This is a genomic window from Agrobacterium sp. 33MFTa1.1 (assembly GCF_004328495.1).
Taxonomy (GTDB): Bacteria; Pseudomonadota; Alphaproteobacteria; order Rhizobiales; family Rhizobiaceae; genus Agrobacterium; species Agrobacterium pusense.
In genome coordinates this window covers 629,991-686,890 of the sequence record NZ_CP036359.1, presented here as the reverse complement: position 1 = coordinate 686,890, position 56,900 = coordinate 629,991, and the positions used below count along the sequence as shown (strand labels likewise).

Here is a 56,900-nt window from a genome sequence, read left to right as displayed (position 1 = left end):
TCATCGATGAAATCGACGCCGTCGGCCGTCATCGTGGCGCCGGCCTCGGCGGCGGTAACGACGAGCGCGAACAGACGCTGAACCAGCTGCTGGTTGAGATGGACGGTTTTGAGGCGAATGAGGGCATCATTCTCATCGCCGCTACCAACCGACCCGATGTTCTCGATCCCGCACTTCTGCGTCCCGGCCGTTTCGACCGTCAGGTCGTTGTGCCGAACCCTGACATCGTCGGCCGCGAGCGCATCCTCAAGGTGCATATCCGCAACGTGCCGCTGGCGCCGAATGTCGATCTCAAGGTTCTCGCCCGCGGTACCCCCGGTTTCTCGGGTGCGGACCTGATGAACCTCGTCAACGAAGCCGCCCTCATGGCCGCCCGCCGCAACAAACGCGTGGTGACCATGCAGGAGTTCGAAGACGCCAAGGACAAGATCATGATGGGCGCGGAACGCCGCTCCTCCGCCATGACCGAGGCCGAAAAGAAGCTGACCGCCTATCACGAAGCCGGTCATGCCATCACCGCTCTGAAGGTTGCCGTGGCCGATCCGTTGCACAAGGCAACGATCATCCCGCGCGGCCGCGCACTTGGCATGGTGATGCAGCTGCCGGAAGGCGACCGCTATTCCATGAGCTACAAGTGGATGGTGTCGCGCCTCGTGATCATGATGGGTGGCCGCGTTGCCGAAGAACTGACCTTCGGTAAGGAAAACATTACCTCGGGCGCGTCTTCGGATATCGAGCAGGCAACCAAGCTTGCCCGTGCCATGGTGACGCAATGGGGCTTTTCCGATGCGCTCGGCCAAGTCTCCTATGGTGAAAACCAGCAGGAAGTGTTCCTCGGCCACTCCGTTTCGCAGTCGAAGAACGTCTCCGAAGCCACAGCCCAGACGATCGACACGGAAGTTCGCCGCCTGATCGATGAGGCTTATGCCGAGGCTCGCCGCATTCTGACGGAAAATCACGATGGTTTCGTTGCGATTGCCGAGGGTCTGCTTGAATACGAAACCCTGACGGGTGACGAGATCAAGGCCCTGCTGAAGGGTGAGAAGCCCGCCCGCGATCTGGGCGACGATTCTCCGGGCAGCCGTGGTTCGGCAGTGCCGAAGGCCGGCACCAAGAAGGACGGTCCCAGTGAAGTGAAGGGTGACGGTGAAGCAAAGGGCGACGGTGAAGCCGAAGGCGGCATGGAGCCGCAGCCGCATTGATCGACCGCGTCTGTTAGAAATTGTAAAAGGCCATCCGGGTTTCCGGGTGGCCTTTTCATTTTGGTAACAAGATATAAGCCATTTTTGCGGTAATTTACGTGCTGTTTATCGTGGTTTGTGGCATCTAGCCAAAAACGCTTCCGGCTGTTTTCAGCTAGGCCGGAATGCTTGAAAAGATTTGGAGTTCAAATGGCACGCCGTTATTTCGGAACCGATGGTATCCGCGGACAATCGAACGTCTTCCCCATGACGCCTGATCTGGCGATGCGGGTTGGCATTGCCGTCGGGACGATTTTCCGCCGTGGCCATCATCGCCATCGTGTCGTCATCGGCAAGGATACGCGCCTTTCCGGCTATATGCTGGAAAACGCCCTGGTTGCCGGCTTCACCGCCGCCGGTCTCGATGTCTTCCTGCTCGGCCCGATCCCGACGCCGGCCGTCGCCATGCTGACCCGCTCGCTGCGCGCCGATATCGGCGTGATGATCTCGGCCTCGCACAACCCCTTCTCCGACAACGGCATCAAGCTTTTCGGGCCTGACGGTTACAAGCTTTCCGATGAGCTGGAGTTGGAGATCGAAGACCTCCTCGACAAGGATATCTACGCCCAACTGGCGAAGCCTGCCGAAATCGGCCGGGCGAAGCGCGTCGATGGCGACATCTATCGTTATATCGAGTTCGTGAAGCGCACCCTGCCGCGCGACGTGACATTGAGCGGCCTGCGAATCGCCATCGACTGCGCCAATGGCGCGGCTTATAAGGTGGCGCCCGCGGCTCTCTGGGAACTCGGCGCGGAGGTCGTCACCATCGGCAACGAGCCGAACGGCATCAACATTAACCTCGAATGCGGTTCCACGCACCCGGAAGCCCTTCAGAAAAAGGTCCACGAGGTGCGGGCCGATATCGGCATTGCGCTGGATGGTGATGCGGACCGCGTCATCATCGTTGATGAACGCGGCGAGATCGTCGATGGCGACCAGCTGATGGCCGTCATCGCCGACAGCTGGGCCGAAGACAACACGCTCCGCGGCGGTGGCATCGTCGCAACTGTCATGTCCAATCTCGGTCTTGAGCGTTTTCTTGGCGACAAGGGCCTCACCCTTGCCCGCACCAAGGTGGGCGACCGCTATGTGGTCGAACACATGCGCAACCACAATTTCAATGTTGGCGGCGAGCAGTCCGGCCATATCGTGCTGTCGGATTACGGCACGACGGGGGATGGGCTCGTTGCGGCATTGCAGGTTCTCGCCAAGGTCAAGCGCTCCGGCCGCACGGTGAGCGAGGTTTGTCGCAAGTTCGAGCCCGTGCCGCAGCTTTTGAAGAATGTCCGTATCTCCGGTGGCAAACCGCTGGAAAACCCGGTCGTGCAGCAGGCAATTGCGGATGCGGAAAGTGCGCTTGCCGATAATGGCCGCCTCGTCATCCGCCCTTCCGGCACCGAACCGCTGATCCGCGTGATGGCGGAAGGCGACGATAGCGCGAAGGTGGAGCGTATCGTCAATGATCTTGTCGGCATCATCGCGAATGCCCGCTCTGCCGCGTGAGGCATAGCAACAATAAATCAGCAAAAAGCCGGCCTTCCGCCGGCTTTTTCTTTGAGTATTTACTAATGAATATAGTGAATGAGCGTGGTTAATCGGGACTTAACCATTTTACGTCAATCTCCATGACTGAACAGTTCACTGGCATCTGCTGCCGCAAACGCACGTGCCTCTTCTGGAGTGGAAGTCATGAAAAACGCCCTGGCCGGATTTCTGGCCGTCCTGCTGACCGGCACCAGCGCCATTGCCGCCGATCTTTATCAAGCTGAGCCTGCGCCGACCTATGCTCCCGAAGTGGAGATCACCCAGGCAAGCGGCTGGTATCTGCGTGGCGACGTCGGTTATTCTTTCAATAAGCTGCGTGGTGCCAATTATTATCAGGGTGGCCCCGGTGGCTATCTCGCTGATTTCGATACCGCGAAGATCGACGATAGCTATGTCATTGGCGCCGGTGTCGGTTATCAGTTCAACAACTATTTCCGCAGTGACGTGACCTTCGACTATATGGGCAAGTCGGATTTTCGTGGCTCCACGAGCGGTTTCTGCGGTTCCGTTCCCGGCCGCTGCGTCTCGGAGGATCTTAGCTCGGTTCGCGCCTATACTCTGATGGCAAATGCCTACGTCGATCTCGGGACTTACGGACGCGTGACGCCGTATGTCGGCGGTGGTATCGGCGGCTCCTACGTCAAGTGGGACAAGCTGCGCAACACATCCTGCAGTGTCAGTGGTCTTGGCTGCGACCCGACCACCGAACACGGCGGCAGGGGCAAGTGGCGTTTCGCTTACGCCCTTATGGCTGGCGCATCCATTGATGTTACCTGTAATCTGAAGGCCGATATCGGTTACCGTTTCCGTCACATCAACAAGGGCGACATGTTCGCCTATGAGAATGGCGGCGGCCCCGGCCGTGACAAGGGCCTCTATTCGCATGAAGTGCGTGTCGGCGGCCGTTATGTCTTCAACGGTTGCGACACCGCGCAATACATGCCGCCTGCCGATATTCCTCTGCAGCCTGCCGTTTATAAATAAACGTCACGCCAACCTGATAGTTTCGGGCCGTCCGCATCCTCCGGGTGCGGGCGGTTTTGTTTTATCGGCATGTGGCAAGGGACATGACGCATATGGACCAAGATTCTTCTGCGTAGCGACATATTCCGCTTGACTGGGATCGGCGACAGGAATAGCAACGGCGTCAGGACACTCCACCCTAACGTGGAGCGCCTATCTGGAAGGGTAGTCAAATGACAGATATCGTGAAGCCGGACGTCCGTCCGGGCAATACGCATTTTTCCTCTGGTCCCTGCTCGAAGCGCCCCGGTTGGTCGCTAGATGCTCTCTCCGATGCGCCGCTCGGTCGCTCGCATCGCGCCAAGGTTGGCAAAGCCAAGCTGAAGCAGGCTATCGATCTCACCCGTGAAGTTCTTGATGTTCCCGCCGATTATCGCATCGGTATCGTTCCCGCATCCGACACCGGCGCCGTTGAAATGGCGCTCTGGTCGCTGCTCGGCGAACGTGGCGTCGATATGCTCGCCTGGGAAAGCTTCGGCGCCGGCTGGGTCACCGACGTCGTCAAGCAGCTGAAGCTGAAGGACGTTCGCAAGTTCGAGGCCGATTACGGTCTGCTGCCGAACCTTGCCGAAGTCGATTTCGACCGCGACGTGGTCTTCACCTGGAACGGTACGACCTCTGGCGTTCGTGTTCCCAACGCCGATTTCATTCCCGCCGACCGCAAGGGCCTGACCATCTGCGACGCCACCTCGGCGGCTTTCGCGCAGGATATGGACTTTACGAAACTCGACGTCGTCACCTTCTCCTGGCAGAAGGTTCTCGGCGGCGAGGGCGGCCATGGCGTCATCATCCTGTCGCCGCGCGCCGTTGAGCGTCTCTTGAGCTACGCACCGGCATGGCCGCTGCCGAAAATCTTCCGCATGGTTTCCGGCGGCAAGCTGATCGAAGGCATCTTCACCGGTGAAACCATCAACACGCCGTCCATGCTCTGCGTTGAAGATTATATCGACGCGCTGCTCTGGGCAAAGAATCTCGGTGGCCTGAAGGCGCTGATCGGCCGCGCCGATGCCAATGCCAAGGTTATCTACGACTTCATCGAGAAGAACGACTGGATCGCCAACCTGGCCGTGAAGCCGGAAACTCGCTCCAACACGTCTGTTTGCCTCAAGATCGTTGATCCCGAGGTCCAGGCGCTGGATGCCGCGGCACAGGCCGATTTTGCCAAGGGCGTCGTCGCCCTGCTCGAAAAGGAAAATGTCGCCCTCGATATCGGCGCTTACCGCGACGCCCCGTCCGGTCTGCGCATTTGGGCCGGCGCCACCATCGAGACGGCTGATATGGAAGCCGTCATGCCCTGGCTCACCTGGGCTTACCAGACGCAGAAGGCAGCACTTTCCAAGGCTGCCGCCTGATTTTGATACCGGCCCTGCGCTGATGCAGGGCCGCATAGTTCCCGCTTTCAAAACTGCACCGTTTTTCAAGGAGCCCGTGAACCATGGCACCTCGCGTACTCGTATCCGACGAACTGTCGGAAACCGCCGTCCAGATTTTCCGTGATCGTGGCGTCGAAGTCGATTTCCAGCCGAAGCTCGGCAAGGACAAGGACAAGCTTGCTGAAATCATCGGCAATTACGATGGCTTGGCCATCCGCTCTGCCACCAAGGCAACCGAAAAGCTGATCGAAGCCGCGACCAACCTCAAGGTCATCGGCCGCGCCGGCATCGGCGTCGACAATGTTGACATCCCGGCCGCCTCGCGCCGCGGTATCATCGTCATGAACACGCCATTCGGCAACTCCATCACGACGGCAGAACACGCGATCGCGCTGATGTTTGCCGTCGCCCGCCAGCTTCCGGCAGCCGACAGCTCCACGCAGGCCGGCAAGTGGGAAAAGTCGAAGTTCATGGGTGTCGAGATCACCGGCAAGACGCTCGGCGTCATCGGTGCGGGTAACATCGGTTCGATCGTCTGCTCGCGTGCACTTGGCCTCAAGATGCACGTTCTCGCCTACGACCCCTTCCTGTCGCCGGAGCGCGCGCAGGAAATGGGCGTCACCAAGGTTGAGCTGGACGAGTTGCTAGCCCAGGCCGATTTCATCACCCTGCATGTGCCGATGACCGACAAGACGCGCGGCATCCTCAACGCTGAAAACCTTGCCAAGACCAAGAAGGGCGTACGTATCGTCAACTGCGCCCGTGGTGGTCTGGTGGATGAAGCTGCCCTTGCGGAAGCCATCAAGTCCGGCCATGTCGCCGGTGCCGGTTTTGACGTGTTCGAAGTCGAGCCCGCCACCGAGAGCCCGCTTTTCGGCCTTCCTAACGTCGTCTGCACGCCGCATCTTGGCGCTTCGACCACGGAAGCACAGGAAAACGTTGCCCTGCAGGTTGCCGAGCAGATGTCGGATTACCTCGTCAAGGGTGCCGTGTCCAACGCCATCAACATGCCGTCGATCACGGCTGAGGAAGCGCCGCGTCTGAAGCCCTTCATCCGTCTCGCGGATGTTCTCGGGTCTTTCGTCGGCCAGGTACAGGAAAGCGCCACCAAGGAAATCGAAATCCTTTATGACGGTGCAACCGCCAACATGAACACGAAGGCGTTGACCAGTGCATTGCTGGCCGGCCTCATCCGGAGTCAGGTTGCCGACGTGAACATGGTTTCGGCCCCGGTCATGATCAAGGAGAAAGGCATCATCCTTTCCGAGGTCAAGCGCGACAAGACCGGCGTTTACGACGGTTACATCAAGTTAACGGTGAAGACGGAAAACCAGATCCGCTCGGTTGCCGGCACGGTGTTCTCGGATGGCAAGCCACGTTTCATCCAGATCAAGAACATCAACATGGATGCCGATGTCGGATCGCACATGATCTACATCACCAATACCGACGTTCCCGGCATGATCGGCTTCATGGGCACCACGCTCGGCGAGGCTGGCGTCAACATCGCCAACTTCCAGCTTGGACGTGAAAAGGAAGGCGGCGACGCCATCGCCCTGCTTTATGTCGACGGTCCGGTTTCCGAAGAGGTGCTGGACAAGCTGCGCGCCAACCCCGCCATCCGCCAGGTCAAGCCGCTGACGTTCAACGTCGACTGATCTATCGTTCCTCCCAAGGGGACAATAGGAACCGGTGCAGGGGAAACCCTGTGCCGGTTTTTGTTTTTCCAGCTTTCGAATTGCGGCAGATTTCACGCGCCTCACGCCTTGGTTGCATATCACAAAAAATTTAAGCCGAGCGGTCTAAAAATGATGATCATGAGTTGCTATATGGCCTGTTGAGATGCCGCTCATGGGAGGGCGGCCAATAGGAGATAACGATGTTTGCTGCCTTTCGGCGCTTCAAGGGTTTGTTCGCAGTCGCCGCGCTTGGTATCGCGGTTTCTTTTGTGGCGGTTGATATGGCAGAAGCACGTCGCGCCAGCGGCGGTTTCGGCAGCCGTGGCACGCGGACCTACTCCGCTCCGCCTTCGACCAGCACTGCGCCCGGCCAGACCGCGCCGATTAACCGCAGCATGACGCCCAACACCAACCAGGCAGCTCCTGGCGCTGCTCAGCCGGCACGTCCTGGCGCACAGGCGCCGCAACAAAATCGTGGCCTCTTCGGCGGCATGATGGGTGGTCTGATGGGCGGCCTTCTGATGGGCGGTCTGTTCGGCATGCTTCTGGGTGGTGGTTTCGGCGGCATGGCCGGTTTCTTCGGCATGTTGCTGCAGGTTGCGCTGATCGGCCTTCTGGTCATGCTCGCCATGCGTTTCTTCGCGTCGCGCCGTCAGGGCCAGCCCGCTTATGGATCGGCCAACGGCTCGCACCGCACGGATCATTCCGGCTCCTCCTATAATGGCGGTTCGCAGGCGGGTCCGGCCGCATCCTCGTTCAAGATCCCGAAGATCGGCGCGATGGCCGGCGCTGCGGGCGGAGCGGCTGCTGCTGCCGCAACGGCAAAGCCCACGCCCCACGCCAACGCCATCTCGGAAGGCGACGAAATCGGCATCACGCAGGGCGACCTCGAGACGTTCCAGAAAATGCTGGAAGACGTGCAGGCTGCCTATGCCGCCGAGGATTATGGCACATTGCGCAAACTGACGACGCCCGAAGCCATGTCATATCTCGCTGAAGAACTCAGCGATAACGCGACCAGCGGTGTGAAAAACGACGTGCGCGAGGTGACGCTACTGCAGGGCGATGTCGCTGAAGCATGGCACGAAGAAGGGCAGGACTACGCGACAGTCGCGATGCGCTACTCTGCCATCGACGTGATGCGCGACCGCACCTCTGGCAAGGTGATCGAAGGTGACGAGCAACATCCGTCCGAATCGGTGGAAATGTGGACCTTTGTCCGCCGCCCCGGCAACGACAACTGGCAGGTCGCCGCCATCCAGGCCGCCGCCTGACGAATCAGAGCCTCTTAAACGGATAAGGCCCGGCGGTCGCTTCACCGCCGGGCCTTTGTTCGTTTCGTTCGATAAAGCTTCCTAAAAAGCATGGCGGAATGCCGCCAAAAAAGATTGGGAGATCTTGCGGGTGATATATCCGCCAGCCACGCGCGGCGGATTCGGCTTTCCCCTGCCATGCAAGGCCTTGAGGCTTGTTTGCCTCGGTATGTCCTTGGTGCATGGCTCATCCGCTTCACGGAATTGCCTTTTTTCATTCATCTGGCATTCAGTCCCCGCGTCCTAACCACAGGGCGTACACGTCAATGTGACTTTTTGTGCCGGTTCTAAACCGCTTTGGGAGCGGAACCTCAGCCGCAAAAGCGCGTTGACAATCCAATTCCCGGCATCTCGCAGGCCGGGCTGGGTGGCCGGGCAATGCACGGCCCGCGAGAACGGAGAGCTATCGAAATGAAACGCTTTGACCTGATCGACGGGATGCGTGGTTACTTCCTCGTCTTCATGCTGATCAACCATCTGGTGTTTGCCGGCGGCTTCTGGCTGGTGGAAATCAACCATCGTCAGTTCGCCTTTGTCGAGGACGCGCAGGGCTTCGTATTCCTGTCCGGCCTGCTGATCGGCATGGTATACGCGCGCAAGATGATGAAATATGGCTATGACGCCGGTAAACAGATGATCTGGAACCGCGCGCTGGAACTCTATCGTTATGCGATGGGTCTCGTCATCGCCGTTCTGTTCTTCCGTATGATCATCCCGCATGCGCCCTATATCTGGTACAATTGGCTCGGCATGACGTCTTTCGACGATCCGCTGCGTCTGGCGGCAATTGCGACATTTCTCTTCCAGCCGACCTTCATGGACATTCTGCCGCAATATATTGTCTACATGATTTTCGCGCCTGTCCTGGTGAAGCTCTGCCTCGATGGCAAATGGGCCTATGTCATGGCCGGCTCGCTGCTGGTCTGGATGGCGGGACAGCTTGGCCTGCAGCAGATTGTGACGACGCCTCTCAATGAACTCGTCAAGGGCGCGGACGAACAGGGTATTCGCGTCAGCTTCAACCTGCTCGGCTGGCAGCTGGTGTTCTACTCGGCGCTGGTGATGGGTGCTATGACGGCGCAGAACCGCATTCCGTGGAAGAAGATTTTCTCCCCGGAGCACACCTGGCTGCCGAAGGCCGCGCTTGTCATCTGCCTGTTCTTCATGCCGCTCCGCATCGCTACCGCGTGGGGTCTGATGCCGGAATTCATGATGGGCAAGTTTTCGACGATGGAAATCCGCGCCGATTTCGGCCCGGTCTACCTCATCAACTTCCTCGCCGTCGGCGTTGGCCTCACCTGGCTCGTGATTGCCGGACCGCATCACCACCGCCCGCTCGTGCGCTCCATCGCCGAAGGCGTTATCTGGGTGCTGTCGCTGAAGTTCCTGCAATTGCTCGGCCGCCACTCGCTGCAGGTCTATGTGTGGCACGTGGCGATCGTCTACGGCGTTTATTATCTCGATGGACGCACGGCCGAACTGTCGCAGCTGAACAAGACGCTGATCGCCTTCACGGCCATCGGATTGCTGGCCATGCCCGCCCTGTGGCGGGAGCGCGACAAGTGGTTCGGCAGCAGCGGCCAGAAGACGGCTGGTGCCTGAAGCCCTCTACAAGGGAATCAGACGGCTTTACGGGGCGGTTTTCCGCCCCGTACTTGCGTGTGAAGCCATTCCTTTCTATATGCAGCCCTTAAATCCGCGGTATGGCGAGACAGGACGGCCCGTTTGGTGGGCAAGGTTTCTTGCGGCGGATGACCGACAGGCGGCGGGGCCTTTACCCCCGTTATGACTGACGATGGGAAAAAACGTGAATACGCTCGATTTTGACAAGAGGCCGGAAGATACCCGGATCGTTGTCGCCATGTCCGGTGGCGTCGATTCTTCTGTTGTGGCCGGTATCCTCAAGCGCGAGGGCTACGATGTCCTCGGCATCACCCTCCAGCTGTATGACCATGGCGCCGCCGTGCACCGCGCCGGCTCCTGTTGCGCCGGCCAGGATATCGACGATGCGCGCCGGGTCTGCGAAACGCTGGGCATCCCCCATTACGTGCTGGATTATGAAGCGCGGTTCCGCGAAACCGTCATCAACCCCTTTGCGGAAGCTTATGCAATGGGTGAGACCCCCATTCCCTGTGTTGCCTGCAACCAGACGGTAAAATTCGCCGATCTTCTAGCGACCGCGCAGGAACTGGGTGCCGATGCGCTGGCCACGGGCCACTACATCCGTTCGCGGCCCAACCCCGTTCCCGGTCAGGCGGGCCGCCGCGCGCTCTATCGGCCGATCGATAGCGACCGCGACCAGAGCTGGTTCCTGTTCGCAACCACGCAGGAACAGATCGATTATCTGCGCTTCCCGCTCGGTGGCCTCTCCAAGGCCGAAACGCGGGCTTTAGCGGAAGAAATGGGGCTTGTCGTTGCCAAAAAGGCCGACAGCCAGGATATCTGTTTCGTGCCGCAGGGCAAATATACCGATATCATCAACAAGCTGAAGCCGAATGCGGCTCTGGCGGGTGATATCGTGCATCTCGACGGGCGTGTGCTCGGCCGCCACGATGGCATCGTGCATTATACGATCGGCCAGCGCCGCGGTATCGGTGTTGCGACGGGCGAGCCGCTTTACGTCGTGCATCTCGATGCGCGTGGCCGCCGGGTCATCGTTGGCCCGCGTGAGGCGCTGGAAACCCGCCGCGTCTATCTTCGTGACATGAACTGGCTGGGTGATGGCGACCTGGCCGTTGACGCCGGGCAGGGCTTCGCCTGCTTCGCCAAGGTGCGTTCCACCCGTCCTCCGACGGAGGCAGTGCTGCATGCGGATGAGAATGGTATCTATGTGGACCTGATGACCGGAGAGGCGGGTGTCGCGCCCGGTCAGGCCTGCGTGCTTTATTCCGCGCCGGGCGCGGATGCCCGCGTGTACGGCGGCGGTTTCATTGAACGGTCCGAGCGCTCGGCGGAGGCCGAGGCGTCGCTCAAGGCGCTTCTGGAAAAGCCGGTTGCCGCCTGAAACCACTCGCTTTTTGCAGCGATGCGGAAAGCGAATTTTTTGCGCATCTTGCGCTTGACACTTTGGGGAGCGGCACCTTATAAGCCGCTCATCCTGATGGAACAGCCGGTCACATGACTGTCACGTTTCCCCTGTGGCGGGGTAGCTCAGGTGGTTAGAGCAGCGGAATCATAATCCGCGTGTCGGGGGTTCAAGTCCCTCTCCCGCTACCACTTTTCTTCATACGAAAAAACCATACCTCACCGTGCAGCGCGGGAGTTCGTTGCTTGTCTCAGCGGCAAATAGCAATGGATCAGACGCCTTTGCCGGCGAATCTCGCCCAAAAAAAGGGAAACCCGCTACTGCTAAAATGCAGCCAGCGGGCCTCAACCTCTACCCCCTCCCACAAGGGCGGCTGCACAAAAGCACACTGAATGAAATATGGCAAGATCAAGGCGTCATATTGTTGCTGGTGACAGGGTTGTTCTGCCATTCAGCCGCGTATGACGGGGCTCTCACCCGTAGTTTCAAAGGGGCGGGCGCAGGTGGCGACTTTAAAGAGGGTAAAAAAATGCCCGCTGGCAGCGGGCAATCAGAGGGAACTGAGGTTAGGAGCCTCGGCGTTCAAACGGCCATCCTCGATATAGGTTCCGCCCGGGGGACGATTTTTGTACCGCTCGTACACAGACAATATGAAGCCGGTGACGCCGCAACGAAAACCGCCGCTGCGAAAAAATAAACATCCGGAAGATCATGACTTGGGAAACTGGAGCGGGCGAAGGGATTTGAACCCTCGACCCCAACCTTGGCAAGGTTGTGCTCTACCCCTGAGCTACACCCGCTCAAATCCACCGGTCCGGGGTAGTATGCTGAACCGTGGGCCGCCGAAGCGGCGACGGGCGCTATATCGCTCAATCGATTTTGGAATGCAACAGGGAAATGACAAAAACGCGAAAATTTCTTTGAGAAATGCGACAAGCGGCGGAAAAGATTGATAATTTTTCCTGCAGCCGATTTTTCCCGCGTTGCCAATAGGCGGCTGCCCCCTTAATCATGACGCAACGACAATGGAATCGGCAGAGGCAGGTGGCAGCATATGGCGGAGAATTCTCGCAAGACGGCAGCGGAGCTGTTCGAATTTCTCGATGGGCTCGGAATTTCGCACACCACGAAACAGCACGAGCCTGTCTTTACCGTCGCGGAATCGCAGTCATTGCGCGACCTGATCCCTGGGGGCCACACAAAGAACCTCTTTGTAAAGGACAAGAAGGACCAGTACTTCGTTCTGACCGTGGAAGAAAACGCGGTGGTGGATCTGAAAAGCGTCCATAAGATCATCGGTGCGGCAAGCCGCGTGTCCTTCGGCCGGCCGGAAAAAATGCTCGAATATCTGGGTGTGGTGCCGGGTTCGGTCACGGTGTTCGGCGCAATCAACGACACGGACCGGCAGGTCACTTTTGTGTTGGATAGCGCGCTGCTGGAAAACGAACTTGTCAATGGCCACCCGCTCTCCAACGATCAGACGACGACAATCGCATCCGCGGATCTCATTCGCTTTCTCGAGGCGACCGGACATACGCCGCTTGTCTTGAAAGTCAGCGAGTGAGATACGATCTTTGCTTCAATCAAGACATATGACAGAGGTTACGGGAGACCGGCATGAGCGACACGAATAATCCTTACGGCGGTTCCTACGGCGGGCAGATGTCCGCAAGCGCGCACTATAGTGGCGAGCTGAATGGTGCGTCCTCCGGACACATCAAGGACACAACGACGGCTGGTTTCTCCAAGGACGTTCTCGAAGAGTCACGTCGTCAGCCAGTTCTCGTGGATTTCTGGGCGCCCTGGTGCGGCCCGTGCAAACAGCTGACGCCCGTGCTCGAGAAAGTCGTCAACGAAGCGAATGGCCGCGTGAAGCTCGTGAAGCTGAACATTGACGACCACCCGTCCATTCCCGGCCAACTCGGCATCCAGTCCATTCCGGCAATCGTCGCTTTTGCCGATGGCCGGCCGGTCGACGGCTTCATGGGCGCGGTGCCGGAAAGCCAGATCAAGCAATTCATCGAAAAGATTGCCGGCCCTGATGCAGGCGATCCCAAGGCGGAGATCGAGGCCGTTCTGACCGAAGCGAAACAGCTTCTGGCCGATGGCGATTTCAACGGCGCAGCACAGCTCTTTGGCGCTGTCATGCAGGCGGATCCGGAAAACCCCGCAGCGATTGCCGGCATTGCCGAGTGCATGATCGCCGCGGGACAATATGAGCGGGCCAGTGAATTGCTGTCGTCACTGCCGGCGGAACTCAATGAGGATTCGGGCATTCAGCTCGTTTCGAAAAAGATCGCGCAATATGAGGAAGCCCGCAAGATCGGCGATCCCGTGGCGCTGGAAAGCGAACTGGCAGCCGACCCGGATCGACACGAGGCACGGGTTAAGCTTGCGAAGGTGCTGAATGCGCAGGGCCGGCGCGACGAGGCGGCGGATCATCTGCTCTACGTCATGCGTAAAGATCGGACCTTCGACGACGACGGCGCGCGCCGCCAGCTTCTCGAATTTTTCGAGGCCTGGGGCTTTAAGGATCCGGCGACCGTCGCGGGCCGCCGGAAGCTTTCGTCGATACTGTTTTCTTAATGCGGGCATATCCCGGCCAGGCGGTTGATCCGCCGGCCGGCAGCAGTGAACAGGGGGCTTGATTCCCATGCATGTCGGAAATGCAAGATATGTGAAGAGCGACGACCTGCCGGAAACCGTGCCGGTTTTTCCCCTTCCCGGTGCTCTTCTGTTGCCGGAAGGCCATCTTCCACTCAATATCTTCGAGCCAAGATATCTTGCCATGATCGACACGGCGTTGGCGGGTCACCGTCTCATCGGCATGGTGCAGCCAGCCCTTCATGTCATTGAATCGGGCCTAGAGGGCGGGCCGTTGAGTGCGGTTGGGTGCCTTGGCCGCATCACCTCCTTTTCCGAAACCGGCGATGGCCGTTACATCATCTCGCTCACCGGTGTGTGCCGTTTCCGTCTGCTGGAGGAGGTGGAGGCCGGCAAGCCCTATCGCAGTTTCCGTCACGCGCCCTTCATCGCCGATCTTTCCGGCGAATACGATGAGGAGGCCGTGGACCGTGAAAACCTGCTGCGGGTGTTCCGCTCGTTTCTGGATGCCAACCAGCTGGAAGCGGATTGGGAGAGTGTGGAAAGGGCCGGCAACCGTGTTCTGGTCAATTCGCTTTCCATGATGTCTCCCTTTGGACCCGCCGAAAAACAGGCGCTGCTGGAAGCGCCCGATCTGAAGACGCGGGCCGAAACATTGATCGCCATCACCGAGATCGTTCTTGCCCAAGGATCGGGTGAGGGCGGCAACGTGCTGCAGTAGGATCGCCGCCATGGACGACAGGATGAACAACGTCGATCCGAAGCTTCTCGAATTGCTTGTCTGCCCTTTGACGAAGGGCCGCCTTTCCTATGACCGTGCCCGCAATGAACTCATCTCCGAAAATGCGCGGCTTGCTTATCCAATTCGTGACGGTGTGCCGATCATGCTCATCTCGGAAGCGCGTAAAATAGAGGACTAATCGCAGCTTCTTTTACTCTCCACAGATTGTCATGGCGCGAATTGACGAAGATGCGTTGACAACCATGCGTGGATTTGACCAGAGTCCCGCCCGACATGTCTGTTGCGGGGAGAGAACTGATGTCGTTGCGCGCGCTCGTCCGGATTTCGCTGGTTGCGGTCTCGGCCGCCATGATTTTTGCGCCAGCCATGGCGGCGGAACCCTCCCGCAAGGTCGTGACCACCCAAAATGGCGATTATTTCGGCTTCGATCTCAGGACGGAGCAAAACGTCTCGCTGGAGCAATGTGGCGAGATTTGCGCCGGGGACACATCCTGCAAGGCCTTTACCTACAATCCAAAGGTGAAATGGTGCTTCCTCAAATCTGATTTCAATCAGCTGAACGCCTTCCCCGGTGCGGTTGCGGGCAAGATTGTCGAAGTGGCGACGGAAGCCGATATCGGCGCGCCGCAGCGCCTGTCCTTCGTCACTGACAGCCTGCAGCAGGAAGCGCGCCGAATGAAATCCGGCCTTGCGGCGAATGACGGTGAGGGCGGGCAAGGCGTGGAAGCCCTCGTACAGACGGCGCGGCAGCAGGCGGCCGGGGGCAATATTCCCGATGCGGTTACGACCTATAAGCAGGCCCTTGCGATCACGCCAGACGACGGCGCGCTCTGGGCGGAGCTTTCCGAAACGGCGGCGCAGGTCACCGATAATTATTCGATCGCAGGGCAGGCGGCGTCTGCCGCCATCAATGCCTATCAGCTGAGCCGAACAGTCAGCGCCCGCACCGAAGCCCTGAACCGGCTGGCGAAGGCATTTGAAAGAACCCAGAATTATCGCGCAGCCCTCAATGCCTATAAGGAAAGCCTTGCGCTTACCGACGATTCACAGACAAAGGCGGCCTATGCCGACCTGCGCACGCGCCAGGGTTTTCGCGTCATCAACAATACGGTGGATACGGACAGCGTAAGCCCGCGCGCCTGCGTGCAGTTTTCCGAACCGCTGGTGAAGAATGGCGTCGATTATTCTTCCTTCATCACGCTGGATGGGGCAGCTCCTAAGGCCATCGAGGCGAAGGGCAGCGAAATTTGCGTCGAAGGCCTGACCCATGGCCAGCGCTACAAGATCGCACTGCGCGCCGGCCTGCCGTCTTCCGTGGAAGAGCCGCTGGAAAAACAGGTCAATCTCGATATTTACGTGCGTGACCGCACGGCCAGCGTGCGCTTCACCGGCGAGAATTTCGTGCTGCCGGGCAGTGCGCGCCGTGGCATTCCGATTGTCTCTGTGAATGCCGACAAGGCCGACCTGAAGCTTTATCGCGTCGGTGACCGCAATATCACCGCGCTGCTGGCAAATTCGCAGTTTCTGACGCAGATGGACGGTTACAATGCCGACCGTATCGAAAACGAAATCGGCGAGCTTGTCTGGCAGGGCTCGATTGATATCCAGCCCGATCTCAACAAGGATGTGGTCACGAGTTTTCCAGTGGATGAGGCCTTGCCGGAGCGCAAGCCGGGCATCTATGTGCTGACTGCCGTGCCGCCGGGCACGGCGCCGGAAACCTGGGATTCGCGCGCCACCCAATGGTTCCTCGTGTCGGATACCGGCATCACCACCTATGCCGGAACGGACGGTTTGAATGTATTTGTCCGTGCACTCGGCAGCGCCAAGCCGCTTGCGGACGTGGATCTGCAGCTCCTGGCGAAGAACAACGAGGTGCTGGGCACCGCGAAAACCGATGCGGACGGACGCGCGGTGTTCTCTGCCGGCCTGATGCGCGGCACGGCGGCTCAGGCGCCTGCCATCCTGACCGCGCGCAACGGCGATGAGGATTACGTGTTCCTCGATATGACCCGTGCAGGCTTCGATCTTTCGGATCGCGGCGTGACGGGACGTGCAGCACCCGGTGCTATCGACGTGTTCAGCTGGACCGAACGTGGCATCTACCGTGCCGGCGAGACCGTGCATGCCGCAGCCCTGGCCCGTGACGTTGACGGCAAGGCAATCGAGGACCTGCCGCTCACTTTCATTTTCTCACGCCCTGACGGGGTGGAAGACCGGCGCTTTGTCAGCGACGGCAAGGCGCTTGGCGGTCATGCGGTGGATCTGCCGTTGCAGGCAAATGCCATGCGCGGCACCTGGACATTGCGCATCCATACCGACCCGAAAACGGCTGCGATCAGCGAAAAGAGCTTCCTTGTCGATGATTTTGTGCCTGACCGCACCGAGTTTGACCTCTCGAGCAAGGCAAAACAGATCGATCCGGGCGCAGAAACGGCAATCGACGTTGATGGCCGTTATCTTTATGGCGCGCCCGCTGCCGGCCTGACGCTGGAAGGAGAGGTCGCGATCAAGCCGATGCGCACCAGCGCCGATTTCGAAGGGTATTTCTTCGGCCTGGCCGACGAGGAAAGCGAAGAGGAAAACCGCACGACGCTTGCCGATCTGCCGGTCCTGGATGAAGAGGGCAAAGCGAGCTTCAACGTTGATCTCACCGATCTGCCATCCACAACGCAGCTTCTCTCCGCCAACATCACCGTGCGCATGCGCGAAGCCGGCGGCCGCGCCGTGGAACGCTCGCTGGCGCTGCCCATCAGGGCGGAAGCATCCGTCATTGGCATCAAGCCGCAGTTTTCCGGCGATCTCGCCCAGAACTCCGTTGGACGTTTCCATATCATCGGTGTCAGTGCCGATGGTGCCAAACAGGCGATGAATGGCCTGACCTGGAAGCTCATCAAGGTAGAGCGTAACTATCAATGGTATCGTCAGGGTAATTCCTGGCGTTATGAGCCCGTGGAATACACCAAGCAGCAGGAAACCGGCACGCTTTCGGTCGACGCCAATGGCGGCGAAATTTCCGTGCCGGTCACCTGGGGCCGCTACCGGCTGGAAGTGGAGGGTGCGGGTAATGGCGCACCGGTTTCTAGTGTCGAATTCGATGCCGGTTTCTATGTCGAGGCAAGCTCGACGGAAACGCCGGATGCGCTGGAAATCGCGCTGGACAAACAGAGCTACAAGATCGGCGATACGGCCAAACTCAAGGTCTCCTCACGTTTCGCCGGTGAATTGATGATAACGTCCGGTTCGGAAAAGCTGATTGCGGTACAGAATGCCGAGATCGGCGAAGAGGGCGGCGAGATCGACATTCCGGTCACCGAGGAATGGGGCGCTGGCGCTTATGTGACGGCGACGCTGTTCCGCCCCGGCGACGCGCAGGAAAGCCGTATGCCCATGCGCGCCATCGGCATCAAGTGGCTTGCCGTCGATCCGGCCGAGCGCAAGCTTGCCGTCACACTCGGCGCGCCGCAGAAGACGCTGCCGCGCCAGCCGCTCGAAATTCCGATCACGGTTGCGGGGGCTGGTGTGGGCGAAAAGGCCTACGCCATCGTTGCGGCGGTCGATGTCGGCATCTTGAACCTCACCCGCTATGAGCCGCCGAAGCCGGATGAATGGTATTTCGGCCAGCGCCGGCTGGGACTGGAAATCCGCGACCTGTATGGCCGCCTGATTGACGGCTCGCTTGGCGCCACCGGCCGGCTGCGCACCGGCGGTGATGGCGGCGGGGCGGCCCTTCAGGGCAGCCCGCCCACGGAAAAGCTTGTGGCCTTCTTTGCCGGTCCGGTCGAACTCGACGCTAACGGCAAGGCGACTGTGAGCTTCGATATTCCGCAGTTCAACGGGACGGCCCGCATCATGGCGGTTGCCTGGACGAAGACCGGCGTGGGACATGCGGTTTCCGATGCCATCATTCGCGATCCCGTCGTGGTAACGGCCAGCGCGCCGAAATTCCTCGCCCCCGGCGATATCTCGCAATTGCGGCTTGATATCGCCAATACGGATGGCGACGCCGGCGACTACCGGCTGGATGTGACCAGCAATACGGCTCTGACGGTCGATCAGGGTGAAGTGTCGCAGACACTTGCGCTGCAAAAGGGCGGCAAGTCGTCTTTGACCGTTCCGCTGACGGGCGAACAGCCCGGCAATGGCGCGATCACAATCAAGGTCTCCAATGCGGCAGGTGTCTCGCTTGAGCAGGTTCTGAACATTCCGGTGCGCCCGGCCGTTCTTCCAGTCACGACGCGGCGCGAAATCAAGATTGCGCCGAACAGCAGCCTGACGATCAATGGCGATCTTCTGGCCGACAGCATGCTCCTCGGCTCGTCCGTCGCCGTTAATGTCACGCGCTCGCCCGCTTTCGATATCCCGGCGCTGGTGATGATGCTGGACAAATATCCTTATGGCTGCGCCGAACAGACGACGAGCCGCGCGCTGCCGCTGCTTTACGTCTCGGAACTGACGAAGGACAGCGGCATGGCTGAAGATCCCGACACCCGTAAGAGGGTTCAGGAAGCGGTCTACCGCGTGCTGTCCTTCCAGTCGAGTTCCGGCAGCTTCGGCCTCTGGTCGCCGGGTTACGGCGATCTGTGGCTCGATGCCTATATTACCGACTTCCTGACCCGCGCGCGCGAGCAGAAGTATGATGTCCCCGAAGCGGCCATGGTGCAGGCGTTGAACAACCTGCAGAACGGCCTGTCCTATGACAGCAATGTCAAGGATCGCGGCAACGAGATCGCCTATTCGCTTTATGTGCTGGCGCGCAACCGCAAGGCGGCGATCAACGATCTGCGTTATTACGCCGATACTGCGCTTGCCGATTTCCCGACGCCGCTTGCCAAGGCGCAGGTTGCCGCAGCCCTTTCGCTTTACGGCGACCAAACCCGTTCGAAGACCGTGTTCGGTGCGTCGCTCGACATGGCCAGCCGCGCCACCAATGTCAGCTTCGCCCGCGCCGATTACGGCTCGGCCCTTCGCGACGGTGCGGCGGCGCTGGCGCTGGCGGCGGAAAGCCGTCCGGTTCCGGCCGTCGTGCCGCAGCTTGCCGGTGCCGTGGCAAGGGAATGGGAAAAGAAGCCCTATACCAGCACACAGGAGCAGGCATGGATGCTGCTGGCCGCCCGGGCCGTGAAAGGCGAGGACAAGGATATCCGTCTCGATGTAAACGGTGATCTGCAGACCGGCGGTTTCGGGAAGCGGATGAGCGGCGACGAGTTGCTGGCCGCACCGCTGAAGATCGCCAATGCCTCGGCTGATTCGGTCACGGCCGTTGTCACTACGGTGGCCCCGCCGGCTCAGCCGCTCGCTGCCGGCGGCGAAGGCTTCACCATCACCCGCACCTATTACTCCATGGACGGTGAAGAGGTAAACCCGAGCGACGTCACACAGAACGAACGTTATGTCGTGGTTCTGAACGTGGTGCCGCAAAATAACTGGCAGTCGCGCATTCTGGTGACGGATCTACTGCCTTCCGGTTTCGAGATCGACAATCCGAGCCTCGTCAATTCGGCCGAACTGTCGAATTTCGACTGGTTGCCGGAAACGGAGGCGGCGCATACAGAATTCCGCTACGACCGTTTTGTGGCGGCCTTCGATCGCTCGGCAGGGGACAGTTCGGAAATTGCGCTGGCCTATGTCGTCCGCGCGGTCACTCCCGGTACTTATGATCATCCGGCGGCGTCTGTTGAGGATATGTACCGGCCGCAATTTGCCGCTCGCACCGCAACCGGCCGCATGGAGGTGCGTTCGGCGACCCCATGAGGCGGAAAAAAGCTGTCATCGTCGGCTTCGTTATGGCCGCATTGCTTATTGGCGGTGCGGCCTTCGGTCTGGATGCGCTGGACAAGGCCTACCCGCCGCCGCTCGAGGCAGCGCGGCAGCGATCCTTCGAGGTGTTGGACCGCGACGGCAAGTTGCTGCGTGCCTTCGCAACACCGGATGGCCGCTGGCGGCTCGACACCAAGGCGGCCGAAGTCGATCCGCAGTTCCTGCGGATGCTGGTCGCCTATGAGGACCAACGCTTTTACGACCATCACGGTATCGATCCCTGGGCCTTGCTGCGTTCCGCGTGGCAACTGGTGAGCAACGGCCGGATCGTATCCGGCGCCTCGACGCTTTCCATGCAGGTGGCGCGGCTGGTCGAGCCACGCGCCGACCGCTCCTTCTCGGCAAAGCTTCTTCAGGCCCTGCGGGCTATTCAAATCGAACGGCGGCTCAGCAAGGCGGATATCCTCGATCTTTATCTGAATATCGCGCCCTATGGCGGCAATCTCGAAGGCATACGCGCGGCCAGCCTCGCCTGGTTCGGCAAGGAGCCGGGAAGGCTCGACACGGCCGAGGCTGCCCTTCTGGTCGCCCTGCCGCAATTGCCGGAAAGGCGTCGCCCGGACAGGTATCCCGAGGCGGCGAGACAGGCAAGGGAACGGGTCTTGCAGAGGCTTGCCGTCGAACGTGTCGTGGGTGAGGGCGAAGCGGAACGGGCGACGCTTGCGGGCGTTCCGACCAGTCGGCGCGATCTGCCGGCGCTAGCACCGCACATGGCTGCTGCCGCGCGTGCGAAATTCCCCAATGCTGCGGAAATACACTCGACTCTGAAGCTTTCGATCCAGCGGGAACTGGAAGGCGTGGCGCGCCATGCAGCAGGAAAAATCGGCGATAAGGTATCCGTCGCCATCGTCATGGCCGACGCAGAGAGCGGGGATATTCTGGCGGAGGTCGGCTCGGCGGATTATCTCGATACCGCGAGGAGGGGTTTCGTGGAGATGAGCCGCGCGGTACGCTCGCCCGGATCGACCCTCAAGCCATTCATTTATGGCCTCGCCTTTGAGGATGGCCTGATCGGTCAGGAGACCATCATCGAGGATCGCCCGGCTGATTTTTCCGGTTACCGGCCGCGCAATTTCGACATGCATTATCAGGGCGATGTCAGCATCAGGCAGGCGCTGCAACTGTCGCTCAACGTGCCCGCCGTGAAATTGCTCGACGCGGTGAGCCCATCGGCGCTGATGGTTCGGTTCCGGCGGTCTGGCGTCACACTCGCGTTGCCCGGCAACGAAGCACCCGGGCTCGCCATTGCTCTCGGAGGCGCCGGTATTTCGCTTGTCGATCTTGTCCAGCTTTATGCCGGGCTAACAGGTGGCGACGGTCCGGTACGCCTCGGTGATGGCGTCCGCTCCGCCCCGGAACGACTGGAAGGCGACCGATTGTTTTCCGATGCCGCAATCTGGAACGTTTCGGACATCCTGTCCGGCGTGCTGCCGCCACTCGGCATGAAACAGCGCGGCATCGCCTACAAGACCGGCACCAGCTACGGTTACCGCGACGCCTGGTCGATCGGGTATGACGGGCGGCACGTGGTCGGCGTCTGGGTCGGCCGCGCCGATAACGGCGCCGTGCCGGGTATTGCCGGTTATGCGACGGCCGCTCCCATCCTCTTCGAGGCCTTTGAAAAATCGGGCGTGGCCATCACGCCAATGCCGGCAGCACCCTCCGGCGTCGCGCGCGTGAGCGTGGCCGACCTTCCGGCAAACCAGCGGCGTTTCACGACGACCGCAAACGGCCTGCTTTCGGCTTCAAGACGTGAAAGCGCCCCGCGCATCGTTTATCCGCCCGAGGGCGCGCGGGTGGAGCTTTCCGGCCAGTCGGGCATCTCGCCACTGGTGCTGAAGCTCCAGGGCGGGCGTGCACCCTTCCGCTGGCTCGCCAACGGTTTGCCTCTGCCGGATGCATCCCACCGTCGCAGCAGTGAATGGCGCCCGGAAGGGCAGGGGTTTTCCACACTCACGGTGATTGACGCCGATGGCCGTGCGTCGAGTGTCCGGATTTTCGTCGAATGACGACGGCGCGTCCAAGTCAACAACGCTGCCGAGGGCTCCTGTAAGACAGGCCTTGTGACCGTCTCGTCAACCAAGTGCGGCAAGCCGGTCAACCGCGGGGAGATGACCGGTCCAATCCTATTGAGCCACATCGAACGAATGGCGGTCGATCCGCTCCTGAAGCGAAGCCACAATCGCTTGCAGAAACTCCCGGCGTCTTTGATTGGTCGTTGCCGCCAGCGTCACCTGCAACCGGCTGCTGATCCTGTTCAGGAAGCCAACATGGTTGAAGCTGTCGGCGGCTATATTCACCTCCACCTCGTCCATGTAATGCGCCAGATGCGGTTCCAGCGCGAGATTTGCATCCGTCTGGTAGCAGGCAGCCATCTGTTCTCCAAGCGTGGACATCTGCACATATGGACCATATTCGTCGATCATCAAATCTCCCTCGTCTCGCGCGACCCACTTCGACAGGCGCCTCGTCGTCACTGATAGGAAATAGGAAGCGATCGCGGGCTTTCAACGTTCCCTTACGAAGCTTTGAACTTTCTGTGTTCTAGGAGGAAACGCTATTATGTCGGTCGATCTGATATTTGCCAATTGCAGGCGACCAGGCTGGCAAAGAATACGCTCTACTTCTCGCGCCCGGACCAGCTGTCTGCTGGTGGCTATCTGATTTATGTCATTGATTTTAAAAAATTTTCAGGAAATGGTGTCCACGAGAGGATTCGAACCTCCGACCCCAGGATTCATACCGCTTCGGCTTTCGCCGCCGCCCTGCCTTGTTGGGAAGGGCGTTCGTGGTCTGGACTGTCCCTTCACCATGGGCCGTGAGGCCTTTAGGTGCTGCCCATCCAGTCTCTACACCTTCACCGGATTTCTCCGGAGCTTGGCTCGGGATTGGCATGCTGGAAGACCAGCGAAGCTTTCCCCGACTTTGAGCAGATCGATTGCGTCGTTTCCGGACGCAACCCCCAATTTGTCTTAGGAATCCTGTGCTCTATCCTGCTGAGCTACGTGGACACTGAATTGCTCTTTAACCTGACCCAGCCGGCGGATCAACCGCGTTCTTCATCGCGGTTGATCTCGTCCTCCGCTTTCTTCGCGTTGGCCTGACATCAGCTCGTCAGGCGCTGTTCTGCAAGTTTCACCCAATAGGAGATGCCGTAGGCGATGGCTTCGTCGTTGAAGTCATAACCCGGATTGTGGAGCCCGGCCGAATCGCCATTGCCAATAAAGATGAAGCAGCCGGGCCTTTCCTTCAGCATGAAGGAGAAATCCTCTCCTGCCATGGAGGGATCGACATCGGGGTCTACATTCGGTTCGCCAACCACATCGCGGGCCACACGGATAGCGTGGTCGGTTTCAGCGGCGTGGTTGAAGGTCACCGGGCAATAGCGCTCATAGACGACTTCGGCTTCCGCGCCATTGGCAAGCGCAATGCCTTCCGCCATCTGCTTGATACGTTCCTGGGCGAGATCGCGCACTGTCTCATCGAGGCTGCGCACGGTGCCGGCGATCAGCGCCTCGTTGGGAATGATGTTGTGGCTGGAGCCGGCCTGAAATCGCGTGACCGAGACGACAACGGAGCGGATCGGATCGGCATTGCGTGAGGCGATCATCTGCAGGTTGCCTACGATCTGCGCGCCGATGGTGATGGGGTCGATCGTGCGATGCGGCTGGGCCGCATGGCCGCCTCGGCCCTTGACCGTGATTGAGAACTTGTCCGGTGCCGCCATGATGCCGCCCTTGCGGATGGCGAAGGCGCCAAGCGGAATGCCCGGCATATTGTGCATTCCGTAAACTTCGTCGATGCCGAAACGCTCCATCAGGCCGTCTTCGACCATGGCGAGCGCGCCGGCGCCGCCTTCTTCCGCTGGCTGGAAAATGACAGCGATCGAGCCCGCGAAATTGCGGGTCTCGGTGAGGTACTTCGCCGCGCCGAGAAGCATCGCGGTGTGGCCGTCATGGCCGCAGGCGTGCATGGCGCCGGGCGTTTTCGATGCCCAGGCTTTGCCGGTTTCCTCGACTATGGGCAGCGCGTCCATATCCGCGCGGAAGCCGATGGTGCGATTGCCTGGAAGATTGCCCCTGATGATGCCGACGACGCCGGTGCGGCCGAGACCGGTCACGATTTCGTCAACGCCGAAAGATTTCAGCTTCTCCGCGACGAAGGCCGCGGTTTTGTCGACATCATACAAAATCTCTGGATTTTCATGCAGGTGATGCCGCCATTCGCTGACTTCCCGCTGGAGTTCGGCGGCTCTGTTCAAAATCGGCATTCGTTCATTCCTGGGTTCATCGGTACGGCGTGTCGTAAAACTCCATCCTCCGTGGTGGATAGTGCGCCGCATAATTGACGTAATCAATGTACTTTGCCATTGCTAGGACATATATGGTGAATATTGCCATTCCCCGACTGAAGACGGGAATTCGAGGACTAGCCTTGCCACAGACTTTCAAATCGCCAAACGCCGCCCGCCGGCTTTCCGCAGCCATTGCCATCATCACCGCAGGTGTCGTCGCCGCGGCCCCGGTGGCCAATGCCAATCCGAAAATGGTGGTCGATGTCAAAACCGGCAAGGTGATCTCGCACCAAGAAGCCTTCCGCAAATGGTATCCGGCCTCGCTGACCAAGCTGATGACCGCCTATATCGCCTTTTCGCAGATGAAGGCTGGCAAGATCAGCCCGCAGACCGAAGTGGTGATGAGCAAGAAGGCCGCCGACCAGCCCGCCTCCAAGATGTATTTCAAGCCCGGCCAGAAACTGACGATGGACAGCGCGCTGAAGCTGCTGCTGATCAAGTCCGCCAACGATATTGCGGTCGCGATTGCGGAGACCATCGGCGGCAACACGGATAATTTCGTGGCGCAGATGAATGCGCAGGCGCAGCGCCTCGGTATGAATTCCACGCATTACGTGAACCCCAATGGTCTGCCGGGGAAGGGCCAGTACACGACGGCCCGCGACCTCGCGCTGCTGGCGCTGATCATCAAGCGGGAATTTCCCGAATATGCGCATTATTTCTCGCTTGAGGGCGTCACCACCGGCAAAAAGAATTACGCCAATTTCAATATGCTGGTTGGCCGCTTCGATGGCGCGGATGGCATGAAGACCGGCTTTATCTGCGCTTCCGGGTTCAACCAGGTGGCATCGGCCGTGCGCAATGGCCGCTCGATCATCACTGTGGTGCTGGGTGCCGATAGTCTCGCGGGTCGAACCGACCAGTCGGCCGATCTTCTGCAGATGGGCCTGACGTCTCCTTCCGGTCAGGGTGTCTCGCTCGCCTCGCTTGCCCCTTATGGCGATACCGCAGAGGTCAACGATATCAGCGCCGAAATATGCAACCCGAAGGCGGCCAAAATCCGCAGTGAGGGACGCGACGATGCCGGCCGCATGGTCATCCATTCGCCCTATGTGCAGGAAATGACCCGCCCGCCGGAATATTCCTTTGCCGGTCTTATACCGGGCAGCGAGACGGTCGCGGTTAATGCGCCCAAGGGCGCGGCCGCAAAGGGCCAATTGGCGAATGTGCCGATCCCGATCCCGCGCCCCACATTCTGACGGACAGGCGAAGGTGCCGGGAGAGGTCTCCCGGCCGCCTGCCATTTGGCTATTCGCAGATCGATCATGTTATGATATTACAGTGGCGCTCGCGGCTTCCAGCCTCGGGCGATTTGTTTTAGCTTCATGCCGTTGCGGGTTTTACGTCCTGAACTGACTTCCCCAAAGCGGCAATCAACATACAGGCCAGACATGTCTCGCGATCGTATCCCGGTTTCCATTATCACCGGATTTCTCGGCGCCGGAAAATCGACTCTGCTCAATCGGCTCCTCAAGGATCCTGACATGAGCGACGCAGCGATCATCATCAATGAATTCGGCGATGTCAGCATCGATCACATGCTGGTCGAAAGCGCGGGCGAGGGCATTATAGAACTGGCGGAAGGGTGCCTTTGTTGCACCGTGCGCGGCGAACTGGTGGACACGCTGGCGGAACTGATGGACGGTATCCAGACCGGCAAGCTGAAGCCGGTGAAGCGCGTGGTCATCGAAACGACCGGCCTTGCCGATCCCGCTCCCGTCATGCAGTCGGTCATGGGTAACCCGGTCATTGCGCAGAATTTCGTGCTGGTTGGCATGGTCACTGTGGTGGATGCCGTGAATGGCCTCTCCACACTCGACAATCATCAGGAAGCCGTGAAACAGGTGGCTGTGGCCGATCGTCTTGTGGTGACGAAACGAGCGCTCGCCGATGACGCCACGATTGCGGCATTGACTGCCCGCCTAGAGGCGCTCAATCCGCGCGCGATCATCGAGGACGGTGACAAAACCGACTGGAGCGCAGCTTATCTGCTCAATAACGGCCTTTACGATGCCGGCAATAAAACTGCCGATGTCAGCCGTTGGTTAGGCGAAGAGGCGCTGCACGATCACCACCACCATGATCATGCACATGATCACCATCACGGCGACCACGATGATCACCACCACCACCATGACCACGACGTGAACCGCCACGATGCATCCATTCGTTCCTTTTCGATCATACACGACGAGCCGATAAGCCCAATGGCCATCGACATGTTTGTGGATTTGCTGCGCTCGGCGCATGGTGAAAAGCTTCTGCGCATGAAGGCCATCGTAAAGCTCACGGACAATCCGGACAGGCCGTTGGTGCTCCATGGCGTGCAGACGATTTTTCACGCGCCGGAGCGTCTTTCCGCCTGGCCGGACCCCGCTGATCAGCGCACGCGCATGGTGCTGATTACGAAGGATTTGCCGGAGGCTTTCGTAAAGGACCTCTTCGCTGCCTTCACCAGCGCGCCGGGTATTGACCGGCCGGACAGGCAGGCGCTGACGGATAACCCTTTGGCGGTTTTGGGGTTGCGGTTTTGAAGTAGTATGGAATGGCGGCCGGGCGGGATGTGGCTTACCCCCCTCTGTCCTGCCGGACATCTCCCCCTCAAGGGGGGAGATCGACAAGGGGCCTGCTCCGAATACTCTTTTCCGCATCGACGGTCGCAGCGAGCATATTGGCGAGGGAACGAGCGGCCACAGCGACTGATCTCCCCATTGAGGGGGAAATGTCCGGCAGGACAGAGGGGGGTGAACCACCGGCGACACCGTCAAACGTCGGTTTTCCCACCCTTCACAATCCGAAACCGATGGCCCTTATCCAGCGCCGTCGTCTCCACCAGACGATGCCCATCCTCATTGCACATATGTGCAATATCGATCACCGCCAAAGGATCGGTCGTCTCGACGGTGAGAACATCCCCCGTCTTCAGCGTTGCAAGTTTCTTGCGGCTTCTCAAAACCGGAAGGGGGCATTTAAGCCCCCTCAAATCATAGACGATCTCGGTTGTTGCGGTCATTCCTTGGCCCAGAACTTCCAGAAGGGCTTCTTCTCCGGTGCTTCCGGCGCCGGGGCTGCGGAATAGGCAAGCGGGTTCATGGCTGGCACCGGAACGCTCTGCACAGCAGCGCCAGTCTGGCCTGCTGCAGGCGTAGCCGAGGCAACCATTGTCGGTGCAGCTGGTGCCGGGTTCGATTGCGGCGCCGTGGCCGGCTGGTTAGCCGAAGGGCGAGGGCCACGTAGCGCCGAGGCGGTTGCGGTGGTCGCTGGCGAAGACGATGTCACCTGCTGCGCCTTCTTCTCCATCAGCGCGGCATATTCCGTTTCCTTCATCAGCTTGCCGGCCTTCAGCGCCGAGCCCGTCGGGGCATAGGCGGGTTCGCGGCCCTTGCGCTTTTCGGCCACCAGCGCCTTGCGCTCGGCTTCGCTCGGGTCGTACCAGGCCATGCCTTCATATTTCTTCATCGCCTTTTCATAGGCGAGATCGTAGGTCTTCTCATAGCTCGAAAGCGCGCTGACGAGTGCAGGCGGCGTGCTCATGGGCGGGCACTGGGCCGACGCGTTGAAGCTGCCACCTTCCGCCTGCTGGTTGAAGACATATTTCTTCTCGCAGACATTCACTTCCGGCGGACGTTTGGTCACTTCGAAATTGTCGTAGCCGACCTTTAGCATCTTCCAGAATTCGAGGTGCTCGCTCTTGCGATGACGGGCCATGTTTTCCGCCGTCATGCGGAAAGGAAATGCCTGCAGCTGAACTGTCTTCTGGCCGCCCTTGAAGGCATCGCGGGCAAAACCGTAGATTTCAAGAATCTGCGCATCCGTCATCGAGTAACAGCCTGATGATGAGCAGGCGCCATGGATCATCAGGTTGGTGCCGTTGCGGCCATTGGCAGCATCGTAGCGGTTCGGGAAGCCGGTATTGATGGCGAGGTAATATTTCGAATTCGGATTGAGATGGGCTGGCGTCAGGTTGTAGAAACCTTCCGGCGCCTGCCGGTCGCCTTCCTTGACCTTGGGGCCGAGTTTTCCCGACCATGCGCAGATTTGATATTCGGCAATCTTGTCGAAACGGTTATCGCGCTTGGCCTTCCAGATTTCCAGCGCACCTTCTTCCTTGAAGATACGGATCATGATCGGCGACGTGCGGTCCATGCCCTTCTTGTCGATCTCGGCCAGAATGGACGGAGACAGCGGGTAATCAACCTTGTTCTTGATGTGCGACACATCACGTTCGACGGTTTCGAGTGTATCGTTACAACCGGCGAGAACGAGCGCGGTACAGGCAAGAAGTGCAAAATGTGTCAAACGCATGATCTGATCCGAAAGACGATGGCACGAAGTGGCGGCAGTTCTATACCGTTCCGTGTGCAATTTAAATACGGTATTAACCGTTTACATCTTCTTAACTCAAATCGGATCCGCCCCCGCGGCCGCCGATCCATCTTTTGATGTGACCGGACTATGGCCGAGTTGGGGCGATAGCGGCGGAAATTAAGGCCGCCTCAGAGATTACGGCCGATATCCAGGAACTTCTGGCGGCGTTCGGCCCTAAGCTGCGTGCCCGAGCGCTGGGAAAGATCGGCCAGCGCCTTGGCGATAACGTCGCCTGTCGCGCTGATCACGGTTTCCGGCGCGCGATGCGCGCCACCGATCGGCTCGGGAATGATACCATCGATGACGCCGAGCGACTTCAGGTCTTCCGAAGTGATTTTCATATTGGTCGCGGCTTCCTTGGCGCGGGTCGAATCGCGCCAGAGAATGGAGGCCGCACCTTCCGGCGAGATTACAGAGTAGATTGCATGTTCCAGCATGTAGACGCGGTTGCCGGTGGCAATCGCGATGGCTCCGCCCGAGCCGCCTTCGCCGATGACGACGGAGACGATCGGCACCTTCACGTTCAGGCACATTTCCGTCGAGCGGGCGATGGCCTCAGCCTGGCCGCGCTCTTCCGCACCGACGCCGGGGTAGGCGCCCGCGGTATCGATAAGCGTGACGACAGGCAGCGAGAAGCGGTCGGCCAATTCCAGCACGCGGATAGCCTTGCGGTAACCTTCCGGCCGCGGGCTGCCGAAATTATGTTTCAGGCGGCTCTTGGTGTCATTGCCCTTTTCCTGGCCGATAATTGCGACTGGCTGACCGTTGAAACGGGCAAGGCCGGCCTGTATGGCGGCGTCTTCGGAGAACTTGCGGTCGCCGGCAAGCGGCGTGAAATCCGTAAACAGCGCCTTGGCGTAATCAACGAAATGCGGACGCTGCGGATGACGCGCGACCTGCGTTTTCTGCCAGGCGTTAAGCTTGGAATAGATGTCCTGCATCGCATCGTTGACGCGCGATTCCAGGCGGTTGATCTCCTCCGAGGTGTCTATGCTCTCGTCTTCATCGGCAAGCTTCTTCAGCTCGATGATCTTGCCCTCAAGGTCCGAGATAGGTTTTTCGAAGTCGAGATAATTGTGCATGAGATCCGTTTCCGATCGTTTTGCGCAAGGTTTGACCGGATTATCCGGCGGTTCCGGTCGCTCTAATCAAGGTTTTTGCCCTGTTTGGCAAGGGGGTGATGTGTTTGTACCAGCTCTTGCAAGCGTTCTTCCAGCACATGTGTATAGATTTGTGTCGTGGAAATGTCGGAGTGGCCGAGCAGTTCCTGCACCGCGCGCAAATCCGCACCGTTCTGCAAGAGGTGGCTGGCGAAGGCGTGGCGCAGCACATGCGGTGACACTGCCGAGGGGTGCAGCCCGGCCCGAATGGCGATGTCCTTGAGGTCGCGGGCGAAGACCTGACGGGGCAGATAGCCCTCCTTGCTGTTGGATGGGAAGAGCCACGGGCTATCCGTCGCTTCGGCCTTTTTCGTTGCCTTGCCTTTTTCTGAGGGAAGCGCCTTTCGGGCGGCTTCATATTTTTCCATGGCCTCGATGGCCGTTCGGGAAAGAAGAACCATCCGGTCCTTGTTACCCTTGCCGCGGATCATCAGGAAACGTCCTTCCTGACGCAGCACTTTGACCGGAAGCGAGACGAGTTCGCTGACACGCATGCCGGTGGCATAAAGAAGCTCAAGCAGCAGATGCATGCGGATGCGCGCGAGCTGGCCGGGACCTTCGTTTGCCGCTTCCTGCGCCGCGAGCCCAAGGAGACGGTTTACATCGGCGACGCTCATCGTTTTCGGCAGGGCAACGCCCTTCTTGGGCGCATCGATGATGCCGGTCGGGTCGTCACTGCGCAGGCCTTCCGAATAAAGAAAGCGATAAAACTGCCGCATGGATGAGAGGCGTCTCGCCTGCGAGGTCGCAGCGAAGCCTTGCGCGGAAAGATGGGTCAAATAGGCGGAAAGGTCCGATGTGGCGGCTTCTGTCAGAGACTGGCGGCGGCTCCCAAGGAATTCGCGCAGGTCCGTCAGATCACGCTCGTAAGATGCGAGCGTGTTGGCGGCTGCACCCCGCTCGGCGCTCATCATCTCCAGAAAACTCTCCAGCCGCGCGCTGTCGCGCCCCGCCACCGGTTGACCGCTCATGGGGTGCGCCTTGCCGGTTCTGCCCCCGGTGGGTTCAGCCTTTCCGAGGGAATGCGCACGGTTACTTCGCGGTCGCGGGGCTGAACGACCATGACGAGCAGCACCATGCCGCCATAGACCAGCCCCGCGATGGTCGCCAGTATCATCGTGAAGCGGAAGAGGGTGGGCATGGCGGCTCCGTGAAGGTGGCGATCGAAACGTATATGCGGTGCGGCGAAACCGGCGGCAAGCTGAAAAAGCCTGCCACTGTCACCGCCGCATGCGGCGATCATTGTGATTCACCGCAATTCAGTCAGCAATTTGGCTTGACGCTTCGTAAACATTTGCAGATATCCATGCCAAACGGGCTTTCAAATTTATGAGCGAAACGAATTTATCCGTCCCGGCCACACTCGGGGAGCAAGCGCGGGCAAAACTCGGACGGCGCAATATCGTCTTTGTCGGACTGATGGGCGCCGGAAAGTCGGCGATAGGCCGCATGGTTGCCCAGCACCTCAGGGTTCCCTTCATCGATACAGATGTCGAAATCGAACGGGTTTCGCGCATGACGATATCAGAACTTTTTGCCACCTATGGTGAAGAAGAATTCCGGGCGCTGGAAACGCGGGTCATCAAGCGGCTGCTGCGCGGCGGGCCCAAGGTCATCTCAACTGGCGGCGGCGCCTTCATAAACGACAATACGCGCCGGCACATCAGCCGTGGTGGGATTTCGCTGTGGCTGAAGGCGGATCTGGAGGTGTTGTGGGAGAGGGTGAACAAGCGTGATCACCGCCCGCTTCTCAAGACCGAAAACCCCAGGGCCACGCTGGCGGCCCTGATGGAGAAGCGCTATCCGATCTATTCGGAAGCAGATCTCACCATCGAATCCCGTGATGTCCGCAAGGAAATCATCGTGACCGAAGTGCTGGCCGCCATTGCCGGCATCGAACAGAAAGACTGATTCCCATGACGCCTTCTGAAATCCACGCCGATGAACGTCTCGTCCATGTGCCGCTCGGCGAGCGCGCCTATGACATTCTGATCGGGCCGGGCCTCATCGGCCGGGCTGGCGGCGAAATCTCGGCGCGGCTGAGGGGCCGGCGTGCGGCGATCATCACCGATGAGCATGTCGCGCCGCTCTACCTTGAAGGCTTGATGGATGGACTGCAGACGGACGGCATCGAGGCTGTTTCCCTGACCCTGCCGGCCGGTGAAAAGACCAAGAGCTTCGAGCATCTCGTCACTGTCTGCGATGCGGTTCTAGCCGCAAGGGTGGAGCGCAATGATGCGGTGATCGCGCTTGGCGGCGGCGTGATCGGCGATCTCGCCGGTTTTGCGGCCGGTATCGTCCGCCGCGGCGTACGTTTCGTGCAGATACCGACCTCGCTTCTGGCGCAGGTCGATTCCTCCGTCGGTGGCAAGACCGGCATCAACACCCGCCACGGCAAGAACCTCATTGGCGTCTTCCACCAGCCTGATCTGGTGCTGGCGGATACGGCGGTGCTCGATACGCTCAGTCCGCGCGAATTCCGCGCCGGCTACGCCGAAGTGGTGAAATACGGCCTGATCGACAAGCCGGATTTTTTCTTCTGGCTGGAAAAGAACTGGGACGACATCCGCACCGGCGGCCCTGCCCGCATCCAGGCGATTGCGACCAGCTGCCAGGCCAAGGCAGACGTGGTGGTGGCCGACGAAAAGGAAAACGGCGTACGCGCCCTTCTGAATCTCGGGCACACCTTCGGTCACGCACTGGAGGCGGCGACCAATTACGACAGCAAGCGGCTGGTGCATGGTGAAGGTGTCGCCATCGGCATGGTGCTGGCGCACCAGTTCTCTGCCCGCCTGAACCTCGCAAGTCCTGACGATGCCGCGCGCGTCGAAGCGCACCTGAAGGCAGTCGGCCTGCCGACCACGATGAAAGATATTCCTGGAGAATTGCCGCCCGTCGAAACGCTGATGACGGCAATTGCGCAGGACAAGAAAGTCAAGGGCGGCAAGCTCACCTTCATCCTCACCCACGGCATTGGCCAGTCCTTCGTGGCGGACGACGTTGCGGCATCCGAGGTGCAGTCCTTCCTGTCGGAGAAGCATCCGGGGTGAACTGGCGCTGAGAGGTACGGTGAGGACGCCCCCTCATCGCCTCGCTTCGCTCCGGCACTTCTCCCCGGCGGGGAAAAGAACAAGCTGTTTTGGCAATGCTCTACGGGGAAAAGTTGCTGGCGCGTTGAGCAAGGCGTTGCCGCCCGGTTTCTTCTCTCCGCCGGTGAGAAGGTAGCCGAAGGGCCGGGTAAGGGGGCTTGCTCTCGGTTCTGATGACAACCTTTACTTAAAACCGCACCGCTTCCCCCGGTGCCGCGGCCTCTATCGCCAGAGCATGCAGCCCGGCATCGAGTTCGGGCTTCAAAAGTGCGTTGATTGCCCGGTGCCGTTCGATGCGGGACTTGCCGGAAAAGCTCTCCGACACTATCTGAACACGCATATGCGTCTCGCCGGTACCTGTGATATCCGGCTGGTGGCCCGCATGCATCTGGCTTTCATCGACGACCCTCAGGCGCTCCGGTGAAAAGCTTTCCCGAAGCTTGGTTTCTATGCGCTCTCGCAGAGACATTCGAAGGGCTCCAATTCTGTTTGCCGGTCTTTTAAGGGGGCTCCCTAAAAGCCTGTAACATTCCGCTTTGTCAATTCTTGTTGTGCGGCTTTTCGCACCCCATAATCAGGGCATCATGAAACTGGATTCGAAATATTTCGACCGCATCCGCACGCGCCGGAAAAGGGAGCGGGAACCTGAGGTTCAGGCCCCAACCTGCCAGTGGGACGGATGCGACAAGCCGGGCATTCACCGGGCACCCGTCGGCCGCAATGCCGAGGGGCAATTCTTCCTGTTCTGTTTTGAGCACGTGAAGGAATATAATAAAGGCTACAATTATTTCTCCGGCCTGTCCGACAGCGAAATCGCCCGTTACCAGAAGGAAGCGATCACCGGCCATCGCCCCACCTGGACGGTTGGCGTCAACAAGACCGCCCGCGACAGCCCGCTGCATTCCACGCTGCGCTCCGGCACGGCGAGCGGCAATGCCCGTATCCGTGATCCTTTCGGCTTTGCCGGCGGTTTTGCGGGCGGCTCGAAGGCAGGCGGCACCCGCATGCAGCAGGACCGCAAATTGAAGACGCTGGAGGCAAAAGCCTTCGATACGCTCGGACTTTCTTCCAGTGCAAAGCAGGAAGACATAAAAAGGCGCTATAAGGAGCTTGTCAAAAAGCACCATCCTGATGCTAATGGTGGCGATCGTGGTTCGGAAGAACGTTTTCGGGCTGTTGTTCAAGCATATCAATTGTTAAAGCAGTCAGGTTTCTGCTAAGCCAACTTCTGTGTTTACCGCCTGATTGATGATGTGGCCGGGTGGCTGCCGCCCGCCTTGGAGACGTGATGAGCAAAATCGACCTTGATATTTCCAACCTGCCCGACACGACGGTGTCCGTGCGGGAGGTTTTCGGCATTGATACGGATCTGCGGGTTCCCGCCTATTCCCAGGGCGACGCCTATGTGCCTGATCTCGATCCCGACTATCTTTTCGACCGCGACACGACGCTCGCGATCCTTGCCGGTTTTGCTCACAACCGACGTGTCATGGTCTCCGGCTTCCACGGCACGGGTAAATCCACCCATATCGAGCAGGTGGCTGCCCGTCTCAACTGGCCCTGCGTGCGCGTCAACCTCGACAGCCATGTCAGCCGTATCGATCTCGTCGGCAAGGACGCCATCGTCCTGAAAGACGGCAAACAGGTTACCGAATTCAAGGACGGCATCCTGCCCTGGGCCTACCAGCACAATGTCGCGCTTGTCTTCGATGAATATGATGCCGGTCGCCCGGATGTGATGTTCGTGATCCAGCGCGTGCTGGAATCGTCTGGCCGCCTGACCCTGCTCGACCAGAGCCGCGTTATCCGTCCTCATCCGGCCTTCCGCATTTTCGCGACCGCCAACACCATCGGCCTTGGTGATACGACGGGGCTTTACCACGGCACGCAGCAGATCAACCAGGCGCAGATGGACCGCTGGTCCATCGTCACCACGCTGAACTATCTGCCGCATGAGCAGGAAGTGAACATCATCGCCGCCAAGGTGAAGAGCTTCGACAATCCGAAGGGACGCGAAACCGTCTCCAAGATGGTGCGCGTGGCGGATCTTACCCGTTCGGCTTTCATCAATGGCGATCTCTCCACCGTCATGAGCCCGCGTACCGTCATCACCTGGGCGGAAAATGCGGAAATCTTCGGCGATCTCGCCTTTGCCTTCCGCGTGACCTTCCTCAACAAGTGCGACGAGCTGGAGCGCACGCTGGTGGCCGAACAGTATCAGCGGGCCTTTGGCGTCGAACTGAAGGAAAGCGCTGCGAACATCGTTCTCAGCGCCTGATCGTTCCCGGCTTGCCCGGAAAAGATCATCCATGACTTGAGGACGCCGGCGGATCGCGCATCCAGAGATGCGTGGGCCGTAGGCGTCGACAATCGACAGGAAAGACAATGGCAGCGCGCGGCGACAATTCCAGAGCGAAACCGGGTACGGCGGTCGATACGGAACCGTTGCGTCAGGCGATTGCCGGATGCGTGCGATCCGTCGCTGGCGATGCCGAAGTCGAAGTCGTTTTCGCCAATGAACGGCCGGGTCTTGCCGGCGAGCGCATGCGCCTGCCGGAAATTTCCAAGAAACCCACCGCGCAGGAAATCGCGATAACCCGCGGCCTCGGCGATTCCATGGCGCTGCGTCTCGCCTGCCACGATGCGGATACCCATGCGGTGATGTCTCCGCAGGGCGCTGAAGCGCGGTTGATCTTCGATGCGGTGGAGCAGGCGCGCGTTGAATCGATCGGTGCGCTGCGCATGCCGGGCATGGCTTCCAATATGCATGCCATGAACACGGAAAAATACGCCAAGGCGAATTTTGCCGGTATTACAAAACAGGATGATGCTCCTCTTGCCGAAGCCGTTTCGCTGTTGGTGCGCGAGAAGCTGACAGGCGAAAAGCCGCCGGAAAGTGCCGGCAAGGTTCTCGACCTCTGGCGCGACTTCATCGAGGACAAGGCTGCCGGCGACCTGAACGATCTTTCCAGGGTGATCGGCGACCAGAAGGCGTTTTCGCGTCTGGTGCGCAAGATGCTGACCTCCATGCAGATGGCGGAGGATTTCGGCGACGAGGATAACGAGCCGGAAAGTCAGGAAGCGGAATCCAACGAGGACCAGCCGCGCACCAACGAGACCGAAGAAGAGCAGGTCGAGGAAGAGGCCGGCTCCGACGCGACGCCCGCCGATGAGAACGAGGCCTCGCAGGAGGAAATGGAAGAAGGCGAGATGGACGGCGCCGAGATGTCGGACGAGGAAATGTCCGACGATCTCGACGAGGATTCCGAAACGCCCGGCGAGACCCGCCGTCCCAACAGCCCTTTCGATGATTTCAACGAGAAAGTCGATTACCGCATCTTCACGCAGGAATTCGACGAGGAAATCCACGCCGAGGAACTGTGCGACGAGGCCGAGCTTGACCGTCTGCGCGCCTTCCTCGACAAGCAGCTTGCTCATCTGCAGGGCGCTGTGGGGCGCTTGGCGAACCGTCTGCAGCGCCGCCTGATGGCGCAGCAGAACCGTTCCTGGGATTTCGATCTGGAAGAGGGTTATCTCGATCCGGCCCGCCTCGTCAGGCTCATCATCGATCCCATGCAGCCGCTCTCCTTCAAGAAGGAACGCGACACCAAATTCCGCGATACCGTGGTTTCGCTGGTCATCGACAATTCCGGTTCGATGCGCGGCCGTCCGATCACGGTTGCCGCCACCTGCGCCGATATTCTGGCGCGTACCCTGGAGCGCTCCGGTGTAAAGGTGGAAATTCTGGGCTTCACCACCAAGGCATGGAAGGGCGGGCAATCGCGTGAGCAATGGCTCGCCAGCGGCAAGCCGGCTTCGCCGGGCCGCCTTAACGATCTGCGCCATATCATCTACAAGTCGGCGGATGCGCCGTGGCGGCGCGCACGGCGCAATCTCGGCCTGATGATGCGCGAAGGCTTGCTCAAGGAAAACATCGACGGCGAGGCGCTGATGTGGGCGCATAATCGCCTGATCGGCCGCCCCGAGCAGCGCAAGATCATGATGATGATCTCTGATGGTGCGCCGGTGGACGATTCAACCCTGTCGGTCAATCCGGGCAACTATCTGGAGCGGCACCTGCGCGCCGTTATCGAGCAGATCGAAACGCGTTCGCCTGTGGAGCTGCTGGCAATCGGTATCGGTCATGACGTGACACGTTATTACCGCCGCGCGGTCACCATTGTGGATGCGGACGAGCTGGCTGGCGCGATGACCGAACAGCTCGCGGCGCTCTTTGAAGATACGAGCGGCGCTGCCGGTTCGTCCCGCAGGGTCCGTCGTGCGGGATAAGCAGGGCGGGGCGTCCTCCATCCGCATAACGCTCTTGATGGCCGCCATTCTGGCGGCCGTATCGCTTTGTCCGGTTTCCATTGGCGCGTCCGCCATCGATGTGCCGGTCAGCGTCCGTCAGCTCTCCGGTTTCGAGGTCGGCACCAGCGAAAAACGTTTCGGCAAGCTGGAATTCATTGGCGGCATGGTGATGAGTGCGCCGGAAAAGTTGTTCGGCGCTATCTCCTCCATTCGGTTCCGCCCCAACGGAGAAGACTTCGTTGCGGTGCTGGATACCGGCCACTGGCTGACCGGTAGGGTCACACGTGACGCTGTCGGGGCGCTGTCTGGTCTTGCTGAAGTCCGTATTACCCCGATGCTGGACATGAATGGCCGCGAACCGCCGCGCAAGATGGAGATGGATGCGGAAGGGCTGGCGCTGCGCGGCGGCAGGGTTTTCGTCAGTTACGAGCAACGCCACAGGATCGATATCTATCCCGATCCGGGCTTTGCCACCTCGAAGCCACTTGGTCGTCTGCCGCATCTCATTCCCAATAATGAGCTGCGCCACAATGGCGGCATGGAGGCGCTGGCGGTCTCGCCAGCCGATTCGCCGCTCGCCGGCGCTCTCGTCGTCGTTGCGGAGAAAAGCATTGATGCGGACGGCAATCTTCTCGCCGCGATCCTTGAGGGGCCGCTGAAAGGCACATTCGCGGTTACCCACCATCCCTCGTTCGACGTGACTGATGGCGCATTCCTGCCCAATGGCGACCTGTTGCTGCTCGAGCGCCGCTTCAATTTTGCCGAAGGCGTCGGCATGCGCATCCGCCGCATCCGCGGTGCTGATATCCAGCCGGGCGCGGTGGTGGATGGTGAAATCCTCATGGAAGCCGGCATGGCCTACCAGATCGACAATATGGAAGGCATGGATGTGGTGAAGGGGCCGGATGGTTCGACGCGCCTCGTCATCATTTCTGATGACAACCACTCTTTCCTCCAGCGCAACCTGATGCTGGAATTCAGACTAGTGGAGTAAAATCAAGTCTGCTGCTGCGCCGCCTTGTAGGCAGCCATCAGATCCTCGACGGGAATGCCGTCGATCTTCATGCCGGTCATTCGGCATGACGTTATCTGCGCACCGGACAGATTTGAGTTGCTCAGTTTCAGACCGGAAAAATTGACGTCATCGATCGACCAGCCGGACATGTTGTTATCCGTGAACGACGCACCCGACAAATTAATATTGTTGAAGCTCGCCCCGGAAAGATTGACGTTGTCGAAGACCGTGCCGGAAAGATTGACGTCATTGAAGGTTGAGCCTGAAAGCGTAGCGCTGGCGGCTTCTACAATGTCGATAACGTCCTTGATCTGCATGTCTACCTGCCTCCGCGCTGTGCCACGGACGACAGACTGCAATGCTGACGGCTGGCTTGCAAGCGCGATTTGATCCGCGCTTGACGGTCTCAAACGCGGCCGGTTTTGACGGCGCCCGGCATCGGCTTCAGCGTGTTCATCAGCGCGCCGTAAGGCAGGAGCATGACAAGGCCGACGAGAACCTTCACCGAAAGATCACCCAGGGCCCATGAAATCCAACGGGGCGCTTCCACGGCGAAGACACCGAGGATGGGAGCGTTTTCGATGGCGAAGGCATCGTTGGGGCCGACGAAGGAGAAGCTTGCCGCAAAGGCGATGGAGAAGAAGAGCGCCGTATCCAGCACCGAACCCAGCATGGAGCCGGCCAGCGGCGCATGCCACCAGCGCTGGCGGCGCAGGCGGTTGAACACGGAAATGTCCAGCAGCTGACCGATCAGATAAGCCGTCCCAGAGGCGACTGCAATGCGTGGAATGGATGTCCAGAAAGACAGCGTGACCCCGACGACGAAGCCAGCAAGCACGACGCGGCGCGCTATGGATGGGCCAAACTGGCGGTTCGTCAGGTCCGTGACAAGGAAGGCGATTGGATAGGTGAAGGCACCCCAGGTCAGTAGGTCGCCGAGATTGATGCCGAACAGCGAACCGGAAAGCGGATATTGCACCAGAATATTGGACGCAACGACCACGAGGGTCATCAGCACGACATAGATAAGCGTATAGCGCAGGTAGAGCATTTTTTTATCCTGGGTGATGCCACCAGTTGGAACCGGATTAAACAAGCAAAAGGCTTGAGCGGCCAAAGCCAGTCAAGCCTTCCGAATGTCGATGATGTCGAAACTGCTATTAAGCAGCTTCAGCCGTCTTCTTGGCGATCTGGCGGCGCAGGAGACGAGCGCGCATGCTCAGTTCGTTTTCGCCGGACTTCAGAAGGAAGGCATCGAGGCCGCCACGGTGTTCAACGGAGCGCAGAGCGGCTGCGGAAACACGCAGGCGGAAACGCTGGCCGAGAGCATCGGAGATCAACGTAACCTGGCAAAGGTTCGGAAGGAACCGGCGCTTGGTCTTGTTGTTGGCGTGGCTGACGTTGTTGCCCGTCTGGACGCCCTTGCCGGTCAATTCGCATACACGGGACATGGGTACACCTATTTCGTTTCGTCTGTTTCACCACTGGCTCGCCACCGGCAAAAACCGGGGTGGCAATCCAACTGGCCATGATTGGAAAGTTGCGGTTCTATAGTCAGACGAGACTTAACAGTCAAGCCGCTCGCGAGCAAATGAAAGGAAATTCCGGCGTTTTCAACCGGCATCCGCTTTTTTATTGCCACAAGTCGGCGTATATCATCGCCCGATAAGGCCGCTTCCGCGCCTCTTTTAAGGTGATATCGAAATGATTGCCAGAGGAAAAAGCATTTTCGTGGCCGCGACAATGGCGTTAGCGGGTGTCTCCCCCTCGCTCGCTGCCGAAGCGCGCCACACAAGCGAATACAGCATCAATCTCGGCATTTTGCCGATTGCCAAAGCGAGTTTTTCGACTCGCATGGATGGACCAAATTATTCGATCTCCGGGTCCTTCAGTGCCGCCGGTCTTGCCAGCATTCTCAAGGATATTTCCGGCAAGACGACCGTTTCCGGCGCGAGACGTGGCCACCGGCTGCAGGCCAACGAGTATTCGCTGGTCTATAAGGACGGTAAGCGGGTGCGCACCTATGACGTCGTCTATCGCAACGGCAACGTGACATCGACGACGGTGAAACCGGAGCCGAAGACACGGCCGGACAATTGGGTTGATGTGAAAGACCGCGACCTGCGCTCGGTTCTCGATCCAATTTCCGGTCTCATCATTCCCGCGGGCGGCCGCATCTGCCCGACTCGCCTGCCGATCTATGACGGCGAATCGCGACTCGATCTCGTTTTGAGCTCCAGCGGCACCAAGCCGTTCAAGACCAATGGTTTTAATGGCGATGCCATCGTCTGCAAGGCGCGTTATGTGCCGAAGTCGGGTTACCGGCAGGGGCGCAAGGATATCGAATATCTGAAATCCATTTCGATGGAGATCTGGTTCGCCAAGTCGAACAACATGGATGTCTATGCGCCTGTTTATGCGATCATCCCGACGCGGGTGGGACAGGTCTACATCACCGCCACGAAATACGGCGGCTGACTAAGGCTGATGGTAGTGTAAGAAAAGCAGACGTTGCGGCGTATTTTTTCTCGCCGCCAGGGAGAGGGTGGCCCGAAGGGTCGGATGAGAGGGCAGGCTCTCGCTTTGCCTCCTCATCCCGCTGCCAGCATTGCTCTGAAAGTTACTGCGCATCCCCAGGCGACCAGCCGGGTTCGGCCATGACGAAACTCGAAAAGGCAAAGCCCGGCGAGACGGTGCAGCCGACGAGGGTATAATCACCGAGGCTTTCGGCCGACTGCCAGCAATTGGCGGGAACGATGACCTGCGGGCGCTCGCCTTCCAGAATGGCAGGGCCGAGCGTGAAGGTCTGCACTTCCCGGCCATCCTGCGAAAGATGCAGCGCGATCGGCGCGCCGGCATAATAGTGCCAGACTTCCACCGCATCGGTTACCCGATGCCAGTGCGAGCGATCGCCTTTTTCCAGGAGATAATAGATGGCCGTCGAATGACCGCGATCGCCGCCGGCCTTGTCACGGAAAGTCTGGTGGTAAAAACCGCCCTCGGGATGCGGCTCCAGCCCCAGTTCACGAATGATCGCCTGCGCAGATATATCCGTTCCCATCAGAAATTATCCTTGCGCGTGCGGATTTCCGCGAAGACGTCGGCATCGGTGGCGCTTTCCAGACCAAGATTTTTGCGAATGCCGGTATCCGCCACCCGCATATAGGGGTTGGTCTGTTTTTCGAGCCCGATGGTGGTGGGAATGGTGAATTCATTCGCCTGCCGTGCCTTTTCCACCTTTTCCGCGCGGTCACGCAGCGCGGCATTGTCGGGGTCGACGGTCAGGGCAAAGCGGGCATTGCTCAGCGTGTATTCATGGCCGAAATAGACCTTGGTCTCATCCGGCAAAGCCATCAGCTTCTGGAAGGAATGCCACATATCCGCCGCCGGGCGTTCGAAAAGGCGGCCGCAGCCCATGGCAAACAGCGTATCGGCGGCAAACAGCAGCCCGTCATCCGGCATATAATAACAGATATGCCCCGCCGTATGGCCGGGTGTGGCGATGATCTGAACGCGGCGGCCGGCGAATTCGAATTCGTCGCCATCGGCCTGCGAGCGGTCGAGCCCCGGTATGGCCACGGCCTCATCATAAGGGCCGTAAATTTCGCACTGAAACTTGTCTTTCAGCGCAAGATTGGCTTCCACATGGTCCTGATGGTGATGCGTGGTGAAAATATGGGTGAGCTTCCAGCCGTGGCCGTCGAGAGCGTGCAGGATAGGGCCTTCTTCCGGCGCGTCGATGGCGGCAGTCGCCCCGCTTTCGGGGTCGTGCAACAGAACCCCGAAATTGTCGCTGCGGCAAAGAAAGACGTCTATTTCCAAAGGTTTCATCGTATCCTCTCCATTTGCCGGCCAAAACCGGCGCATTCGCCTGCCTGACTTTCCCAACTGACTTCCAATGTAAGGGCAGACGCCTTGAAGTCCAACCGCCTGATGCTACATTCTCGCCCATGAATACCGATATCGTCGATCTGCGCGAATTCTATCATTCTCCGCTTGGCCGCTCTGCCGAGCAGGCGATCACCATGGCGCTTTCGACGCTGTGGCCTCCCTTGCCGGAAGAGCGGCTGGTGGGCCTCGGTTATGCCGTGCCGTTTCTGGACCGGTTCCGCCGCGATACGGAGCGCACCTTTGCTTTCATGCCCGCGGGGCAGGGCGCCGTGAACTGGCCGGCCGGTGAGCTTTCATCCACCGCGCTGGTGTTCGACGAGGAGCTGCCGCTGCCCGATTCGTCGATAGACCGGGTTCTCATGGTGCATGCGCTGGAATTTGCCGAAAATCCGCGGGAAAGCCTCAAGGAACTATGGCGGGTACTGGCGCCGGGCGGCCGCCTGGTCATCGTGGTGCCGAACCGCCGCGGCGTCTGGGCGCGCATGGAACACACGCCTTTCGGTTCCGGCCGGCCCTATTCGCGCGGGCAGCTGACGGCGCTGTTGCGCGAAACCAATTTCACGCCGGGCGCCACCGCCGAGGCGCTGTTCTTTCCGCCCACTACAAGCCGGCCGGTGCTGAAATTCCGCCGTTACCTCGAACATACCGGGCGTCGTCTCTGGCCGCTGTTTTCCGGCGTCATCGTGGTGGAAGCGCAAAAACGTCTCTATCAGGGATTGCCAGTCACCCAGCGCGCCTCGCGCCGGGTTTTCGTGCCGGTACTCGCGCCACAGGGGGTGCCCACCACCCGCGCGGCCGCAAGCCAAGGAAAGCCGCGCTGACCCTCGACAAAGCGACCGTTCCGGTCTAATGCCTCCGGCATTGCTTTTGCCGGGTTCTCCGGCGCTTTCCAAAGGTCGATCAAATGAGTGCAGAGCTTAGCCAACCTGTTCCGCGTCCGGGTATTCTGGATATCGCCGCTTATGTTCCGGGCAAGGAGCATGTGGATGGCGTTGCGAAGGTTTATAAGCTCTCCTCCAATGAAACCCCGCTCGGGCCAAGCCCGAAAGCCATCGAGGCTTTCGGTGCGGCGGCCAGCCATCTGGAAATCTATCCGGACGGGCAGGCGATTGCGTTGCGGCAGGCCATTGCCGACGTGCATGGCCTCAACATCGCAAATATCCTGTGCGGCAACGGCTCGGACGAGCTTCTCGGCCTGCTTTGCCACGTCTATCTGGGTGCGGGCGATGAGGCGATCATCACCGAACACGGTTTCCTCGTCTACAAGATTCAGATCATGGGTGCGGGCGCGACACCGGTGACGGTGAAGGAAAAGGATTGCGCTGTCGATGTGGACGCGATCCTCGCCGCCGTGACGCCGAAGACCAAAATGGTGTTCATCGCCAATCCCGGCAATCCCACCGGCACCTATGTTCCGGTTGCGGAAATTCGCCGCCTGCAGGCCGCCCTGCCGAAACATGTTCTGCTGGTGCTGGATGCGGCCTATGCCGAATATGTGCGCAAGAACGACTATGAGGCCGGGCTGGAACTGGTTTCCGGCAACCGCAACGTGGTGATGACCCGGACCTTCTCGAAGGTCTATGGCCTTGCCGCCCTGCGCGTGGGCTGGATGTATGGTCCGGCCGCCATCGTCGACGCGCTGAACCGTGTGCGCGGGCCGTTCAACATGAGCGCGCCGGCCATCGCAGCGGGTGCCGCTGCCATCCGCGATCAGGCTTTCGTCGAAAAAGCCGTGGCGCACAACGCGGTGTGGATGGAAAAGCTGGTCACGACCTTTACCGGCCTCGGCCTCACCGTCACGCCGTCAGTCACCAACTTCATCCTCATCCATTTTCCGGATCAGGACGGCAAGCGGGCAACGGACGCTGACGAGTTCCTGAGCCGCCGCGGGTACATTCTGCGTGCGGTGCGCGGTTACGGTTTCCCCAATGCGCTCAGAATGACCATCGGTTCGGAAGAGGCCAATCTTGGCGTCATCGCTGCTCTCAACGAGTTCATGGGACGGGCTTGATGGCTGAGATCATGTTTGAACGCATCGCGCTGATCGGCATCGGCCTGATCGGCTCGTCCATTGCCCGGGACATCAAGGAACTGGGGCTCGCCCGCCATGTGATTATTTCCACCCGCAGCGAAGATACGCTGAAACGGGCGGAAGAACTGGCGCTTGGCACGGATTATACCGTCTCGGCGGCGGAAGCGGTGAAGGATGCCGATCTCGTCATCGTTTCCGTGCCTGTCGGCGCGTCTGAAAGCGTGGCGCGGCAGATCGCACCGCATCTGAAACCGGGCGCCATCGTTACCGATGTGGGCTCCACCAAGGCTTCCGTCATCGCACAGATGGCGCCGCATATGCCTGATAACGTGCATTTCATTCCCGGCCACCCGCTGGCAGGTACGGAAAAATCCGGCCCGGATGCCGGTTTTGCCGGCCTCTTCCGTGACCGCTGGTGCATCTTCACTCCGCTGCCGGGCACGGACGCGGCAGCGCTGGAAAAGCTGAAGGATTTCTGGCGGGCGCTCGGTTCGCGCGTGGATGAAATGGATGCCGAACACCACGACAAGGTTCTGGCGATCGTTTCGCATCTGCCGCATATCATCGCCTATAACATCGTCGGCACCGCGGATGATCTGGAGACGGTGACCGAATCGGAAGTCATCAAATATTCTGCCTCCGGTTTCCGCGACTTCACACGTCTGGCCGCCTCCGATCCTACCATGTGGCGCGACGTCTGCCTGCACAACAAGGACGCCATCCTTGAGATGCTGGCCCGGTTTTCCGAGGATCTCGCCTCCCTGCAAAGAGCGATTCGCTGGGGAGAGGGCGACAAACTGTTCGAGCTGTTCTCGCGCACCCGCGCTATTCGTCGCTCCATCGTGCAGGCAGGTCAGGACGTCGATGCGCCCGACTTCGGTCGTCACGCTCTGGATCAGAAGAAGTAGGGCGTCGCTGGCGACAGTCTTGGCCGGATTTGATCCGGCCATCAAACCGCTGGTAAAGTGTCAAAGCCTTGCTTTCGCCATCCTCGGGCTTGTCCCAAGGATGACGTCGATTACGGGCCAACCCTCAGATCGGCGGAATCTTGCCCAGCGGGATAAAGCCGCTGATCGTGGCGCGGCCGCGGTCCACTACGAGATCGACGGACGCCCTGTCACCGCCGCCGGCGAGTGCGCCGAGCAGCTTGCGCGCCGTGTCGATGGTGGATTGCAGCTGTGGAAACGCCTGCTTGGCATTGTCAGACCACGCGCCAAGCTTTTCGATCTCCAGCTTGAACTTGCCGGAGAGATAACCCTCGTTATCGAAGGAGAAGGGGCCGCTGATGCGCATGACACGGCCTTCGCCGATATCGGCGACCAGCCGGCGAAGCTCGCCGCTTGCGCCATAAAGGCCAGCTGTATCGCTGCCATCCACCATGCCCGCTTTGCCGGCGAGCGTGACATCGGCAATGGCGTTGAGGCGCGGAAGAATCTGCGGCCAGTCCTTGATGACGGTCGCGGAGTCCGTGAGCGTGATCGCGCCATCGAGATCGGCGCCGTTCTGGCGCAGGTGCATCTCCGTCTTGACGGCATCGAAGTCGATGGTCTGGCCGGTGACCGAGGAAACCGCCTGCGCCTTTAGCCCGTCGATGATGAGTGAGCTGCGGTCAATGCCCTTCAGCCTGGTGACGATGCTGGACTGCATGTTCTTCCATTCTGCTGAAATGGTCAGGCCGTGGGCCGAGCGGATTTCCGCAGGCGAATCGAGTTCCCAGACGATATGGCCGGGATTGTAGACCTGTGCCGCCGAGCGCAATTCGCCAAAAGAGGCGGAGACGCCGTTCTGGCTGTCATCCACCGTCACCTTCGCGCAGAAGAGGCCGATGCGGAAGGGATAACCCTTGAAGGCGATATCGCTGCATTCGCCGCTGACGCTGCGGGCCTGCGAGGGGGAAATCACGTTCAGGACAGTCTGCTTCAGCCTGTCGGCGGCGTAAAACCACCCGGCGGTATAAAGTCCGATAACCACGAGGATGGCGATGGCGAGCCAGAGGAATTTTTTGGCCGTGCCGGATTGGCTTGACGCTGCCATATTGATCTCCGATGAACAGACTTCAGGGAATTTTGATTTGGCTTGGGATATGGACGATTTTTGGGTCTTTGGCTACGGTTCGTTAATGTGGAACCCTGGCTTCGCCTTTGAGGAGAGGCAGCAGGCACGATTGCACGGTTATCGGCGCTCGCTCTGCATCAGCTCCAATTTTTACAGAGGCACGGAAGAAAAGCCCGGCCTCGTTCTCGGGCTGGAACGCGGTGGCTCATGTCTTGGCGTCGCTTTTCGCGTGCGGGGCAAGGATCATGATCCCGTCATGGCCTATCTGCGTGAGCGCGAACTGGTGACGAACGTCTACAAGGAGCGGGTAGTTTCGATCGCGCTTTCCGACGGCCGGCGCGGCAGCGCCGTGACATATGTGGCCGATCCCGCGCATGAACAATATATCGGCGGTCTCGGCGTTGCCGAATCGGCTGTCATCATCGCGGCTGCGGCCGGTCGCTCCGGTCCGAACACGGATTACGTCTTCAACACCGTGCAGCATCTGCAGGACATGGGCATACGCGATTCCTTGCTGGAGAGCATCGCTGCCAATGTCGGCGCGCTTGTCGCTCAGCCAGCCGTTGATTCCTTGCCCTGAAGTTCGGCAATCCGCTTCACCGCAGTCGGCGGCAAGGGCAAATGCGGATTGTTGCGCACGGTTTCCAGCAGCAATTCGTCGCTCGCCTTTTCCGTGACATCGATCAGGCGCTTGAAGAACACATCGGGGTCGAGCCCCGGTTCGATGGCGGGCAGGATACGCACCTTGAAATGGCCGGGATACCGCATGGTGGAACGGCGCGGCCAGAAGAGGCCCGGATGCATGGCGACGGGAATGACCGGAACCTGAAGGTCACGGTACAGCCTCGCGATGCCGTAACGATATTCAGGCTCGGCGCCCGGCGGCCGGCGTGTCCCTTCGGGATAGATGATGAGTTCGCGGCCCGCGGCCATTTCCTCTTTCGCGCGCTCCATCACCTTCAGCATCACCTTACCGCGTGCGGCGCGGTTTACCGGGATCATCCTCTGTTTCATCGCGTACCAGCCGAACAGCGGGATCCACAAAAGTTCGCGCTTGAGAATATAGACCGGATCGGGAAGGTTGGGCAGCAGCGCATAGGTGTCCCAGAAGGACTGGTGCTTCGGCGCGAAGATGCAGCCAGTCTCTGGAATGTTTTCCAGCCCTTCGATCTCGAAGGTGGTGCCGACGATGGTTTTCATCAGCCAGTGATTGGAGCGCGCCCAGTTCTTCGGGATTTCGTAGGCGATCTTGCGTGGCAGGATAAAATAGATCGGCGTCAGCACGATCATGCGGACAATCAGGTTGAGATAAAACAGCGTATTAAAAAGAAAAGAGCGCAGCTTGAGCATCAACAGCCTTCCCGGGACGCAGCCGTTTCGAAGTCTTTAGCGCTTCGATGCCGGATGCCGATGTCAGACGCCTACACGAAAACAAGGGGCGGCAGCAAGCGTGTTTCTGGATGCTTATGAGGAAGCTGCAGTGACTTTAGGTGCAGTGTGATCGGCAGTGGCCTTGCGCAGGCCATCGCCCTTGCCGAAGCCCGTCAGGTCACGTCCGGCCGCCGCCACGAATTTCAGATATTCATAAAGCATGGTTCTCACCACATCCGGTTCCGCGAACCAGTTGGTGCGGGCAAGATCGGCGCTGATGACGGGATAGGCGATGAATTGCGTCTGTGGGCTGGCGCTGCGCAATTCATGAAGGCTGCGATGCATGTGATAATTATTTGTGACGACCACGATGGAAGAGTAGTTGTGATCGCGTATCCAGCTCGCCGCCTCATTGGCGTTACCGATCGTATCTATCGCCTTGTAGCCCATGTCCACGCAGCAGGTGAACATATCGGACGACCCTTGCGTCATCTTGCGTATCTGCGAGCGGGTTGTGGCCGGGTTGACGCCTGAAATCAAAAGCCGTTTGCCCACGCCGTCTCTCAGAAGGCCGACCGCCTGTTCGATGCGCTGATAACCGCCAGTGAGCACGATGATGGCATCGCCTCTGGCACCCTCGGGCGGGCGCATCGAGGCGACAGAATCGGCAAACCACAGGAAACCACCGGAAAATGCGCCGAGCGCGATGACGCAGAGCAGGATGAGGCCGCGGATAAAACGGCGCAATGGACCACGCCGCGCCAAAAGCCCCTTTCGGGCCGGTCGCGTCGCTGCCTGATCCTGGTCCGTCCGACTCACAAACATTCCTCCTGATTACTCGCCGATTAAGGCAAGGAACAGGCATTTTTGTCCACCGTCCGCAGGTTACATCCCGTTCGTGACGGTTTCAGTTTTTCCGCTAGATTCATCGTGTCATCACGATGCCAGGCCGTCGCTTTTCGACGGATCGGACCGGACGCGATCGATATCGTCGATGGTGCGGATGACGGTGACGCGTGCGGTGATGGTGGTGAGAAGCGCGATGATGATCATCGTCATCGCAATGCCGAAATAACCGCCAAGGCCGACGGAAAAGGAGCCAAAAAGCGCACTTGCCTGATCGCTCTGGGGGGTGGCGACGGTGCTCGACTGCCAGAAACCGGCGACGAGGAACACGGCGGCTGCCAGCGCACTGCCCGCTGCCGCGCCCTTGAGGCTGATCTTCAGGAAGTGTTTCTGGAATTCCCGCGCCACGAAGCTGCTCTCCGCGCCGACAAAATGCAGAACCTCGACAATGTGCCGATTGCCGGAAAGCGCGCCGCGGGTGGCAAATACGACAGTCAGCACCATGGCTGTGAACACGAGAACGAGGACGCCAACGCCGATCATGACAGTGGTTCTTGCCATGGAAACGAGCCGGTCGACCCAGGTGCGATGGTCGTCCAGAAATGCCTGTGGAATCTCGGCCTTCAGCATATCCCGCATCGCCTGGAAATCGGGCGGATTGTTTTCATCGATGGTGATGACGACGAGACGCGGTATGGGAAGTTCGGAGAGATCGAGCCCGCTGCCGAGCCACGGCTCCAGCAGGCGCGATGTCGCCGCATCGTCAAGAATGGTGCCATCGCGGGTGCCGACGAAGGTGAGCGCCAGATTGCGCACCTTGTTCAGCGCTGCATTCATGTCCAGCCCGTCCTCGGGTTTGATCTGGATGGTGATCTCACGGGAAATCTGGCTCTGCCACGTGGCGGCGGTGGCGCGCACCATGGAAACGGCGCCGAGCGTGAGGCAGGCGAGAAAAGCCATGATGGCGATGACCACCATCAGCGCATTGCCCTGAATGTTGGAGGGCGGCAGAATGGGTGCCATCGGGCGGATGCGCATGGGCGGACGCTTCGGCTGCGCCGCTTCCGGCTTCAACGGTTTGCGGGTGATCTCATTCATAGATGTCGAGCCGCCCTTCGGTCAGGATCATCCGGCGCGCATCGATCTGGTCCATCAGGCCGAAGTCATGGGTGGCGATAACGACGGCGGTGCCCAGCCGGTTGAGTTCCAGAAACAGGTTGAGAAGGCGCTTGGCCATCGGCGGATCAACATTGCCGGTCGGCTCGTCGGCCAGCAATATTTCCGGCTGGTCCATCAGCGCGCGGGCAATGGCGGCGCGCTGCTTCTCGCCGCCGGAAAGGATCGCCGGCAGCACGTTGACACGCTCGCCGAGCCCAACCCATTTCAGAAGCTCAATCACGTCATTGCGATAGGCGCTTTCTTCCTTGCCACGCACGCGCAGCGGCAGGGCGACATTCTCATAGGTCGTCAGATGATCAAGCAGCCGGAAATCCTGAAACACGATGCCGACGCGTCGGCGCAACATCGGCAGCTCGCTGCGCGGAATGCGTGACACATCGCGATTGAACATGCGGATATTGCCGCGGGTCGGCTGCAGCGACATCAGTAGCAGGCGCAGGAGCGTCGTCTTGCCGGCGCCCGAGGGGCCGGTCAGAAACTGGAACGACCCTTTAGGAATATCGAAGGTCATGTCCCTCAGGATTTCGGGTCCCATGCCGTAACGCAACCCGACATTTTCGAAATGGATCAACGGACTTCCAGTCTCTTCGTTTCGTGGTGGTTCGCAAGCCGCTGGGATGAAGCCGGAGGGCGCGGTCTACCCCGGTTCGGGACGCCCGGCGAGCGGTTTTTGCGAAGCATTAACCATTTAAATTTAAAACTTGGCAGGATTCGTTGCAATGCCCAGTTTTGCGGGCCGGAAAACCTCACCCAAGGAATTCTATGGCTATGTTCCGTTCATCTCGCCGGCAAGCGGCATTCGATTTTGACCTCCTGATGCCGGAGACGCCGCTGCGCCGCACGGCGCGGGCGGCAAACCCGACAGTTGACGTGGTAGACGCGGAATTTGTCACCATCAAGGAAAACCGTCCGCGCCAGCCCGGAAACGACAATCGCGGCGCGAGGCCCCTGGACGGTGCAAAACCACCTGTCACCATCGGTGTGCTCGGCCTCGCCTTCATCGGCTGGCTGGATCGAAGATTATCCCTCCTTTCGGCGGACGCTTATTCCGCGCTGGTGGCGGGGCTCGCCATTCTTGTTTTTGTCTGTTCAGGCGGCCTCTCCGTGGTGGTGCCGGAAAAGACCGCTGTAGCAGCGTCGGTCAGCCCCCTCGCTATTTCCCATGTCACCGTGACGCCGCAGGAGGCGGGCGGTATGGATATCCTGCTTATCAATGGTATCGTGGAGAATAACGGCGGCAAGCTCGAAGAGGTGCCGGCCCTTCGCGCGGACCTTTTTGCCGCCAAGGGACAACTGGTGGCCAGCATGGTCATTGAACCGCCGGTTAAACAGATGCAGCCCGGTTTCAGCCACGGTTTTTCGGCAAAACTGCGCCATCCCGGTGGAAAAACGCCCGAGATCAAGCTTTCCTTCGTTGAGGCGGGTGCGTCCGGACGCTGACTGTGCTAACGCCTGTCTTCTATTTTTACTGAAAGGTAAATCGGCAAGGCGCAGCACAGGAGTAAGAATGCCCGTCGTCCGTGGAAAAAATATCGAGCCGCTTTATACCGCCGAGCAGATTGCAGAGCGCAATCGCGACATGGCCAAGCACATTGCCAGCGGCCCGACCAAGGACCTGCTCGTCATCGCCGTGCTCAAGGGATCGTTCATTTTCGCGGCCGACCTTATCCGCGCGCTGCATGACAGTGGTCTTGCCCCCGAGGTCGAATTCATTACGCTGTCGAGCTATGGCACCGGCACGGTTTCGCAGGGCGTGAGGATCGTCAAGGATATCGACAGCGACGTGAAAGACCGCGACGTCCTGCTGATTGACGACATTCTCGAATCCGGCCGCACGCTGCGCTTCGCCAAGGAACTTCTTTACGAACGTGGCGCTCGCAACGTCACCATCGCCGTGCTTCTCGACAAGAAAGTCAAGCGCAAGGAAGATCTGGAAGCCGATTATGTCGGTTTCGAATGTCCTGATTATTTCGTGGTGGGTTACGGCATGGATGTCGCTTATGCGTTCCGCGAGCTGCCCTTCGTCGGCGTTGTCACCGGCGACGCCTGAGCAGTTTTCCCGTGCCGGAACGGCACAGCGAAGAGACGCCTCATTAACCATTCACCCAGGCAAAGCCTGGGTGTTTACCTCTTGAAAAGAGGAGCCTGCGATGTTGCTCATGGCTGGAAATGATGCCCAGGAGCAATGAGTAATGGCGAAGATTCTGATTACCGAAGACGAGGATGCGCTGCGTTCTTTCGTGGCGCGGGCGCTCCGTCTCGACGGTCACGAGACCCATGAGGCGGTAGACGGCGAGCAGGGCCTGGAAAAGCTTCAGGAAACCAGTTTCGATCTTCTTCTTTCGGATATCCGCATGCCGGTCATGGATGGCATCGAGCTGGCGCACCGCGCCGCCGAAAGCTTCCCGGCCATGCGTATTTTGTTGATGACCGGTTACGCCGAGCAGCGCGAACGGGCGGATGATCTGGCGACGAAGATCGTGGACGTGGTTTCCAAACCTTTTGCGCTTCCGGATATTCGCAAGGCCGTGGCGCGGGCGCTTGCGGCCTGAGTGGTAAGGGCGCAGAGATTTAAAGGGCGGCCGTCGGGCCGCCTTTTTTGTTGGTCAGCCCCCTGGCTCAGCGCAGTTCCCTACCTCCGTCATTCCGGCCTTGAGCCGGAATCCAGCCAGCCCAAGTCCTTGGGCTGAAAGAACTCTTTCCGCCGCGCAGACGCGCGTCTGCTGGATGCCGGATCAAGTCCGGCATGACGGAAACTTTAGCTTCTGAAAAAGGATGTAACGAGGCGCACCATTACCTGTGCTAACCGTCACCTGATATCCAGCAACCGCTCGAGATAACGCCGTTCCACCTCACCCGGCGGATTGTTGCCGAGCTTTTCGCGGATGGCGTCAAGAATCTCGCGGGCGCGTTGCACGTCTATTTCGTCAGGCACCTTCACCTGATCGCCAAAGTCAGGGCCGGTGGTGCTGCGCGGACGGCCGAGCGGATCGCGGCCGTTCTGGCCGCCTTGACCGGCCATGCCTTCCTGCCCCTGACCCGGCTGCTGGCCCTGCTGGCGCATGGCCTGCATGATCTGGCCCATCATGTCCTGTGCGCCCTGGCGCAGCGCATTCAGCGCATTACCCTGGCCCTCGACGGCCTGTTCACCCTGGCTCTTGCCCAACGCCTCACCGGCGCCCTGCATTTCCTGCTGCGCCTTGCCGAAATTTTCGCCCGGCTCCATACCGAGATCGCGAAGTCCCTGCTGCAATTCGCCGAGCTGCTTGCCGAGGGCATCCTGCTGGGCCCGCAGGTTTTTCAGCGCTTCGCGCAATTGCTCGGCGGTCATCTGGTCAGTCTGCTGCTGTCCGCCCTGTTGGCCATTTTCACCCTGTTGGCCTTGCTGGCCCTGAGGCTGTTGCTGGCCGTTTTCGCCCATCTGCTGGTCGTCGCTTTCGCCGCCCTGCTGCGGATCACCGCGCTGCATCCGGTCGCGCAATGCCTGATCCAGCTTGAAGGTTTCGTCCATCAGCTTCTGCTGCTGCTGCAGGATTTCGCCTAGCTTGTCGATCTGCTGGCGCATCTTGCTGCTCTGCTGCTGGCCTTGCTGCCCCTGACGCTGCGGTCGGCCGGCTTGCAGATTGTTCATCATGCGCTGCAATTGCGAGAGCATTTCCTGCGCGGCATCGCGATTGCCGGAACGGGCGAGATTCTCGATCTGGTTCATCATGTTTTCCAGATCGCGTTGGCGCAGCACGTTCTGTGCCTGTTGGTTCATGTTGGCTTGCGGCGCATTCTGCATGCGTTGCGCAAGCTCGCTCATGAACTGCTGCATCGCCTCGCGCAGCTCCTGCATGAGCTTGGCCACTTCTTCATCGGAGGCATTGCGCTGAAGCGCCTCGGAAAGGGCGGTCTGTGCATCGCGCAGGCGCCTTTCCGCCTGCGAAAGATCACCATCCTCGATGCCCAGTGCGATCTCCCATAGGTAATCCGCGGTGTTCTTCAGCATTTCCTCATTATAGGCGAGCCGCATGCGGGTCTGCGCCGATTGCAGCAGGAGATAATGCGTCGTGTTGGGAATGGTCTCTTCCGGACGCATTCCAACCGCCTCGTTATAGGCGATCGCCTTTGGCATCTGGCGTGTGTCGAGCGAAAAAATCTGCCGCTGTTCGGCAATGGAAGCAGCCAGCGGTTCCGAGAAATTGCGGCCCGGCAGCACCATTTCATGCGGAGGGCTGCGGCCGGTCTGGCCTGCACCGTCAGTCGCCACCAGTGTAATACGCACGCGTTTCCCGGCCATCGGATGTTCGGTCAGGTTGCGGCTGGTCAGCCCCTTGATCTCGCGATTGTTCTGCCGCGGCAGATCGAGCTTGAATTCCGGCGGCGGGTAAAGCGCTGTCGCGCCTTCGGCAACGCCGATAGGCTCAATAATCGCGTGAGCTTCCTTCAACCCGTAATCATCCTTGGCGGTGAAGCCGATTTCCAGCGCGCCGTTGACGGCGCGGCGCGGCATGTTGTCGAAGGCAATGCTGGGCGGCTGGTCCGGGATGACATTGAACAACCATTGCTCACCATTGGCGGTTATCATGCCGCTTTCGGTGACATCCATCGCGAAGGTGCGCGGTGCCAAGGGCTGATCCGCCAAAGGAGCCTGCGCCGGAACCGAGACATCACCGCTCGCGCTGTCGGCCCGGGTTGTCTCGGGAGCGAGCTTTTGCAGGGCGCCCGCCATTTCCGGTTCGAAGGTCACTTCTTCGCCCCCATCACCACCGGTCATGCGGATCGTCAGCCTGGAGGACTGCGGCACGGAAACCGCGTCGCGGTTGGTCGCGTCACGCCCAGTCAGGAAAATCGGTGCGCGGCCGGTATAAGAGGGCGGCGTAACCCAGGCATCCAGTCGAATATCGGGATTGAGCGGACCCACGGTCGGTTGGCTGCGGAAGGCATCGGCAATCGTGCCTGCGCCGTTGGAAAAGGAAAAACCGAAGGCAGCGGCCAGAAGAAGGGCGGGAACGGCGCGTAGGGCGAGACGGTCATAACGGGCGATATCGGGCTTCGGCAGATCGGCATTCAGTGCGGCGATACGCTCCGCCATGCGGATCTGGTGTTCCTTCCAGAGCGTTCTGGAAAAAGGCGTGTCGAAGGCCGGTTCGTCTTCCTGTACTCCAACAGGTTGGTGTGCAAGACCGTTGCGATCTTCGAGAAGGCGGGAAGCGTCGTTGTCAGTCGGCCATTTCAGCCGCGCGATCGGCAGGAGAGTGGCAATGAAGGCGAACACGAGCACGAAAACGACGCCGAGCCGCAGAAAATCCGGCATGTGCCGGTAAAGGCCGAACCAGGCAAGCACCAGAAACAGAGCGGCAATAGAGAGCGGCCATAGCGTTTTCGGGGCGATCTTCTCCGAAAGCAGAACGATTTTTGCGAAGAAACGCTTGGCGGCAACCCGGCGGGCAAGGTCCGGCCGCTGCACGAATGCGCCAGTGGAGCGCTTTCTGCCTGTCCTGTCCTCTCCGGCTGTGGTCATCAATCCGTTCTCCCGGTTCTGGCCACGTCAACGCCATTCCCGGAACGGCGAGTTCTCCATATCACAGAGGCAAGGATAACATTCTTTGTGGCGAAGACGAGGGCAGCCAAGCCCTCACCCCCATTTTTTAGGCAGCTTCGCTCAATTGTGATCGGCTGCAAGCGGATCAGTCGAGCCAGGCGGGCACGGAATCGAGGGCGATCAGCTCTTCATACGTGCCGCGGGGGCGGATGATGTGGAATTTGTCACCCTTGACCAGCACTTCCGGCACCAGCAGGCGGGAATTATAGGTTCCTGCCTGCACCGCACCATAGGCACCAGCGGAACTGACGGCGATGAGATCGCCCGGTTGCGGTGCGGCCATGTCGCGGTCCAGCGCCAGATAATCGCCGGTTTCGCAGACCGGGCCGACGATATCGGCCTTGATGCGCGGCGTATCCTCTGCCGGTTGCACCACCGGGCGGATGCCGTGATAGGCCTCATACAGTGTCGGACGGATGAGGTCGTTCATCGCGCCGTCAACGATTACAAAGGTCTTTTCGCCGCCATCCTTCACATAGATGACTTCCGTTACCAGAATGCCGGCATTACCGACGATCAGGCGGCCGGGCTCGGTGACGATCTTGCAGTCGAGGCTCTTCAACTCGTTCTTGACGATATGCGCATAGGCATCCGGCAAAGGCGGCGGATTATTGTCGTCGCGGTAGGGAATGCCGAGGCCGCCGCCGATATCGACGTGGCTGATCGCATGGCCATCGCCGCGAAGCGCTTCCACCAGTTCGCGCAGCAGCCGGAAGGCGTCTTCGAAAGGCTGCAACTCGGTGATCTGGCTGCCGATATGCATGTCGATGCCCGTGACTTCGATGCCGGGCAGGGTTGCAGCATGGGCATAGACGGCGCGCGCCCGCTCATAGGAAATGCCGAACTTGTTTTCTTTCTTGCCGGTGGAAATCTTGGCGTGGGTGCGCGCATCCACATCAGGGTTGATGCGGAAGGAGACATGCGCCCGCTTGCCCGCCTTGATGGCGCGCAGATTGAGGACTTCCAGCTCCGGCTCGGATTCGATGTTGAAACAATAAATGCCCACATCCAGCGCATAATCCATTTCCGCAACCGTCTTGCCGACGCCGGAGAACATGATGCGGTTTGCCGGCACGCCAGCAGCCAGAGCGCGACGCAATTCACCGCCGGAGACGACGTCGATGCCAGCGCCGAGCTTTGCCAGCGTCTTCAGCACCGCCTGGTTGGAATTGGCCTTCATGGCATAACAGACCATGGCGTCCACATCGGCAAACGCACCTGAGAACACCTTGTAGTGGCGCTCCAGGGTTGCGGTCGAATAGACGTAGAAGGGCGTG

At 59.7% G+C, this 56,900-nt stretch carries 51 protein-coding genes and 2 tRNA genes (2 of these 53 cut by a window edge); 32 read left to right on the top strand and 21 right to left on the bottom strand.

Annotated features, from left to right (window positions below):
- The 10 genes from ftsH to EYD00_RS16935 form a co-directional block, all read left to right on the top strand.
- Positions 1-1,202 carry the 3' portion of an ATP-dependent zinc metalloprotease FtsH gene (gene ftsH / locus EYD00_RS16980; RefSeq protein ID WP_004445722.1) on the top strand. The gene continues 763 nt to the left of window position 1, outside the view, so only the last 1,202 of its 1,965 coding nucleotides appear in the window; the start codon falls outside the window, past its left edge; its stop codon occupies positions 1,200-1,202.
- A gap of 189 nt (positions 1,203-1,391) precedes the next feature.
- Positions 1,392-2,744 (top strand): phosphoglucosamine mutase, encoded by a 1,353-nt coding sequence (gene glmM, locus EYD00_RS16975; RefSeq protein ID WP_004445721.1) that lies wholly within the window; start codon positions 1,392-1,394, stop codon positions 2,742-2,744.
- Between the two features lie 186 nt (positions 2,745-2,930).
- Positions 2,931-3,770, top strand: a complete 840-nt coding sequence (locus EYD00_RS16970) for an outer membrane protein (protein WP_034497273.1) — start codon at positions 2,931-2,933, stop codon at positions 3,768-3,770.
- Between the two features lie 212 nt (positions 3,771-3,982).
- Positions 3,983-5,161: a phosphoserine transaminase gene (locus tag EYD00_RS16965; protein ID WP_022563040.1), complete on the top strand. Its 1,179-nt coding sequence runs from the start codon at positions 3,983-3,985 to the stop codon at positions 5,159-5,161.
- 83 nt (positions 5,162-5,244) lie between these two features.
- Positions 5,245-6,840, top strand: a complete 1,596-nt coding sequence (gene serA / locus EYD00_RS16960; protein ID WP_003506257.1) for a phosphoglycerate dehydrogenase — start codon at positions 5,245-5,247, stop codon at positions 6,838-6,840.
- Positions 6,841-7,061: 221 nt separating this feature from the next.
- Positions 7,062-8,135: a Tim44 domain-containing protein gene (locus EYD00_RS16955; protein ID WP_022563039.1), complete on the top strand. Its 1,074-nt coding sequence runs from the start codon at positions 7,062-7,064 to the stop codon at positions 8,133-8,135.
- Between the two features lie 450 nt (positions 8,136-8,585).
- Entirely contained in the window at positions 8,586-9,776 is a 1,191-nt protein-coding gene (locus EYD00_RS16950; protein ID WP_022563038.1) for an OpgC family protein, read from the top strand.
- Between the two features lie 205 nt (positions 9,777-9,981).
- Complete coding sequence (gene mnmA / locus EYD00_RS16945; RefSeq protein WP_004445712.1) at positions 9,982-11,178, top strand: tRNA 2-thiouridine(34) synthase MnmA; 1,197 nt, start codon at positions 9,982-9,984, stop codon at positions 11,176-11,178.
- A 135-nt stretch (positions 11,179-11,313) separates the two neighbouring features.
- Positions 11,314-11,390, top strand: a tRNA-Met gene (locus EYD00_RS16940).
- Between the two features lie 50 nt (positions 11,391-11,440).
- Positions 11,441-11,896 carry a hypothetical protein gene (locus EYD00_RS16935; protein WP_131258886.1) on the top strand — a complete coding sequence of 152 codons (456 nt, stop codon included), beginning with the start codon at positions 11,441-11,443 and terminating at the stop codon, positions 11,894-11,896.
- Between the two features lie 28 nt (positions 11,897-11,924).
- Here the strand turns inward: EYD00_RS16935 and EYD00_RS16930 are convergent.
- Positions 11,925-11,999: transfer RNA gene (locus EYD00_RS16930), tRNA-Gly, on the bottom strand.
- 254 nt (positions 12,000-12,253) lie between these two features.
- Here EYD00_RS16930 and EYD00_RS16925 point away from each other — a divergent pair.
- From EYD00_RS16925 to pbpC, 6 genes are all read left to right on the top strand, one after another.
- Positions 12,254-12,763 (top strand): prolyl-tRNA synthetase associated domain-containing protein, encoded by a 510-nt coding sequence (locus tag EYD00_RS16925; RefSeq protein WP_004445709.1) that lies wholly within the window; start codon positions 12,254-12,256, stop codon positions 12,761-12,763.
- Between the two features lie 53 nt (positions 12,764-12,816).
- Positions 12,817-13,785, top strand: coding sequence for a thioredoxin (gene trxA / locus EYD00_RS16920; RefSeq protein ID WP_034497264.1), 969 nt, complete (start codon positions 12,817-12,819; stop codon positions 13,783-13,785).
- Between the two features lie 67 nt (positions 13,786-13,852).
- On the top strand, positions 13,853-14,524 hold the full coding sequence (locus EYD00_RS16915) for an LON peptidase substrate-binding domain-containing protein (protein WP_022563035.1): 672 nt from the start codon (positions 13,853-13,855) through the stop codon (positions 14,522-14,524).
- Between the two features lie 10 nt (positions 14,525-14,534).
- Positions 14,535-14,723: a Trm112 family protein gene (locus EYD00_RS16910; RefSeq protein ID WP_004445702.1), complete on the top strand. Its 189-nt coding sequence runs from the start codon at positions 14,535-14,537 to the stop codon at positions 14,721-14,723.
- Between the two features lie 119 nt (positions 14,724-14,842).
- Positions 14,843-20,299, top strand: coding sequence for an alpha-2-macroglobulin family protein (locus EYD00_RS16905; RefSeq protein WP_034497262.1), 5,457 nt, complete (start codon positions 14,843-14,845; stop codon positions 20,297-20,299).
- Positions 20,296-22,374 carry a penicillin-binding protein 1C gene (gene pbpC / locus EYD00_RS16900; protein WP_034497260.1) on the top strand — a complete coding sequence of 693 codons (2,079 nt, stop codon included), beginning with the start codon at positions 20,296-20,298 and terminating at the stop codon, positions 22,372-22,374. Before EYD00_RS16905 ends, pbpC begins: the two co-directional genes overlap by 4 nt.
- 117 nt (positions 22,375-22,491) lie before the next feature.
- Here pbpC and EYD00_RS16895 read toward each other — a convergent pair whose 3' ends face one another.
- Together EYD00_RS16895 and EYD00_RS16890 are read right to left on the bottom strand one after the other, a co-directional pair.
- On the bottom strand, positions 22,492-22,791 hold the full coding sequence (locus EYD00_RS16895; RefSeq protein ID WP_034497258.1) for a hypothetical protein: 300 nt from the start codon (positions 22,789-22,791) through the stop codon (positions 22,492-22,494).
- Between the two features lie 680 nt (positions 22,792-23,471).
- Positions 23,472-24,635 (bottom strand): M20 aminoacylase family protein, encoded by a 1,164-nt coding sequence (locus EYD00_RS16890; RefSeq protein ID WP_034497253.1) that lies wholly within the window; start codon positions 24,633-24,635, stop codon positions 23,472-23,474.
- A 164-nt stretch (positions 24,636-24,799) separates the two neighbouring features.
- Between EYD00_RS16890 and EYD00_RS16885 the strand changes: the two genes are divergently transcribed.
- On the top strand, positions 24,800-25,918 hold the full coding sequence (locus EYD00_RS16885) for a D-alanyl-D-alanine carboxypeptidase family protein (protein WP_034497250.1): 1,119 nt from the start codon (positions 24,800-24,802) through the stop codon (positions 25,916-25,918).
- A gap of 192 nt (positions 25,919-26,110) precedes the next feature.
- Positions 26,111-27,253 (top strand): CobW family GTP-binding protein, encoded by a 1,143-nt coding sequence (locus tag EYD00_RS16880; protein ID WP_034497247.1) that lies wholly within the window; start codon positions 26,111-26,113, stop codon positions 27,251-27,253.
- Between the two features lie 230 nt (positions 27,254-27,483).
- Here EYD00_RS16880 and EYD00_RS16875 read toward each other — a convergent pair whose 3' ends face one another.
- The 5 genes from EYD00_RS16875 to EYD00_RS16855 all read right to left on the bottom strand — a co-directional run bounded on the left by EYD00_RS16875 (position 27,484) and on the right by EYD00_RS16855 (position 31,388).
- Positions 27,484-27,732 carry a sulfurtransferase TusA family protein gene (locus EYD00_RS16875; RefSeq protein WP_034497244.1) on the bottom strand — a complete coding sequence of 83 codons (249 nt, stop codon included), beginning with the start codon at positions 27,730-27,732 and terminating at the stop codon, positions 27,484-27,486.
- Positions 27,729-29,024: a L,D-transpeptidase family protein gene (locus tag EYD00_RS16870; protein WP_034497242.1), complete on the bottom strand. Its 1,296-nt coding sequence runs from the start codon at positions 29,022-29,024 to the stop codon at positions 27,729-27,731. The genes EYD00_RS16875 and EYD00_RS16870 overlap by 4 nt, the downstream gene beginning before the upstream one ends.
- Positions 29,025-29,215: 191 nt before the next feature.
- Positions 29,216-30,169 carry an acetyl-CoA carboxylase carboxyltransferase subunit alpha gene (locus EYD00_RS16865; RefSeq protein ID WP_004445681.1) on the bottom strand — a complete coding sequence of 318 codons (954 nt, stop codon included), beginning with the start codon at positions 30,167-30,169 and terminating at the stop codon, positions 29,216-29,218.
- Positions 30,170-30,231: 62 nt separating this feature from the next.
- Positions 30,232-31,218 (bottom strand): site-specific tyrosine recombinase XerD, encoded by a 987-nt coding sequence (gene xerD, locus EYD00_RS16860; RefSeq protein WP_034497241.1) that lies wholly within the window; start codon positions 31,216-31,218, stop codon positions 30,232-30,234.
- Positions 31,215-31,388, bottom strand: coding sequence for a hypothetical protein (locus EYD00_RS16855; protein WP_034497628.1), 174 nt, complete (start codon positions 31,386-31,388; stop codon positions 31,215-31,217). The genes xerD and EYD00_RS16855 overlap by 4 nt, the downstream gene beginning before the upstream one ends.
- Before the next feature lie 188 nt (positions 31,389-31,576).
- Between EYD00_RS16855 and EYD00_RS16845 the strand changes: the two genes are divergently transcribed.
- Both EYD00_RS16845 and aroB read left to right on the top strand, forming a co-directional pair.
- A complete protein-coding gene (locus EYD00_RS16845) occupies positions 31,577-32,158 on the top strand; it encodes a shikimate kinase (protein ID WP_006697150.1) in 582 nt (193 codons plus the stop codon).
- 5 nt (positions 32,159-32,163) lie between these two features.
- Positions 32,164-33,297 (top strand): 3-dehydroquinate synthase, encoded by a 1,134-nt coding sequence (gene aroB / locus EYD00_RS16840; RefSeq protein ID WP_004445676.1) that lies wholly within the window; start codon positions 32,164-32,166, stop codon positions 33,295-33,297.
- A 226-nt stretch (positions 33,298-33,523) separates the two neighbouring features.
- Here aroB and EYD00_RS16835 read toward each other — a convergent pair whose 3' ends face one another.
- Positions 33,524-33,805: a BolA family protein gene (locus tag EYD00_RS16835; protein ID WP_004445674.1), complete on the bottom strand. Its 282-nt coding sequence runs from the start codon at positions 33,803-33,805 to the stop codon at positions 33,524-33,526.
- Positions 33,806-33,920: 115 nt separating this feature from the next.
- Here EYD00_RS16835 and EYD00_RS16830 point away from each other — a divergent pair, with 115 nt between their 5' ends.
- The 4 genes from EYD00_RS16830 to EYD00_RS16815 all read left to right on the top strand — a co-directional run bounded on the left by EYD00_RS16830 (position 33,921) and on the right by EYD00_RS16815 (position 38,641).
- Positions 33,921-34,556 carry a J domain-containing protein gene (locus EYD00_RS16830; RefSeq protein ID WP_004445673.1) on the top strand — a complete coding sequence of 212 codons (636 nt, stop codon included), beginning with the start codon at positions 33,921-33,923 and terminating at the stop codon, positions 34,554-34,556.
- A 68-nt stretch (positions 34,557-34,624) separates the two neighbouring features.
- A complete protein-coding gene (cobS, locus tag EYD00_RS16825; RefSeq protein WP_004445672.1) occupies positions 34,625-35,614 on the top strand; it encodes a cobaltochelatase subunit CobS in 990 nt (329 codons plus the stop codon).
- 107 nt (positions 35,615-35,721) lie between these two features.
- Complete coding sequence (cobT, locus tag EYD00_RS16820; RefSeq protein ID WP_034497238.1) at positions 35,722-37,626, top strand: cobaltochelatase subunit CobT; 1,905 nt, start codon at positions 35,722-35,724, stop codon at positions 37,624-37,626.
- Between the two features lie 37 nt (positions 37,627-37,663).
- Entirely contained in the window at positions 37,664-38,641 is a 978-nt protein-coding gene (locus tag EYD00_RS16815) for an esterase-like activity of phytase family protein (protein WP_034497236.1), read from the top strand.
- Between the two features lie 2 nt (positions 38,642-38,643).
- Here EYD00_RS16815 and EYD00_RS16810 read toward each other — a convergent pair whose 3' ends face one another.
- From EYD00_RS16810 to rpmB, 3 genes are all read right to left on the bottom strand, one after another.
- Complete coding sequence (locus EYD00_RS16810) at positions 38,644-38,979, bottom strand: pentapeptide repeat-containing protein (protein WP_006697146.1); 336 nt, start codon at positions 38,977-38,979, stop codon at positions 38,644-38,646.
- An 89-nt stretch (positions 38,980-39,068) separates the two neighbouring features.
- Positions 39,069-39,713: a queuosine precursor transporter gene (locus EYD00_RS16805; RefSeq protein ID WP_004445666.1), complete on the bottom strand. Its 645-nt coding sequence runs from the start codon at positions 39,711-39,713 to the stop codon at positions 39,069-39,071.
- A gap of 109 nt (positions 39,714-39,822) precedes the next feature.
- Positions 39,823-40,113, bottom strand: a complete 291-nt coding sequence (gene rpmB / locus EYD00_RS16800; protein WP_003509888.1) for a 50S ribosomal protein L28 — start codon at positions 40,111-40,113, stop codon at positions 39,823-39,825.
- 253 nt (positions 40,114-40,366) lie between these two features.
- Here rpmB and EYD00_RS16795 point away from each other — a divergent pair, with 253 nt between their 5' ends.
- Positions 40,367-41,140, top strand: a complete 774-nt coding sequence (locus tag EYD00_RS16795) for a DUF3108 domain-containing protein (RefSeq protein ID WP_004445663.1) — start codon at positions 40,367-40,369, stop codon at positions 41,138-41,140.
- A 142-nt stretch (positions 41,141-41,282) separates the two neighbouring features.
- Here EYD00_RS16795 and EYD00_RS16790 read toward each other — a convergent pair whose 3' ends face one another.
- Both EYD00_RS16790 and gloB read right to left on the bottom strand, forming a co-directional pair.
- On the bottom strand, positions 41,283-41,723 hold the full coding sequence (locus tag EYD00_RS16790) for a cupin domain-containing protein (protein ID WP_004445662.1): 441 nt from the start codon (positions 41,721-41,723) through the stop codon (positions 41,283-41,285).
- On the bottom strand, positions 41,723-42,493 hold the full coding sequence (gene gloB, locus EYD00_RS16785; RefSeq protein ID WP_006697143.1) for a hydroxyacylglutathione hydrolase: 771 nt from the start codon (positions 42,491-42,493) through the stop codon (positions 41,723-41,725). The genes EYD00_RS16790 and gloB overlap by 1 nt, the downstream gene beginning before the upstream one ends.
- A gap of 119 nt (positions 42,494-42,612) precedes the next feature.
- Here gloB and EYD00_RS16780 point away from each other — a divergent pair, with 119 nt between their 5' ends.
- From EYD00_RS16780 to EYD00_RS16770, 3 genes are all read left to right on the top strand, one after another.
- Complete coding sequence (locus tag EYD00_RS16780; RefSeq protein WP_004445660.1) at positions 42,613-43,374, top strand: class I SAM-dependent methyltransferase; 762 nt, start codon at positions 42,613-42,615, stop codon at positions 43,372-43,374.
- An 83-nt stretch (positions 43,375-43,457) separates the two neighbouring features.
- Positions 43,458-44,564, top strand: a complete 1,107-nt coding sequence (gene hisC / locus EYD00_RS16775; protein ID WP_034497230.1) for a histidinol-phosphate transaminase — start codon at positions 43,458-43,460, stop codon at positions 44,562-44,564.
- Positions 44,564-45,493 carry a prephenate/arogenate dehydrogenase family protein gene (locus tag EYD00_RS16770; RefSeq protein ID WP_034497228.1) on the top strand — a complete coding sequence of 310 codons (930 nt, stop codon included), beginning with the start codon at positions 44,564-44,566 and terminating at the stop codon, positions 45,491-45,493. The genes hisC and EYD00_RS16770 overlap by 1 nt, the downstream gene beginning before the upstream one ends.
- Before the next feature lie 124 nt (positions 45,494-45,617).
- Here the strand turns inward: EYD00_RS16770 and EYD00_RS16765 are convergent, their stop codons facing one another.
- Positions 45,618-46,619, bottom strand: coding sequence for a DUF2125 domain-containing protein (locus EYD00_RS16765; RefSeq protein WP_004445657.1), 1,002 nt, complete (start codon positions 46,617-46,619; stop codon positions 45,618-45,620).
- Between the two features lie 49 nt (positions 46,620-46,668).
- Here EYD00_RS16765 and EYD00_RS16760 point away from each other — a divergent pair, with 49 nt between their 5' ends.
- On the top strand, positions 46,669-47,220 hold the full coding sequence (locus tag EYD00_RS16760; protein WP_004445654.1) for a gamma-glutamylcyclotransferase: 552 nt from the start codon (positions 46,669-46,671) through the stop codon (positions 47,218-47,220).
- Here the strand turns inward: EYD00_RS16760 and EYD00_RS16755 are convergent.
- The 4 genes from EYD00_RS16755 to ftsE form a co-directional block, all read right to left on the bottom strand.
- A complete protein-coding gene (locus EYD00_RS16755; protein ID WP_004445653.1) occupies positions 47,193-47,990 on the bottom strand; it encodes a lysophospholipid acyltransferase family protein in 798 nt (265 codons plus the stop codon). The two genes, EYD00_RS16760 and EYD00_RS16755, sit on opposite strands and share 28 nt — an antisense overlap.
- A gap of 114 nt (positions 47,991-48,104) precedes the next feature.
- Positions 48,105-48,836 carry a YdcF family protein gene (locus EYD00_RS16750; protein ID WP_034497226.1) on the bottom strand — a complete coding sequence of 244 codons (732 nt, stop codon included), beginning with the start codon at positions 48,834-48,836 and terminating at the stop codon, positions 48,105-48,107.
- 111 nt (positions 48,837-48,947) lie between these two features.
- Entirely contained in the window at positions 48,948-49,955 is a 1,008-nt protein-coding gene (locus tag EYD00_RS16745; RefSeq protein ID WP_022563014.1) for a cell division protein FtsX, read from the bottom strand.
- On the bottom strand, positions 49,948-50,607 hold the full coding sequence (ftsE, locus tag EYD00_RS16740; protein WP_004445648.1) for a cell division ATP-binding protein FtsE: 660 nt from the start codon (positions 50,605-50,607) through the stop codon (positions 49,948-49,950). The genes EYD00_RS16745 and ftsE overlap by 8 nt, the downstream gene beginning before the upstream one ends.
- A 197-nt stretch (positions 50,608-50,804) precedes the next feature.
- On the opposite strand from ftsE, the gene EYD00_RS16735 reads away from it, so the two are divergent.
- From EYD00_RS16735 to EYD00_RS16725, 3 genes are all read left to right on the top strand, one after another.
- Positions 50,805-51,476, top strand: coding sequence for a DUF3426 domain-containing protein (locus EYD00_RS16735; RefSeq protein WP_034497223.1), 672 nt, complete (start codon positions 50,805-50,807; stop codon positions 51,474-51,476).
- Between the two features lie 67 nt (positions 51,477-51,543).
- Positions 51,544-52,086, top strand: coding sequence for a hypoxanthine phosphoribosyltransferase (gene hpt, locus EYD00_RS16730; protein WP_004445644.1), 543 nt, complete (start codon positions 51,544-51,546; stop codon positions 52,084-52,086).
- Between the two features lie 142 nt (positions 52,087-52,228).
- Complete coding sequence (locus tag EYD00_RS16725; protein ID WP_034497220.1) at positions 52,229-52,588, top strand: response regulator; 360 nt, start codon at positions 52,229-52,231, stop codon at positions 52,586-52,588.
- A gap of 257 nt (positions 52,589-52,845) precedes the next feature.
- Here the strand turns inward: EYD00_RS16725 and EYD00_RS16720 are convergent, their stop codons facing one another.
- Both EYD00_RS16720 and lysA read right to left on the bottom strand, forming a co-directional pair.
- Positions 52,846-55,542: a TIGR02302 family protein gene (locus tag EYD00_RS16720; protein WP_034497218.1), complete on the bottom strand. Its 2,697-nt coding sequence runs from the start codon at positions 55,540-55,542 to the stop codon at positions 52,846-52,848.
- Positions 55,543-55,708: 166 nt separating this feature from the next.
- On the bottom strand, positions 55,709-56,900 hold the 3' portion of the coding sequence (lysA, locus tag EYD00_RS16715) for a diaminopimelate decarboxylase (RefSeq protein WP_034497215.1). It continues 77 nt past the right edge of the window; only the last 1,192 of its 1,269 coding nucleotides appear in the window; the start codon falls outside the window, past its right edge; it ends in the stop codon at positions 55,709-55,711.

Excerpts from the sequence above, each read along its gene's own strand:
- glmM (WP_004445721.1), top strand. The coding sequence starts at position 1,392 with ATGGCACGCCGTTATTTCGGAACCGATGGTATCCGCGGACAATCGAAC.
- EYD00_RS16970 (WP_034497273.1), top strand. The coding sequence starts at position 2,931 with ATGAAAAACGCCCTGGCCGGATTTCTGGCCGTCCTGCTGACCGGCACC.
- EYD00_RS16965 (WP_022563040.1), top strand. The coding sequence starts at position 3,983 with ATGACAGATATCGTGAAGCCGGACGTCCGTCCGGGCAATACGCATTTT.
- serA (WP_003506257.1), top strand. The coding sequence starts at position 5,245 with ATGGCACCTCGCGTACTCGTATCCGACGAACTGTCGGAAACCGCCGTC.
- EYD00_RS16955 (WP_022563039.1), top strand. The coding sequence starts at position 7,062 with ATGTTTGCTGCCTTTCGGCGCTTCAAGGGTTTGTTCGCAGTCGCCGCG.
- EYD00_RS16950 (WP_022563038.1), top strand. The coding sequence starts at position 8,586 with ATGAAACGCTTTGACCTGATCGACGGGATGCGTGGTTACTTCCTCGTC.
- EYD00_RS16925 (WP_004445709.1), top strand. The coding sequence starts at position 12,254 with ATGGCGGAGAATTCTCGCAAGACGGCAGCGGAGCTGTTCGAATTTCTC.
- trxA (WP_034497264.1), top strand. The coding sequence starts at position 12,817 with ATGAGCGACACGAATAATCCTTACGGCGGTTCCTACGGCGGGCAGATG.
- EYD00_RS16915 (WP_022563035.1), top strand. The coding sequence starts at position 13,853 with ATGCATGTCGGAAATGCAAGATATGTGAAGAGCGACGACCTGCCGGAA.
- EYD00_RS16910 (WP_004445702.1), top strand. The coding sequence starts at position 14,535 with ATGGACGACAGGATGAACAACGTCGATCCGAAGCTTCTCGAATTGCTT.
- EYD00_RS16905 (WP_034497262.1), top strand. The coding sequence starts at position 14,843 with ATGTCGTTGCGCGCGCTCGTCCGGATTTCGCTGGTTGCGGTCTCGGCC.
- pbpC (WP_034497260.1), top strand. The coding sequence starts at position 20,296 with ATGAGGCGGAAAAAAGCTGTCATCGTCGGCTTCGTTATGGCCGCATTG.
- EYD00_RS16895 (WP_034497258.1), bottom strand. The coding sequence starts at position 22,791 with ATGATCGACGAATATGGTCCATATGTGCAGATGTCCACGCTTGGAGAA.
- EYD00_RS16890 (WP_034497253.1), bottom strand. The coding sequence starts at position 24,635 with ATGCCGATTTTGAACAGAGCCGCCGAACTCCAGCGGGAAGTCAGCGAA.
- EYD00_RS16880 (WP_034497247.1), top strand. The coding sequence starts at position 26,111 with ATGTCTCGCGATCGTATCCCGGTTTCCATTATCACCGGATTTCTCGGC.
- EYD00_RS16875 (WP_034497244.1), bottom strand. The coding sequence starts at position 27,732 with ATGACCGCAACAACCGAGATCGTCTATGATTTGAGGGGGCTTAAATGC.
- EYD00_RS16870 (WP_034497242.1), bottom strand. The coding sequence starts at position 29,024 with ATGCGTTTGACACATTTTGCACTTCTTGCCTGTACCGCGCTCGTTCTC.
- EYD00_RS16865 (WP_004445681.1), bottom strand. The coding sequence starts at position 30,169 with ATGCACAATTATCTCGACTTCGAAAAACCTATCTCGGACCTTGAGGGC.
- xerD (WP_034497241.1), bottom strand. The coding sequence starts at position 31,218 with ATGAGCGGTCAACCGGTGGCGGGGCGCGACAGCGCGCGGCTGGAGAGT.
- EYD00_RS16855 (WP_034497628.1), bottom strand. The coding sequence starts at position 31,388 with ATGCCCACCCTCTTCCGCTTCACGATGATACTGGCGACCATCGCGGGG.
- EYD00_RS16845 (WP_006697150.1), top strand. The coding sequence starts at position 31,577 with ATGAGCGAAACGAATTTATCCGTCCCGGCCACACTCGGGGAGCAAGCG.
- aroB (WP_004445676.1), top strand. The coding sequence starts at position 32,164 with ATGACGCCTTCTGAAATCCACGCCGATGAACGTCTCGTCCATGTGCCG.
- EYD00_RS16835 (WP_004445674.1), bottom strand. The coding sequence starts at position 33,805 with ATGTCTCTGCGAGAGCGCATAGAAACCAAGCTTCGGGAAAGCTTTTCA.
- EYD00_RS16830 (WP_004445673.1), top strand. The coding sequence starts at position 33,921 with ATGAAACTGGATTCGAAATATTTCGACCGCATCCGCACGCGCCGGAAA.
- cobS (WP_004445672.1), top strand. The coding sequence starts at position 34,625 with ATGAGCAAAATCGACCTTGATATTTCCAACCTGCCCGACACGACGGTG.
- cobT (WP_034497238.1), top strand. The coding sequence starts at position 35,722 with ATGGCAGCGCGCGGCGACAATTCCAGAGCGAAACCGGGTACGGCGGTC.
- EYD00_RS16815 (WP_034497236.1), top strand. The coding sequence starts at position 37,664 with ATGGCCGCCATTCTGGCGGCCGTATCGCTTTGTCCGGTTTCCATTGGC.
- EYD00_RS16810 (WP_006697146.1), bottom strand. The coding sequence starts at position 38,979 with ATGCAGATCAAGGACGTTATCGACATTGTAGAAGCCGCCAGCGCTACG.
- EYD00_RS16805 (WP_004445666.1), bottom strand. The coding sequence starts at position 39,713 with ATGCTCTACCTGCGCTATACGCTTATCTATGTCGTGCTGATGACCCTC.
- rpmB (WP_003509888.1), bottom strand. The coding sequence starts at position 40,113 with ATGTCCCGTGTATGCGAATTGACCGGCAAGGGCGTCCAGACGGGCAAC.
- EYD00_RS16795 (WP_004445663.1), top strand. The coding sequence starts at position 40,367 with ATGATTGCCAGAGGAAAAAGCATTTTCGTGGCCGCGACAATGGCGTTA.
- EYD00_RS16790 (WP_004445662.1), bottom strand. The coding sequence starts at position 41,723 with ATGGGAACGGATATATCTGCGCAGGCGATCATTCGTGAACTGGGGCTG.
- gloB (WP_006697143.1), bottom strand. The coding sequence starts at position 42,493 with ATGAAACCTTTGGAAATAGACGTCTTTCTTTGCCGCAGCGACAATTTC.
- EYD00_RS16780 (WP_004445660.1), top strand. The coding sequence starts at position 42,613 with ATGAATACCGATATCGTCGATCTGCGCGAATTCTATCATTCTCCGCTT.
- hisC (WP_034497230.1), top strand. The coding sequence starts at position 43,458 with ATGAGTGCAGAGCTTAGCCAACCTGTTCCGCGTCCGGGTATTCTGGAT.
- EYD00_RS16770 (WP_034497228.1), top strand. The coding sequence starts at position 44,564 with ATGGCTGAGATCATGTTTGAACGCATCGCGCTGATCGGCATCGGCCTG.
- EYD00_RS16765 (WP_004445657.1), bottom strand. The coding sequence starts at position 46,619 with ATGGCAGCGTCAAGCCAATCCGGCACGGCCAAAAAATTCCTCTGGCTC.
- EYD00_RS16760 (WP_004445654.1), top strand. The coding sequence starts at position 46,669 with ATGGACGATTTTTGGGTCTTTGGCTACGGTTCGTTAATGTGGAACCCT.
- EYD00_RS16755 (WP_004445653.1), bottom strand. The coding sequence starts at position 47,990 with ATGCTCAAGCTGCGCTCTTTTCTTTTTAATACGCTGTTTTATCTCAAC.
- EYD00_RS16750 (WP_034497226.1), bottom strand. The coding sequence starts at position 48,836 with ATGTTTGTGAGTCGGACGGACCAGGATCAGGCAGCGACGCGACCGGCC.
- EYD00_RS16745 (WP_022563014.1), bottom strand. The coding sequence starts at position 49,955 with ATGAATGAGATCACCCGCAAACCGTTGAAGCCGGAAGCGGCGCAGCCG.
- EYD00_RS16735 (WP_034497223.1), top strand. The coding sequence starts at position 50,805 with ATGTTCCGTTCATCTCGCCGGCAAGCGGCATTCGATTTTGACCTCCTG.
- hpt (WP_004445644.1), top strand. The coding sequence starts at position 51,544 with ATGCCCGTCGTCCGTGGAAAAAATATCGAGCCGCTTTATACCGCCGAG.
- EYD00_RS16725 (WP_034497220.1), top strand. The coding sequence starts at position 52,229 with ATGGCGAAGATTCTGATTACCGAAGACGAGGATGCGCTGCGTTCTTTC.
- EYD00_RS16720 (WP_034497218.1), bottom strand. The coding sequence starts at position 55,542 with ATGACCACAGCCGGAGAGGACAGGACAGGCAGAAAGCGCTCCACTGGC.